This window comes from Sphingomonas sp. Leaf343, assembly GCF_001423765.1.
In the GTDB taxonomy this organism is placed as follows: Bacteria; Pseudomonadota; Alphaproteobacteria; order Sphingomonadales; family Sphingomonadaceae; genus Sphingomonas.
Genome location: NZ_LMPG01000011.1, coordinates 219,974 through 273,605 on the forward strand (window position 1 = coordinate 219,974; position 53,632 = coordinate 273,605).

Sequence of the window (53,632 nt, forward strand, 5' to 3'; positions counted from 1 at the left end):
AGGATCAGGGTTTCGATACGGTCGATGCGAATACGCGGCTGGGCTTCGCGGTCGATGCGCGCGATTTCGGCGTGGCGGCGCGGATGCTGGACCTGATCGGCCAGCGCGCGGTGCGTCTGTTGACCAACAACCCCGCCAAGGTCGCGGGGCTGGAGGCGGCGGGCACGCGCGTGGTGGAGCGGGTGCCGCATCATCTGCCGCCGAACCCGCACAACGAGCGGTATCTGGCGACCAAGCGCGACCGGACGGGTCACGAATTCTAGGCGCTATTCCAGCATCCGCGCCACCGCATCGAAATCCGCCGCAACGACATCGGCGCCCAGCGCCAGCACGCGTTCGGCGTGGTCGGCGGGACAGTGCAGCCCCGCGCACAGGCCGATCACGAACGCCCCGGTCTTCGCCGCGCCCGTCACGCCGACCGGGGAATCCTCGATGATCGCGCATCGCCCGATCGGCACGCTCAGCCGATCCGCGCCGTAGAGATACAGGTCCGGCTCCGGCTTGCCACGCGCGACATGTTCGCGACCCGAATAGATGTGATCCCCGAACGCGTCGCGCAGGCCGAGATGACGCAGATGCGTGTCGATCCAGCGCGTCGAACTGGACGACACCACCGCGCGCGGCAAGTCCTTCGGGAGCGACCGCACGAACGCCACGGCACCCGCGACCGCATCGATCCCCTCCGCCAGCACGCGGGCATTCTCCACCTCGCGATCGGCGTGGAACGCGTCCGGCAGCGGCTTGCCGATCCACTTCTCCACCGCCGCGATGAAGTCGGTCCCCGACAGGCCCATGAAATGCGTCATCGAATGCTCGGGCGTCGTCGGATAGCCCGCCGCCGTCAGCCACTCCGCAAGCTGCCGGTTGCCCGACGCTTCGCTTTCCAGCAGCACGCCGTCGAAGTCGAACAACAGGGCGTCGTACCTCATGCGCGCGCTCCGAACAGCGCAGTACCGACACGGACATGCGTCGCGCCGAGCATGACCGCCGTTTCCAGATCGTTGGACATCCCCATGCTCAATCCCCCGAGGCCGTGATCGCGCGCCAGTTTGGCGAGCAGCGCGAAATAGGGCGCAGGTTCGAGGTCGGCGGGCGGCACCGCCATCAACCCGGCGATCGTCAGTTCGGCAGCCCGCGCACGCTCCAGCAACGCCGGCAGATCGGCCACCCCGCAGCCACCCTTTTGCGGCTCATCACCGATATTGACCTGCACGAAGCAGGCGGGATGCTTGCCGGCGTTCGCGCACGCTGCCCCCAGCGCATCGACCAGCGACGGACGATCGACGGAATGGATCGCGTCGAACAGCGCCACCGCGTCCGCCGCCTTGTTCGACTGAAGCTGTCCGACGAGGTGCAGTTCGACACCGGAATACCGCTCTCGCAGCGCCGGCCATTTACCCTGCGCCTCCTGCACGCGGTTCTCGCCGAAGACGCGCTGGCCGGCGGCGAGCAGCGGTTCGATCTCCTCCGCCGTCCGCGTCTTGGACACGGCGATCAGCGTCGCGGCGTCCTGACGATGTGCAAGGCGCGCGGCCGCGTCGATCCGGGCGCGTACCGCCGCGAGGGGGTCCTGTTCGGTCATGCGGGGCGCTATAGGGGCGGCGATGCGCAGCCGATACCCCGCCATTCCGCCGATCCGCTGGCTGATGACCGACGAGCGGCTGGGCGACGGCCTGTGGCGGGCGTTGCGACGCTTGCCGCCGGGGAGTGGAGTGGTGTTCCGGCACCATGGCATGCCGGTGGCGGCGCGGCGGGCGTTGTTCGCGCAGGTGCGGCGCGTCACACGGGCGCGGCGGCTGATGCTGATCGTGGCGGGGTCAAAGATGGCGGGGGCGCTGCGACACGGGCGAGCCGCCGGAGCCTATAGCTGGCCGGTCCATGATCGGACGGAGGCGCTGGCGGCGCGGCGGGCGGGAGCGAAGATGGTCATGGTGTCGCCGGTGTTTCCGACGCGCTCGCATCCGGGGGCCGGGGCACTCGGACCGGCGGGTGCGGCGCGGATCGGCCGGCTGGCGGATGCTCCCGTCATCGCACTGGGCGGCATGACGGAACGGCGGTGGCGACGAATTGCACGATTGGGTTTCGCGGGCTGGGCGGCCATCGATGCCTGGGCAGGCTGATTACGAGCCGCCCGTTAGCAAAACCCGCAGCAGCCGACGTCAGAACCGGAACGCGGTACCCAGATAGACGGCCTGACTGTCGCGCCGATCGTCCAGTCGCGCCAGCCGCTCGCGATCCGAACGATAACGGACGCCCGCCGTCACATCCAGATTGTGCGTCAGCGAATAGGACCCGCCCAGATCCACAGAATAGCTCTGCGGATCCGCGATCGCTTTCGGCGTGCCGGCGATGGGGCGATCGGCCGCCGCACGGACCTGCGTGCTCCAGCGATTGGCCGTGTAGCTGAGCGCCACGTCCGCACCCTCGCGCCCGCCAGGCTGGGTCGCGAGGTCGACGCGGGTCACGTCGCCGGCGATCGCGAACCGCTTCCACCCGACCGCGGCGCCCAGATTATAGGCGATCGGCGCGATCCCGGTGCGCGGCTCGGCGGCAACGCGCGTGGCGGCGTTCGTGTCGACGTTGCTGCGGGCGCGGACCGCGACCGTCACGGCGCGGCTGTCGCGACGCGTTTCGGCCGGCGTGAAAGGCAGGCCGTTACCGGTACCAAGACCACTTCGCGCAAACAGCGCGGCGAGCCGCGGATCGCCCGCCGCGGGCGTGAAACCACCCAGCGTCCGAGCAGGAGCGCGCTTGAGCGTGCGGGCGCTATGCTGATCGGCGGTCCGGAGGGCACCGACCGCAGGCGCGACGAGGGCGGCGGTGGCGACAAGCGCCCCGGCCACAACCCCTATCATTGCGCGATGCGCAGCCACCCCGAATCCTCCGACTAATCCCCTCGAAACTTCGCCTAGCATGATTCGATCCGGGCCAGCCATCGCCTGACGGCTGACGGTACGGAAATTGCGCGTGTGTTGCACCAAACGCACACTTCTGCCTCGGCACGAGCGTAACTTGCGGGCGCGCACGCGGCTCTATAGAGGCGGAGACGCCCTTTTCCGTCTTAGGACACCCATCCGCATGATCCGCCGCACCGCCCGTCTGGGCATCATCGCCGTCCTGTCGCTCGCGACCCTGTCCGCCTGCGCCAGCAACGATCGGCCCAAGGGCGATCTGGCCGCATCGAAGATCACGACGATCGGCGTGAACAGCTATCTGTGGCGCGCAAGCCTCGACACGCTGTCGTTCATGCCACTGCTCCAGACCGACTCCAACGGCGGCGTCATCGTCACCGACTGGTACGTCAATCCGCAAATCCCGACGGAGCGGATGAAGGTGACGGTGTCGATCCTCGATCAGGACCTGCGCGCCGATGCGGTGCGCGTCGCGGCGCTGCGCGAGATCAACCGTCAGGGTCAGTGGGTGTCCGCACCCGTTCAGGCCGCGACCACGCAGAAGCTGGAGGATCTGATCCTCACCCGCGCCCGCGATCTGCGCCGCGCCTCCATCGCCGGCTGAGGCAGCATCCATGACGTCGCGGTTCAACGCGCTGAAGGCCGACGCCCACTGGCAGGCCGTGTGGGACGAGCGTCGTACCTTCGCCGCCGATGCCGCGTCCGACAAGCCGCGCGCCTATGTCCTTGAGATGTTCCCCTATCCATCGGGGAAAATCCATATGGGCCACGTCCGCAACTATACGATGGGCGACGTGCTGGCGCGTTATCGGCGGATGACGGGGCACGAGGTCCTGCACCCGATGGGGTGGGACGCGTTCGGGATGCCGGCGGAGAACGCTGCGATGGAAAAGGGCGTGCATCCGGGCCACTGGACGCGCCAGAATATCGCGACGATGAAGGCGCAGTTGAAGCGGCTGGGCTTCGCGCTCGACTGGACGCGCGAACTGGCGACGTGCGAGCCCGATTATTACGGCCACGAACAGGCGCTGTTCCTCGATCTGTTCGCGGGCGGGCTGGTGTACCGCAAGGAATCGTCGGTCAACTGGGACCCGGTCGACATGACCGTGCTCGCCAACGAACAGGTGATCGACGGCCGTGGCTGGCGATCGGGCGCGGTCGTGGAGAAGCGCAAGCTGAACCAGTGGTTCCTGAAGATCACCGACTTTGCCGACGAACTGCTCGACGGCCTCGCCGACCTGAAGGACTGGCCCGACAAGGTCCGGCTGATGCAGGAGAACTGGATCGGCCGCAGCAAGGGGCTGACGTTCCGGTTCGATCCCTTGGTGCCCCTGAAGCAGCCGATCGAGGTCTACTCGACGCGTCCTGATACGATCTTCGGCGCCAGCTTCGTCGCCATCGCCGCCGATCACCCGATCGCGCGCGAGGTCGCCGCGCGCGATCCGGAGGCGGCCGCCTTCATCGAGCGCTGCAAGGCGGGCGGCACCACCGCCGCCGAACTGGACACGCAGGAGAAGCTGGGCTTCGATACCGGCTACGAAGTGTTGCATCCGTTCGATGCGGCGTGGACGCTGCCCGTCTACATCGCGAACTTCGTGCTGATGGAATATGGCACGGGCGCGGTGATGGGTGTGCCCGCGCACGACCAGCGCGACCTCGATTTCGCGCGCAAATACGGGCTGGACGTCACGCGCGTCGTCGCCGAGGGCGACATGGTCGCGGCGACGTTCGCGGGCGACACCGCCTATACCGGCCCCGGCGCGATCGTGAATTCCCGCTTCCTCGACGGCATGGACGTGGAGCAGGCCAAGGCCGCCGTGATCGCCCGCGCCGAGGGTGAAGGCTGGGGCAAGGGCTCCACCGTGTTCCGCCTGCGCGACTGGGGCGTGTCGCGCCAGCGTTACTGGGGCACGCCGATTCCGATCATCCACTGCGATGCCTGTGGTGCGGTGCCGGTGCCCCAGGACCAGCTACCGGTCGTGCTGCCGGACGACGTGTCGTTCGCCATCCCCGGCAACCCGCTCGATCGTCATCCGACGTGGAAATACGTCCCCTGCCCGTCCTGTGGCGGCGAAGCGTTGCGCGAAACGGACACGCTCGACACCTTCGTAGACTCCTCGTGGTATTTCATCCGCTTCGCCAGCCAGCCCAGCGACCGGCCCTTCGATCGCGCCGAGGCGGAAAAATGGCTGCCCGTCGCCCAGTATATCGGCGGCGTCGAGCATGCGATCCTGCATCTGCTCTACGCACGCTTCTGGACGCGCGCGCTGAAGCATATCGGCCAGCTCGACATCGCCGAACCGTTCGCCGGGCTGTTCACGCAGGGGATGGTCACGCACGAGACGTACAAGTCCGCGGAGGGCCTGTGGCTCGGCCCCGACGATGTCGAGGGCGGCATCGAGGTCGCGACGGGTCAGCCGGTAACGGTCGGACGCGTCGAGAAGATGTCCAAATCCAAGAAGAATACGATCGATCCCGAGCCGATCGTCGATCAATATGGTGCGGATGCCGTGCGCTGGTTCATGCTGTCCGATTCCCCCCCGGAGCGCGACCTGCCCTGGTCGGAAGCCGGTATCGACGGCGCTTGGCGCTTCGTGCAGCGGCTGTGGCGGCTGGTCGGTAGCGAGGACGACGCTGGTCACAGCGAGGACATCGCCCTGCGCAAGCTGTCGCATCGCACGACCGCCGGCGTTGCCGACGCGATCGAGGGGTTGCAGTTCAACAAAGCGGTCGCGCTGCTCTACACGCTCGCCAATGCCGTCGAGAAAGCAGCCCCCTCCCCCGACCGGCGGGATGCCGTGGCGACATTGCTGCGCCTTGCCTCTCCGATGGTCCCGCATCTGGCGGAGGAAGCCTGGGCCGCAGGTGGACAGGCCGGACTGATCGCGGATGCGCCATGGCCCATGGTCGATCCGGCAATGCTGGTCGATGACGAGGTGACGATCGCGATCCAGGTCAACGGCAAGCTGCGCGACACGCTGGTGTTCGCCAAGGGTGCCCCGCGCGAAGACGTCGAGGCGGCCGCACTCGCCAGCGACAAGATCGCGCGGACGCTCGACGGCAAGCCGCCCCGCAAGGTCATCGTCGTGCCCGATCGTCTCGTGAACATCGTCGCATGAGAGCCGTTGCGCTCCTGTTGCTCGGAACCGTGGCGCTGTCGGGCTGCGGCTTGCGACCGCTCTATGCCGGTGGCGGCGGCGGCGCGGTGGCCAACACGCTGGCCCATGTCGAGGTCGCGGCGATCGAGGGCAAGGCCGGCTGGCTGATGGCGAACGCGCTGCGGGACCGGCTGGGCAATCGTGGCGGCGCGGCGACCTACCGGCTAGACATCCGGCTGGACGACCGAATCAGCGGGCTTGGCTTGCGCAGCGACGACAGCGTCACGCGCGAACGCCGGGCTTTGCGCGCGCGATACCAGCTCGTGAACGTGGCGGATGGATCGGTGCTGCTGGATGCTACCGCCGGATCGGATGCCGGTATCGATGTCGTCCAGTCCGAATATGCGACGATTGCAGCGGAGAACACGGCGCTCGAACGTCTGTCCGGCATCGTTGCGGATCAGATCGTGTCTCGGCTGGCGCTGTACGCGCAGCGGCGTCCCGCGACGCCGTGAAGGCGAACGCCAGCCAGATCCGTCAGGCGCTGGCCGCGCCCCGCCCCGCCGTCCGTTTCCATCTGCTCCACGGCCCCGACGAGGCGGGGGCCGACGCACTGGCCCGGGTGCTGGGCGAAGCAATGGGCAAGGGTGCGGAGCGGGTCGATCTCGATGGTGCGACATTGAAGGCCGACCCTGCCCGCCTCGCCGACGAAGCCGCGTCGATGTCGCTGTTTGGGGACAGGCGGTGGATCAGGATCACTGGTCTGGGTGAGGAAAGCCTCGCCGCGGTGACAGCCCTGCTGGAGGCGGAGAACGCAGGCAATCCCGTCGTTGCGATCGCCCCTTCCGTGAAGGCGACTGGCAAGGTCGTGAAGCTGGCGCAAGACTCCCCTGCCGCCCTCGCCTTCGCCTGCTATCCGCCAAACGCGCAGGATGCGGAGCGGCTGGCGGTGTCGCTCGCGACCGAGCAGGGGATGCGGGCAGCGCCCGGCGTCGCGGCGCGAATGGTGGCGGCGAGCGGCGGCGACCGGGCGGTGCTGGCACGCGAGATCGATAAGCTGGCGCTGTTTCTCGACGCGGCGCCCGATCGGCCCCGCGATCTCGATCACGAGGCGCTCGATGCCGTTGGTGCGGCGCTTGATGAAGCGGAGACGAGCCTCGCCGTCGAAGCCGTGGTCGAGGGGCGCGCCGATCTGCTGGCGGTCGAGCTGGCACGGATGTCCGATAGCGGAACGTCGCCGATCATGTGGCTCCGTCAGCTCGTTCGTCGGCTGGGGTCGCTCGCGGACATGCGCGCGGACGTCGCACGCGGCGAGCCAGCGGACAGCGTCGTCAAGCGCCACCGCGTGTTCTGGAAAGAGGAACAGGCGACGATGCGCGCGCTGCGTCGCTGGTCGCCGGTCATGCTCGCCGACGCGCTTGGCCGCGCGCGCGCCGCCGAACGGGCGGTCATGGCATCGGGCAATGCCGGCCCCGTCCTTGCCGACCATGCTATCCTGACGCTGACGCGTGCAGTGACGAAGCGCGGCTAGATCGTCTCGCCGGTAAGCCGCTGACAGAGCATGTCGAGCTGGTCGAGGGTCGAATAGGCCAGCGTCAGGCTGCCGCCCTTCTCTCCGCCATGCGCGATCGTCACGGTCACGCCCAGCAGATCGGCAAGCTGTCGTTGCAAGGCCGCAATATCGGCATCGGGCGGCACGGGCGCGGTACGTTCACCACGTGACTCCGTGCGACGCGGCTTGGTGTCGCGCGCGAGCTTCTCTGTCTCGCGCACCGATAGCCCGCGGCGGACGACCTGTTCGGCCAGCCCCTCGACATCGGGTGCCCCCAGCAGCGCACGCGCGTGACCCATCGACAGCGACCCGTCGACCACCCGCGCCTGAACCGGATCGGGCAGCTCCAGCAGCCTTAACAGATTGGCGACATGACTGCGCGATTTATGAACGATCCGCGCCAGCGCCTCCTGAGTGTGGCCGTAATCGCCGGCCAACCGCTGATACGCCTGCGCCTCTTCGATCGCGTTGAGATCCTGACGCTGGATATTCTCGACCAGCGCGATTTCAAGCGTTTCGGCGTCGTTGAAGTCGCGAACGACCACGGGAACTTCGTGCAGACGCGCCCGCTGCGCCGCCCGCCAGCGGCGTTCGCCAGCGACGATCTGGTACTGGTGACCGTGCGGCCGTACCACGATCGGCTGGATGACGCCGCGCGACGCGATCGACGCGGCGAGTTCGTCCAGCATCGCCTCGTCAAAATGTCGGCGCGGCTGCTCGGGGTGCGGCGCGAGAGCGCTTACGGGCAGCATCCGCACGCCGGGCCCCGGTTCGGAACCCGGCGTGACCGGCGTCTCGCGCGCCATTTCCCCCAGCAGGGCATTGAGCCCACGGCCAAGGCCACCGCGCGGCCGTCGTCCGGCATCGCTCATGCGGCGGCGTCCACCGGCGTCTTGGGCAGCCGCTGGATCATCTCCCGCGCGAGCGCCATATAGGCCTCCGATCCGGAACAACGATGATCGTAGATCAGCGCGGGCAAGCCGTGACTGGGCGCTTCGGACAGGCGGACGTTGCGCGGGATCACAGTGTCGAACACGACCTTACCCAGCACGGCGCGGACATCCGTCGATACCTGTTCGGTCAGCCGGTTACGGCGATCGTACATCGTCAGGGCCACGCCCAAAATCGCCAGACCGGGATTGAAGCGTTCCCGAATGCGTTCGACCGTACTCAGGAGTTGTGACAGGCCCTCCAGCGCGAAGAACTCGCACTGTAACGGCACGAGCAATCGATCCGCGGCAACCATGGCGTTGATCGTCAACAGTCCGAGCGACGGCGGACAATCGATCAGCACGATGTCCCATCGCGATGCACTCGCGCGGATAGCGGCATCCAGCCGGTGGGTGCGATCGTCATACTCCACAAGCTCGATCTCCGCACCCGAAAGGTCGACGGTGGCGGGTAGAACATCCAGTCGCGGAACCTTGCTCGGCACAACCGCCGCATCGACCGGGCAGTCGCCGAGCAACACGTCATAGCTCGACCGTTCCCGCTGCGACTGGCCTATACCGAGTCCCGTGGAGGCATTGCCCTGCGGATCGAGATCGACCAGCAGCACACGCTGCCCGGTGGCGGCAAGTGCGGTTCCAAGATTGATCGCGCTCGTGGTTTTGCCCACGCCACCCTTCTGATTGGCGATCGCGACGCAGATCATCGTGGACACCCGTCAAGAATGACGATCGACGACGTTGACTCCGTGACGCTTTGTTCCACGTGAAACATCATGCCCCTCGCCTCGACCTGTGATGGAAGATCGCCCAACGCCGTTGCCCCTCTCGGCAACAGCCAGCGCGTCGTTGGTGTGCAGCAATGCCCGGCGGCAAGCAAAAGCTTTTCGACAGATGCGACCGCTCGCGCAGTAATAACGTCAGCTCTGACCGTCACTGCCTCAACCTTGGCCTCCATCACCTCCGCCGATGGGATCGCCAAGCTTGCGATGCAGTCATTCAGAAACATCACGCGCCGCTTGCGAGGCTCGACCATGGTCATGATCCCCACGCCCGCCAAAGCCAGGACGATACCGGGAAAACCACCGCCAGATCCGATATCCATCCAGCGCCCTTGCCCGCCTCCCGCCAGTTCAAGCAGCTGAAGCGAGTCGGCGACGTGCCGTTGCCAGATGACCGGGATCGTACCCGGCGAGATCAGGTTTTGCCGCCCGTTCTCGTCGATCACCATAGCAACGAACCGCTCGATCTTCGCCATCGCGTCGGCGTCGACGCGTGCCGCGACCCAGGCCATTGCCTCGTCTTCGGTCATGCCGCTTTCCTGCTATGCAACAGAACCGCACTTAGCGCAGCCGGCGTGATCCCACGGATCCTTGCCGCCGCTGCCAGTGATCGTGGCTTGCTGGCCGTTAACCGCGCCACCATTTCGTTGGAGAGTCCCGGTATGCCTGCATAATGCAGATCAGGTGCCAGACCGATATCCTCCTCGCGGCGCATCCTCTCGACCTCTACGGCCTGGCGTTCGAGGTAAGGCGCGTAGCGCGCATCCTGTACGGTTTCCGACACGACATCTGCATCCGCCGCCAGATCCGGGGCGACGTGATCCAGTGTCACACCGTCGAAGCGCAGCCACTCCCAAGCATTTCGCCGCGCGCCGTCTTGCGCCACTCTACCTCCCGCCGTCGCAATCGCCGACGACGTGACTTCCCGCTGCAGTAGCTGCCGCACCCGTGACCGCTCCTCGGACCGGGAATGCTGGTGCTCCATCCGCTCTTTCGTCAGCGCACCGGCCTCTTCGGCGATCGGCCCCAGACGCGTTTCAGCATTATCGGCTCGCAAGGCCAGCCGATATTCCGCTCGCGCGGTTAGCATTCGATATGGCTCGGTCACCCCTTGCAACACCAGATCGTCGATCATCACCCCGATATAGCTGGAGGCGCGATCGAGGACGACAGGTGCCAGTTCCCTCGCATAGGCTGCTGCATTCAATCCCGCGATCAGCCCCTGCCCCGCAGCCTCTTCGTACCCCGTCGTGCCATTGATCTGCCCCGCGAAGTACAGACCGCGCACGTCCCGCAATGCCAGGGTCGGCGCGAGGGCACGCGCGTCGAGATGGTCATACTCGACGGCATAGCCGGGCATCGTGATCCGGGCATGCTCCAAACCCGGGATCGTCGCCATCATCGCTTGCTGGGTCGCGGTCGACAGGCTGGTCGACAGACCGTTGGGATAGACGGTGGTATCGTCCAGACCCTCGGGTTCAAGGAACACCTGATGCCCGTCACGGTCCCCGAACCGGTCCACCTTGTCTTCGATCGAGGGGCAGTACCGTGGCCCTTGCCCTTCGATTGCGCCCGAGAACAGCGGCGACTCCGGCATCGCATTACGAATGAGGGCGTGAGTCGCGGCGTTGGTTCGTGTGATGGCGCATGCGACTTGAGGCAGGCGGCGGCGGCGAGTCAGCGCCGACATGGACCAGGGTTCGACGTCCGACCCCTGCTCCTCAAGCGACGCCCAATCGATGGTCCGCCCGTCCAGCCGCGGCGGCGTTCCGGTCTTCAGCCGAGCCATCGGCAAACCCAGCGCCCGGAGCGACACCGCCAAAGGACCGGCAGCGCGTTCGGCTATCCGTCCGCCATGATGACGTTCGGTGCCTCGAAAGATCGTTGCCCCGAGAAATGTGCCGGTCGCGATGACGACGGATCGCCCGAGGATCGTGCTGCCATCGTTCAACTTCACTCCCGTGACGTTGGCACCTTTTAACATCAGTTCCGTCGCTTCCGCGGTGACGATCGTGACGTTCGTCCGATCAAGCGCGTGCCTTACGGCCGCTGCGTAATTGCGGCGATCGGCCTGGATACGGGGCCCTTGAACCGCCGCCCCCTTGCTGCGGTTGAGCATCCGGTGGTGGATCGCCGCAGCATCAGCGGCAACTGCCATGATGCCGTCGAAGGCATCGACTTCCCGGACGATATGTCCTTTGCCCAGCCCGCCGATCGACGGATTGCACGACATCTGACCGATGTTCGCCGTAGAGAATGTCAGAAGCGCAACCGATGCGCCACGCCGATGTGCGGCTGCGGCTGCTTCGACGCCGGCATGGCCGGCACCAATTACCAGAACGTCATACATTCCTCCGCAATGCCGCGAGGCATGGCAAAGGTCAAAATTGTTCCACGTGGAACATGGCTATTTGCCAAGACAGAAGCGTGAGAAAAGCGCATCCAGCATCAGGTCCGTCGCATTGGCACCCGTAATCTCCGCCAGTAATAGGCGCGCAAGCCGCAAATTTTCCGCGAGCAGCAGCGGATCCGCCGATCTATCCGACAGCGCAGCCGATGCTGCAACGCACAAATCCTGCTGATGCCGTTTCAATGGCAACAAGTCGTCCGTAGGAACAAGTGCTTCGGCACGTACCTGAATAATCGACCACAAAGCCTCGATCGACGACGGATCGTCGCGCGCGGTAGCCACCGTCGCATCAGCAGGCACGTCGTTTCGTCCCGTAACATCCCTCCGACTATGAACACGTACGGCGTCGGCCCGCGGAGCCTCGACGTCCCCCAGCCAGAGAAGAATATCCGCTTGCTCGACCGCCTGCCTGGCACGGTCCACCCCGATGGCCTCGACCAGATCGTCCGTCGCGGTCAACCCCGCGGTATCGGTCAACCGATACGCCATCCCCTGTCTCGCGACCTGTACCTCGATCCGGTCGCGCGTCGTCCCTACCACCGGCGACACGATCGCGGCATCCTGCTGCACGAGCAGATTAAACAAGGTCGACTTTCCCGCATTCGGTGGTCCGGCCAGGACGACCGTCACGCCGCGGTGCAGCGCGTCGACGGATGGAGCCGCCGCAACCTGCCTGATCGTGTCCGACAGCTCCTGCATGTCCGACTGTATCGATCCGACATCCTCGTGGACATCGTCCTCGTCGCCATAATCCAGCAAAGCCTCGATCCGCGCCGACAGGATCGCAACCTCGGTCATCCATCGCTCGACCGACCGGCTGACACTCCCCTCCGCCGCGGCCAAAGCCATCCGCCGCTGCGTCTCCGTCTCGGCCGCGAGAAGATCGGCCAGACCCTCCGCCTCGGTCACGTCGAGCCGGCCGTTTATCACCGCGCGCCGTGTGAACTCACCGGGTTGCGCCAACCGGACGCCCGGCTGTTCGATGAGAGCTGCCATGATCGCCGCGACGACGGCACGCCCACCGTGACAGTGAATCTCGACGAGATCCTCGCCCGTCGCCGTCGCCGGTCCGGGAAAAATCAGCATCAGCACGCGGTCGAGCAACATGCCTCCCGGATGGCGCAATGTCCGTACGCGCGCGGTTCGGGGCGGCGGCAGCGTCCCCGCCATCGTTGCGGCCACTGCAAGCGCGACCGGCCCGCTGACCCGGATCACGGCGATCGCCGCCGGCGGCTGTCCGCTGGACAATGCCGCGATCGTATCGGTCATCCCTTGGATGCAGCGCCGATCGTGCCGGCGCTATCGAGCATCTGCCGCCAGAATCGCATGCCGGCATCGCCCATCGGTGCCCAGCTCTTCAACATGCCCTCCAGCAACTCGGGCTGGACTTTCCCCTGCATCGCTTCCTGCATCATCGCGACATATTGGTCGTGCAGCGGCGTCAGATCCGGCAGGCCCATCGCCCGACGTGCCTCATCGGGCGTGCAGTCGATCTCGATCGTCACCTTCATGTCGCATATCCCCGGCCGCCGTGGCACCGCATAGCGCCACGGCAGCGTGCTCCCGTCAACCGGACGGGCATCTCAACCGAACAGGCTGGCGACGCCGAGCGTAGTCTCGCTACCGATCCAGCCCTCGTAGATCATCTTGAACGCCACGAAGACGATGACCGCGAGACCGACATAGGCGATCCAGCGATACTTGTTGATGATCTGCGCGATAAAGTTCGCCGCCAGCCCCATCAGTGCCACCGACAGCAGCAATCCGACGACGAGGATGCCCGGATGCTCGCGCGCCGCCCCGGCGACCGCAAGGACGTTGTCGAGGCTCATCGACACGTCCGCCACCGCCACCGCCCAGGCCGCGCCGGCGAAGCTCTTGGCAGAGCGGATGCCTGACGCCTCGTCTCCGGCGATCTCCTCGGAACCGGGATTGTGGCCACCCTCACGGATCTCGCGCCAGAATTTCCAGCTCACCCACAGCAGCAACAGTCCGCCGGCGAAGATCAGGCCGACGATGCCCATCAGCCACGTGACGATCAGCGCAAACAGGATACGCAGCACCAACGCCGCGCCGATACCGATCAGGATCACCTTCTTGCGCTGATCCGCGGGCAGGCCCGCCGCCAGCGCCCCGACCACGATCGCATTGTCGCCCGCGAGCACGAGGTCGATCATCAGCACCGATCCGAAAGCGGCCAGCGCGGCGGGTTCGGTGATGTTGGAAAAGTCGGCGACGATGTGCTGCCAGATGTCGGCGGGCGAACCCGGTCCGCTCGCGACGGCCGCGGCCAGAAGGGTGATGATGGACATGTCGGCTCCCGATGACGCTTCGGTCACCTCATAGCGCAACATGCCGGTGTTACGAGCGAAAGTCGCTTAATGCCGTCGTTCTCGACGCTTGCTGTGACCACGACGCGGGCAAAGCCACCGTCGTCGGTCCGGCCGCGCTCGGCCAACCCCTGCCGCAAGGTGCGGCAGGGGTTGGCCGCCACGTTACTGATTCATGCTGTCGAAGAAGTCGTGGTTGGTCTTCGAGTTCTTCATCTTGTCGAGCAGGAATTCCATCGAGTCGATCGTACCCATCTGCATCAGGATGCGGCGCAGGACCCACATCTTGGACAGCTTGTCCTTCTCGACCAGCAGCTCTTCCTTGCGCGTGCCGCTCTTGCCGACGTCCAACGCCGGGAAGATGCGCTTGTCCGCGACCTTGCGGTCGAGCACGATTTCGGAGTTGCCGGTGCCCTTGAACTCCTCGAAGATCACCTCGTCCATGCGGCTGCCGGTGTCGATCAGCGCGGTGGCGATGATCGAGAGCGAGCCGCCCTCCTCGATGTTGCGCGCCGCACCGAAGAACCGCTTCGGGCGCTGCAACGCGTTGGCGTCGACACCACCGGTCAGGACCTTGCCCGACGACGGCACGACCGTGTTGTAGGCACGGCCCAGACGCGTGATCGAATCGAGCAGGATCACCACATCGCGCTTGTGCTCGACCAGCCGCTTCGCCTTCTCGATCACCATCTCGGCGACCTGCACGTGGCGCTGCGCCGGTTCGTCGAAGGTCGACGACACCACTTCACCCTTCACGGAGCGCTGCATGTCGGTGACTTCCTCGGGCCGCTCGTCGATCAGCAGCACGATCAGGAACACTTCGGGATGATTGTCGGTGATCGCCTTGGCGATGTTCTGCAACATCACCGTCTTGCCGACGCGGGGCGGCGCGACGATCAGCGTACGCTGGCCCTTGCCCTGCGGCGAGACGATGTCGATGACGCGCGCCGACTTGTCCTTCTGCGTCGGGTCCTCCGGGTCGAGCGTCAGCTTCGATTCCGGGTAGAGCGGCGTCAGGTTGTCGAAATTGACGCGGTGACGAACCATGTCGGGATCGTCGAAATTGACCGCGGTCAGCCGCACCAGCGCGAAATAGCGCTCGCCGTCCTTCGGCCCCCGAATCTCGCCCTCGACCGTATCGCCGGTGCGCAGCCCGTGCTTGCGGACCTGATTGGGCGAGACATAGATGTCGTCCGGGCCGGCAAGGTAATTCGCTTCCGGACTACGCAGGAAGCCGAAACCGTCCTGCAACACCTCGATCGTGCCCAGCCCCATGATCTGGTCGCCGCGTTCCGCCTGTTCCTTGAGGATGGCGAACAGCAGGTCCTGCTTGCGCAGCGTCGACGCGCTTTCGACGCCCAGTTCCTCGGCGAGCTGCACCAGCTCGGCGGGCGTCTTCTTCTTCAGGTCTTTGAGATGCATGGAAAAGTCCGGATGCGAGCGTCGGGCGGCGAAGGATCGCAAACGAACCGAAGCTGGAAAGGCGCGTGGATACGCGGCAGGACGCCGCTACGCGAGACAGGGAGGTAAGCGGCTCGCTACCTCCCGTCAAGCCGGGTTCAGGGTTTTACGATCACCAGCACCACGATCAGCGTCACCGCCAGCGCGGGCACCTCGTTCAGCATCCTGAGCTTGCGCCCGTCGAGCGTCGGCTTCCCCCGCGCCAGCGTCTTCGCATAGCCGACCGCCCAGCCGTGATAGCCCGACAGCAGGACCACCAGCAGCAGCTTGGCGTGGAGCCAGCCCAGCCCGGACACGCCGTCGAACAGCCCCAGATTGGCCGCCAGCATCAGCCCCAGCACCCAGACGACGATCATCGCCGGCGTCAGGATGATGTGGCGGATCTTGCCCTCGCGCGACACCCACTCGGCGGCCTCGTCCGTCCGTCCGGCGGCCAGCGCCTCCTGATGATAGACCAGATAGCGCGGCAGCATGAACAGCCCCGCCATCCAGAAGATGACGAAGATCAGATGCGCCGCCTTCACCCAGTCATAGGTCGCGCCCAGCCAGCCGATCATCGCGTTCTCCGTACATGCGCCAGCAACCGCTCGACATGCGCGATCGGCGTGTCGGGCAGGATGCCGTGCCCCAGATTGAAGACATGCGGCCGCCCCGCCAGCGCGCCGGTGATACGGTCCACCGCCCGGTCGAGTTCCGCTCCACCGGCGATCAGCGCGAGCGGATCGAGATTGCCCTGCACCGGCATCGCCTCCGGCAACACGCTGTTCGCCCAGGAGGGATCGACCGTCTCGTCCAGCCCCAGCGCATCGACCCCGGTCTCCCGCGCATAGGCGGGCAGTTTGCCCCCCGCCCCCTTGGGGAAGCCGATCACCAGCAGGTCCGGCCGTTTCGCCTTCAGCGCCGCGACGATCGCCGCATTGGGCGCGATCACCCAGCGTTCGAACTGCGCAGGGCTCAGCGATCCGGCCCAGCTGTCGAACAGCTGCACCGCCTCCACGCCCGCATCCGCCTGCGCGATCAGATACTCGACCGTCATCGCCGCGATCGCATCGACCAGCGCCTGGAACGCGCCCGGATCGTTATAGGCGAAGCGCCGCGTCTCGCCCTGATCCTTCGAACCCCTGCCCGCGACCATATAGGTCGCGACCGTCCACGGTGAGCCCGCAAAACCCAGGAACGTCGTCGCTCCGGCGTTCAGGGCGGGCAGTTCCGCCGCGACCCGGCGCACGGTGCCATAGACCGGCTCCAGCCGCTCCGGCACCCGCTCCAGCGCGTTCAGCGCGTGATCCATGCCCTTGTGGTTCATCAGGGCCGGCTCCAGCCGCGGCCCCTCGCCCGCCCCGAAACTCAGATCCTGACCCAGCGCCCATGGCACCATCAGGATGTCGCTGAACAGGATCGCGCCGTCGAACCCGAAGCGCCGGATCGGCTGAAGCGTCACCTCCGCCGCCGCGACCGGATCGGTAGCGAGCGCGAGGAACCCCCCCTTCTCCGCCCGGAGCGCGCGATATTCCGGCAGGTACCGCCCGGCCTGACGCATCAGCCAGATCGGCGGCACCGACGGCATCGCACCCTTCAGCACCGCGAGCAGCGGCTTGTGAGTCGGATCGGTCAGCGTCCTTCTTCCTTAAAGAAGAGTTAAAAATAGGATGAGGTAGTGGTTGGCGCGTTGGCAGCGGGGATTAGGCATCCATCCCGGAAATGCCAACAGCTTGACCGCGCGGGAGTCGCGGAATCGCATGCGATTCTGTTCCTTCATCCCCGTTATCCACAGGCTGTGGAGGAAAACCGGGGCTGTGGATGCGGCTGTGGATGGAATGCGAATTGTCCACCGCCCGCACCTCGCTTGGCCGGTCGACCGGGTTACGCTACCTCTTGCCCGCATGTTATCCACAGATCGGCCAACAGCGTCGTCCGCCGGCTCGTCAAGCCCACGATGACGACCCGCCTCCACCTCCACCTCCTGTCGGATTCGACCGGCGAGACGCTGGAGAACATCGCCAAGGCCGCGCTCGCGCAGTTCGACGATGTCGAGACGGTGCGCCATTTCTGGCCGATGGTCCGGACGGAGATGCACCTCGACCGGATTCTGGCGGAGATCGCGCAGAATCCCGGCCTCGTCGTCTACACGCTCGTCAATCCGGCGATGCGGCGCACGCTGGAGACGCGCTGCGCCGGCCTTGGTCTTCCTGCGGTCGCGCCGTTGGATCCCGTCAACGACGCACTGTCGGCGATGCTCGGTCAGCAGGCCAAGGCACGGCCGGGGCGGCAGCACGTCCTTGACGCCGCCTATTTCGCCCGCGTCGATGCGATTCAGTGGACGATCGCGCACGACGACGGCATCGCACACGAGGAATGGGAGGAGGCGGACATCGTGCTGGCGGGCGTCAGCCGCTCGTCCAAGACCCCGACCTCGATCTATCTCGCCAATCGCGGCTTCAAGACCGCCAATATCCCGATCGTCGTCGAGAGCCCGCCGCCGGCATCGCTCTATCGCCTGCGCAATCCGCTCGTCGTCGGACTGACGACCAGCGCCGATCGCCTGATCCAGGTCCGCCGCAACCGCCTGCTCTCGCTCAACCAGCAACCCGACACCGCCTATGTCGAGGAGGAAGCCGTCGTCCGCGAACTCGCCTTCGCGCGCCGCATGTTCGCCGACAATGGCTGGCCGGTGATTGACGTCACCCGCCGCTCGATCGAGGAAACCGCCGCCGCGATCGTCTCGCTGGCCAACCAGCGTGAGGTGTGAGGGTGAACGTGTCACCGGGTGAGTCCCACCGCCATCCCGCGAAGGCGGGAGCCTGGTGCCTTCGCATCTGCGCAACGTCGCCGACCCCGGATCAGCCGACCCCCCGATCACTGGGTCCCCGCCTTCGCGGGGATACATCGCACCAGAACCACCGCGCAGGAACGCTCCACCGATGACCATCATCCTCGCCTCGCAAAGCGCGTCCCGCCGCGCGATGCTCGACGCCGCCGGTGTGCCGTTCGAGGCGGTCGCTGCGAACGTCGATGAGGAATCGGCCAAGGCCGCCCTCACCCACCTCTCGTCCCGCGATCTCGCCGATGCGCTGGCCGAACTGAAGGCGGTCAAGGTCGCCACCCGCCTCCCCGGCCTCGTTCTGGGTTCGGACTCGCTAGTCGCGCTCGCCGACGGCACCCGTCTCGACAAGCCGGAGAGCCGCGAACAGGCGGCCGAACACCTGACCCGGATGAGCGGCGGCACCCACGACATCTGGAGCGCGGTGGTGATCGCCGAACAGGGTCGCCCCGTCTGGCGCCACGTCGAACGCGCGCGGTTGCACGTGCGGCCGCTGTCCTACACCTTCATCGAGGCGTATCTGGATCGGGAGTGGCCGGTCATCGCAGGATGCGTCGGCTGTTTCAGGATCGAGGGACCGGGCGTGCAGCTGTTTTCGAAGATCGAGGGAAGCCATTTCACCGTTCTCGGCATGCCGTTGCTGCCGGTGCTCGCCTATCTGCGCGAGCGCGGCGTCCTGCCGAAGTAGAGGCATCCGCCGGATCGCCTCCACTTCCTCCACTTCGGGCCTCCACTTCGAAGGATATCAATGCCCTACGCAGACGTGATCGGGGACCCGATCAGCCACTCCAAATCGCCGCTCATCCACCGTTTCTGGCTGGAGGCGCTGGGCATCGACGCCGATTACCGCGCGACGCACGTCACGCCGGACGACCTCGCTGCCTTTCTCGACGGTCGCGCCGCCGACCCCGACTGGCGCGGCTGCAACGTCACCGTCCCGCACAAGATCGCCGCACTCGATCACGTCGCCGACCCCGGTGGCGTGCGTCAGTCGATCGGCGCGGTGAACACGATCTTCCGCCAGTCGGACGGCAGCCTGGCCGGCACCAACACCGATGCCGCCGGCTTCTGGGCTCCGATCGCCGACCTCGATCTGACGGGTCAGCCGGTAACGGTGATCGGCGCTGGCGGCGCGGCGCGCGCGATCCTGTGGGCGCTGGCGCAGGTCGGCGTCGGCCCGGTGACCGTGATGAACCGCAACCCGCTCAAGGCCGCGGCGCTGCTGTCGCACTTCAAGCTCAAGGGTCAGGCGCTGCCGCTCGGTCCCGCCGCGCCGCCCTGCGCCCTGCTGGTCAACGCGTCGAGCCTCGGCATGACCGGACAGCCGCCGCTGTCGCTCGACCTGTCCGCCCTGCCCGACCACGCCGTCGTCTACGATATCGTCTATGCGCCGCTGGAGACGGAACTGCTGGCCGCCGCCCGCAAGCGCGATCTCGATACCGTCGACGGGCTCGACATGCTGGTCGCGCAGGCCGCTGCCGCCTTCGCGATCTTCTTCGGCAAGGACCCGCCCCGCGACCGCGACGACGATCTGCGAGAGCTGTTGACGGCCTGATGCTGACCGTCGGTCTCACCGGCTCGATCGGCATGGGCAAATCCACCGTCGCGGCCATGTTCGCGGCGGAGGGCGTGCCGGTGTTCGACGCCGACGCGGCCGTCCACCGCCTGCAAGGTCCAGCCGGTGCCGTCGTCGCCGCGATCGAGGCGGCGTTCCCCGGCACCACCGGTTCGGCCGGCGTGAACCGCACCGCCCTTTCCGAAGCGGTACTGGGCGACGATGCGGCGATGAACCGGCTGGAGGCGATCGTCCATCCCGCGGTCGCCGCGGAACGTGCCGCTTTCGTTACCGCCCATGCCGATTCGCCGCTGGTCGTCTTCGATATCCCGCTGCTGTTCGAAACCGGCGGCGATGCGCGCGTCGACCGGGTCGTCGTCGTCTCCGCCGATGCGGCGGTCCAGCGCGCCCGCGTCCTCGCCCGCCCCGGCATGACGGAAGCGAAGTTCTCCACGATTCTCGCGCGTCAGCTTTCCGATGCGGACAAGCGCGCGCGCGCCGACATCGTCATTCCGACCGACGTGGCGATGGACGACACCCGCGCGGCGGTCCGCCGGGCCATCTCTTGCCTCCGCGCGCCGACGGGCGGATAAGGTCCCCATGCGTGAGATCGTGTTCGACACCGAAACCACCGGGTTCAAGTTCGCCGAGGGCGACCGGATGGTGGAGATCGGCTGCGTGGAGCTGTTCAACCGGGTCGAAACCGGGCGCACCTTCCACGCCTATTATTGTCCGCAGCGCGATATGCCGGTGGAGGCGTTCAACGTCCACGGCCTGTCGACGCAATTCCTCTCCGACAAGCCGGTGTTCGCCGCGGGCGTTGCCGATCTGCTCGACTTTATCGGCGATGCGCCGCTGATCGCACACAATGCGGGGTTCGACTTCGCCTTTCTCAACGGCGAACTCGGTGCGTGCGGCTTCCCGCCGATCTGCACGAAGACGCGGATGGTCGATACGCTGCAGATCGCCCGGTCGAAGCATCCGGGGGCGAAGCATACGCTTGACGCGCTGTGTTCGCGGTTCGGGATCGATCGTTCGCATCGGGTGCTGCACGGGGCGCTGCTCGACGCGCAGTTGCTGGCGCAGGTCTATGTCGAATTGATGGGCGGGCGGCAGATCGGGCTCGGCCTTCTCAGCGACATCGTCGTTGCCGATACGGGGCCGGTCGTCGCATCCACCCCCCGCATCGTCCGTCCACCGCGCGTTTTCGCGGTGCCGGAGGGAGAACTTCGCGCGCATGCCGCGTTCATGAAGGGCATTACAGATCCGCTCTGGGGGGCCGTGGCGTCCGGTTGACGCTGTTTCGAACGAAGCCAACAGGACCGTTCGAGAGACATGGAGAAGACGATGGATATCCGGATTTCAGGTCATCAGGTCGAAACGGGCGAAGCGCTCAAGACCCATGTCCAGGACCGACTCCAGGGTATCGCCGACAAATATTTCAGCCGCGCCATTTCCGCCGAAGTCACCTTCGGGAAGGGGCCGCATGATGTCGGGTTCAAGTGCGATATCGTCGCCCACGTGATGAAGGGCCTGGTGCTGAAGGGTCGGCACGAAGCGCAGGACGCGCATCCCGCGTTCGATGGTGCCGCGGAAAAGATCGAGAAGCAGTTGCGCCGCTATATGCGCCGCCTGAAGGATCGCCATGCCGCGGAGACGATCGAGATCGCGGAAGCCGGTGCCTATGACAATGCCGGCTACACGCTGTTCGCCGAATCGACCGCCGAAGAGGAAGAGGCGGACGCCCCCCTGATCGTCGCGGAGACGCGCGTCGACATCCCCGATGCGTCGGTCGGTGATGCGGTGATGATGCTCGACCTGCGCAACACGTCGGCGCTGCTGTTCAGGAATTCCGGCACCGGCACGTACAACATGGTCTATCGCCGCGGCGACGGGACGATCGGCTGGGTGGAGCCGCAGCGCGCCGCCTGAGTCCCTCCCTTGCTCCCCCCGCGCCAGCCGCTATGGCCCGCGCGGGGGAATACATGTCCGGGACAGCTTCGTGATTACCGATTTCAGCGACCTGTTGCGTCCCGACGCCGTCGCCACCGGCTGGAACGCGGCCACGAAGAAGGCACTGTTCCAACAGGTCGCCAACAGCTTCGAAAGCCTCCGCGTCGGCGATGCGCGGACGATTGCGGATCGGCTGACGGAGCGGGAGAAGCTGGGTTCGACCGGTTTCGGGGGCGGCGTCGCGATCCCGCACGCCAAGCTGCCCGATCTGGCCGCCCCTACCGGGCTGTTCGTGCGCCTGTCGCAGGCGATCGACTTCCAGGCGGTCGACAATTTGCCCGTCGATCTGGTGTTCGTGCTGCTGTCGCCGGTCGACGCCGGATCGGACCATCTGAAGGCGCTGGCCCGTGTGTCGCGACGGCTGCGCGACCGGTCGTTCCTCGGCAAGCTGCGCGGGGCCGGTTCGCGCGATGCACTCTACGCGCTGTTCACCGCCGACGAGAGCCGCCATGCCGCCTGAAAGCGGCGAGTCGGCGCATTTTCGCGCGCTGGAACAACTCTACGCCGAAGCCCCGATCAACCGCTTCTTCGAATCGTCGCTGGAAATCCCGGAAAGCGGCGTCGCCCGCATCCACTTCACGATCGACCAGCGTTATTACCACGCAGGCGGCGCGGCGCACGGCACGAGCTATTTCAAGATGCTCGACGATGCCGCCTTCTATGCGGCGAACAGTCTGGTCAGCGATCGCTTCCTGCTGACGACGGCATTCAACCTGCTCCTGACCAAGCCGCTGACCAGCGGTCCGGTCGTCGCGGAGGGCCGCTGGATCAGCGGCAAGCGCCGCGTCTTCGTCGCGGAGGCGCGACTGATAGATGCGGACGGCGAGGAGGCGGCACGCGGGACCGGCACCTTCATGCGATCCCGCATTCCGCTCGCCACGCTGCCCGGATACCGCACATGAGCGACCGGCTGCCCAGCCACCTGCTTGTATCCGCCATGTTGCGGCGGGCCAACGACAGCGGCGGCATGGGGATGGTGCTCGCCAAGGGGGATGCTCAGGCCGGCGCGATCCTCGCGGTGACGGTGGAACCCGGTGGGCCGGAGCGGCTGTTCGAGCGCGGCTTCGATCCGCTCGGCCGTGTCGGAATCGTCGAGTCGACGCCGGACGACGACATTGCCGGCTACTGGCGGCGCAGACGCTCGCGCGACCCCGACCTGTGGGTAATCGAACTGAACGTCCCGGGTGCGCAACGACTCGTCGCTGAAACACTGGGGGCGAATTGACTCGTTAACTCGCTTCGGCGAGCGCGGTTCCACTGAAAACACGCGTTGTGCCGTGTCCGGGTGCGATCCGGGTCGGTGACGCAGTCGGGGGGCAGCCCGGACGATCGCTTCCCGCGATCGGGCCCGTGATCCCACCGCATGTCGTATAGAGTGAATGACCGTTTTTGCCCGGTTCGCGACTGCCGCGACCATGTCCCTTGCGCTGGCCGGCCTTCTCGGCACCAGCACGCCGACCCTGGCGCAGGTGGTTCAGACCCCCGCCATCGTTTCGGCCACCGCCACGGAGTCCACCGTCGAGCCAGTCGCTCCGGTCGACACCGCCGCTACTGACTCCTTCGATACCCTGGCCGACGCGGTCGACGCGCATGACGACGACGCGACCGCGTCGACCTCCGCGATGCGTTGCCTGGCCGGCGCGATCTATTTCGAATCCAAGGGCGAGCCGCTGTCCGGTCAGCTCGCCGTCGCGCAGGTCATCCTGAACCGCGTGAAATCGGGTCGCTTCCCCACCGACGTCTGTGGCGTCGTGAAGCAGCGCGGCCAGTTCGGCTTCGTCCGCGGCGGCGAGATTCCCGCCGTCAACGAGGGCGCACGGTCGTGGCGCACCGCCATCGCCGTCGCCCGGGTCGCGATGGCCGATATGTGGAAGGCCGCCGCTCCTAAGGCGCTGTACTTCAATACGCCCGGTCGCCTGCCGGGTTCGGGGCTGACCAAAATCGCCGCGATCGGCAATCACATCTTCTATCGCTGAACGCACACCGGCGGGGCTTGCCCGCCGTTCGTGTTTCGTTCTATGAACGGGGGCGATGCTGGACGTTGCCCCTTCTTCGTGTCTGGATGATGGCAATCCGCTGCTCTGTGCCGCCGACGTGGCGCGCGGGGTCACGCGGATGCTGTTGCGTCACGACCTCATCACCCTGACCGAAGTCCCGCTGGAGGGTGGCCGCCGTGCCGATCTGATGGCGATCGATGCGCGTGGCGGTCTCGTCGTGGTCGAGATCAAGGTGTCGCGTGCCGACCTGCTCGGCGATGGCAAGTGGCCGGACTATCTGGCGCATTGCGACCGGTATTTCTGGGCGGTGCCAGCGGGGTTCGACCTGTCGCCGCTGGACGGACCCGCCTTCCTGCCCGAACGGACCGGCGTGATCGTCGCCGACCGCTACGACGCGGAGATCGTGCGTCAGGCACATACCGTGCCCCTGCCCGCCCATGTGCGGAAGCGGTGCACGCTGGCCTTCGCGCGCCGGGCGGCGCGGCGGCTGACTTCGCTGGCCGATCCCGAGGCAGCGGCGCTGCCGTTCGAGTGAGGGACCTAGGAGGCGATCATCCAAGCCGCTGTGATCGCTCGATGCTGCGTTTGAAGGTTGGGCCAGGATTGGTCCAATGACGCGGTTTGGCGGCGCTCGCCTCCGACAGGCTGGCCGATCCGAAGAGCGGTCGGAGGCCGACGCGGCATGACATCGTCAGTCCCGCGAACACGGCGAACCCCTGACCCATTGCGCAGTGAATGCCGGAACAGGCCCGGCATGCCGAAGCGGCAGACTCCTAGAACTTCGGGCCGGCGACCTGTGCCTGCGATTTCTTCGGCGTCTCCGCATAGAGCTTGGCGATGGCCGAGTTACGGGGGTCGTTCGTCGCATATTCGCGTGCGGACTGGCCGGTCTGGCGATCCTGCTGGTCGGGATCGGCCTTGGCCGTCAGAAGCAGGCGGACCATGTCGATGCTGCGGTTCTGGGTTGCGAGGATCAGGGGGGTGATGCCGGCCTGATTGCCGAGGTTCGGATTGGCCTTGGCCGCAGCGAGGATCGGAATCATCTCCGACTGGCCACCCTGTACGGCGAGCAGCATCGGCGTATTGCCCTTGCCGTCGCGCAGGTTTGGATCGGCACCCTTTTGCAGCAGGAAGCGGAGGTAGGTCGTATCGCCGCGCTTCACGACGATGTGCATCGCCCCGTCGCCCGAGGTCACGTCGCGGGTGTTGATGATGTTGCTGCCCGGCTTGTCGAGCATCGCGATCACGTCGTTGCCCTTGGCATCGCGAACGGCGCTGAGGAATTTATAGCTTTCGGATTGCTGCTGCGCCGCGACCGGTACAGCAACCAACATGAAAGCTGCGGAAATCAGTGCCTTGCGCATCATGCGAACGGGGTCCTTGGAACGATGCCGGAATGCTTGCGCGACACCGGCTAACAGATCAAGGCTGGCACCGCCATGAACAAGCTTTCCACTGTCGGCGACGCCATGAAGACGCTCCTTCTGGCCGGTCTTGTGTCTTTATCCGCCTGCCAGCCGGCACCGACCGGAAAGCCGCCGCTGGAGGGCGCGCGGATCGGTGGACCCTTCACCCTGATCGATCAGAACGGGCGTACCGTTACCGACCGCAGTTTCGCCGGCAAGTACCGGATCATGTATTTCGGCTACACGTTCTGCCCCGATGTCTGCCCAACCGACGTGCAGTCGATTTCCGCAGGGCTGAAGCTGGCGGAACGCAGCGCTCCCGACAAGGCGGCGCAGGTCGTGCCCGTGTTCGTCACGGTGGACCCGGCACGCGATACGGTGCCGGTGCTGAAGCAGTTCGTCTCCGCCTTCCACCCGCGGCTTGTCGGCCTGACCGGGGACGAGTCGGCGATCGCGGGGATCAAGAAGGCGTACGCAGTCTATGCCGCAAAGGGCGAGGCGACGCCCGGCGGCGGCTATCTGGTGGATCACAGTCGCACCGCCTATCTGATGGACCCTGACGGCAAGCCGCTAGTGCTGGTGCCGCAGGACGAGGGGCCGCAAGCGGTGGCCGACACGATCGAGAAGTGGGTACGGTGATCGACAAGTTCTGGGAACGACCGATCGAGACGCTCGACCGTGGCCAGTGGGAAGCACTGTGTGACGGGTGCGGAAAATGCTGCCTTCACAAGCTGGAGGACGAGGATACCGGCGAACTGCACAGCACCAACGTGGCGTGCAAGCTGCTCGATCGACGATCCGGGCAGTGTTCGGATTACCGCCACCGCCGCGCCTATGTGCCGGAATGCGTGCGACTGACGACGCGCAACGTGCGCGACATCGACTGGTTGCCGTCGACCTGCGCCTACCGGCTGCGTGCGAACGGCGAGCCGCTGCCGGACTGGCACTACCTCGTCAGCGGCGATCGTGACGCGGTGCATGCCGCCAAGCAGTCGGTGCGCGGCTGGACGGTCAGCGAAACGGATGTCGGCGATCTGGAGGATCACGTCGTCGATCGCATCCTGTGACGGGATCGGCGTTGCCGGCCGATCTGGACGTCGTTCGAAATCCGCGGGCGCGCCGTTGCACCCTGTCGCTGGACAGCGCGACCGGACGCGCGCGGCTGGTGCTGCCGCCGCGCGCTGCGCTGAAGCCGGCACTGGTCTGGGCGGCGGGCAAGGCGGCGTGGCTGGCGGAGCAGCGTGCACGCCTGCCCGTTGCGCGACCATTCGGGGCGGGGACCGTGGTCACGGTGGCGGACGAGGTGCTGACGATCGTTCGTGACGAAGGAACGCGCCGCGCGCTGATCCACGACGGCGACCGGCTGCTGGTGGCGGGGCCGGAGGACACGATCGGTCGTCGCGTCGAAGCGTGGATCAAGCGTAGGGCGCTCGATCTTCTGACGATCGAGACCGCGGAGTATGCGACGCTGGCCGGGGTGACGGTGGCGTCGGTGGCGATCGGCGATGCGAGAAGGCGCTGGGGAAGTTGCGCGTCGACGGGGGTGATCCGCTATAGCTGGCGGCTGATACTCGCGCCCGGCTGGGTGCGGCGGGCAACTGTGGCGCATGAGGTCGCGCACCGGGTGCATATGAATCACGGACCGCAATTCCACGCGCTGGTCGCGGACCTGTACGGCCGCGACCCGACGCCGGCGCGGGCATGGCTGCGCGAACACGGCGCGGCGCTTCACTGGGTCGGGCGGTCGTCCTGAACGGGCACCGGCTGGCGAACCGTCGGTAGCGGCTGGCGTGCGGGGGCGGGCAGGGACTGCCGCCCCGGCGGCACCGCCTCGCTGGCGGCCGGATCGCGGGGGCCATCGCGGGGAACGTCGCGGGGAACGTCGCGCCCGGTGACGCGGTCGATCAGGTCGTCGAGCTGTTGCCGCGAAGCATCGTCGTCGGGGCGCTCGTCAGATACGCCGGGATCGACCGGCTGTCCGGTTGGTGCACCGGCGATGGGGTTGCCGTCCTCGTCGACCTGTTGGCCGCTATTGTCTGGCTGGCCGAAATAGCTCTCTTCATCGGGCTCCAGCTGCCATTCGGGCAGCGTGACTTCGGTGTCGAACTGCTCGATCGGGCGCTTGGCGGTGGCCGGGCGCATGAAGGCGGCGAAGGCGCGCGCGGGGGCGGTGCCGCCATGCAGGCCGCGGATCGGACGCGCGTCGTCGCGGCCCATCCACACGCCCGTCGTCAGGCCACTGGAGAAGCCCAGGAACCAGCCATCCTTCAGGGAGGTGGTGGTACCGGTCTTGCCCGCGACCGGGCGGCCGATCTGCGCCTCGCGACCGGTGCCGGTGTTGACCGCGGTCTGGAGCAGGTCGGTCATCTCCGCCGCCACATAGGGCGCGACGAGAACGCGGCTGGTATCGGCCTGATGCTGGTAGATCACCTCTCCGTTCGCCGTCACGCGGGTGATACCGTAGGGGACGATCGCGACGCCCTTCGATGCGACGCTGGCGAAGGCGCGCGTCATGTCGATCAGGCGGACGTCGGACGTACCCAGCACCATCGCCGGATGCGTGTTGATCGGGGTGGTGATGCCGAAGCGGCGGGCCATATCGGCGATCGTCGGGAAGCCGACCTCCTGCCCCAGCTTCGCCGCGACGGTGTTGAGCGAATAGGCGAAGGCGGTGCGCAGCGACACGTTGCCGCTGTTGCGCCGCGAATCGTTGCGCGGGCTCCAGCCATCGATCGTGACTGGCTCGTCGACGATCATGTCCTCCGGCTTGTGCCCCGCCTCCAGCGCCGCGAGGTAGACGAACAGCTTGAACGCCGATCCGGGCTGGCGGACGGCCTGCGTCGCGCGGTTGTAGATCGACGACACGTAATCGGTACCGCCGACCATCGCGCGGACGGCCCCGTCACGGTCGAGACTGACGAGCGCTCCCTGCGCGCCGCCCGGCACGTTGGCGCGGATCGCGGTATCGGCCTGACGCTGCATCGCCGGATCGATCGTCGTCCACACCTCCAGCGGGGCCTGCGTCTCGTCGATCAATGTGTCGAGCTGCGGCAGCGCCCAGTCGGTGAAATAGCGCGCGCTGTTCTGCTGCGCGCCCTGCACCAGCTTCAGCGCCTCCGGATTCGCCTCCTCCGCCTGCAACTGCGTGACATAGCCGTTGCGGACCATCTGCTGGATGACGACCCCCGCACGGCCCTTGGCGGCGTCGGCATCGGCGGTGGGGGAATAATTGGACGGTGCCTTGACCAGCCCCGCGATGACGGCGGCCTCGGCGAGATTCAGCTCGTCCGCGCCGTGACCGAAGAATTTGCGGGACGCCGCGTCGATTCCGTACGCGCCGCCGCCATAATAGACCTTGTTCAGATAGAGTTCGAGGATCTGGTCCTTCGAGAACTTGCGTTCCAAGGCGAGTGCGAGAATCCATTCGCGGAACTTCCGGCCGAACTTCTTCTGGCTCGACAGGAAGACGTTGCGGGCGAGCTGTTGGGTGATCGTCGATCCGCCCTGAACCCAGCGGCCACGCTCGTACCGGACCTGGACCGAGCGGGCGATGCCGATCGGATCGACGCCGAGATGGCTGCGGAACCGCCGATCCTCGACCGCGACGGTGGCGTCGCGCATGACGCCGGGAATGCGGCTGTAGGTCAGCCATTCGCCATAGCTGGGCCCAAGCGAGGCGATGATCGACCCGTCGCTGGCGTGGACGCGGATCATCTGACCGTTGGGCGAGGATTTCAGTTCCTCGAAGCTAGGCAATTGCGACCGCGCGACATAGACGGCGATCACCAGCGCACCGAGCGCGAGGACGCCGAGGCCGATCATGATCTTGACGAAGAAACCGAGGCGGCGACGCCAGGGCGAGCGGGGAGCTTTACGCGTGCGGGCCATGTAGGGTCGGCGAAATACGCGTTAACCGCGTCCGCCACAAGCGGTGGCGGACGCGGTACGAGTCAGCCCTTGCGCGGGCGAAACTCCAGCGCGACCGAGTTCATGCAGTAGCGCAGGCCAGTCGGCGGCGGACCGTCCGGGAAGACATGGCCGAGATGGCTATCGCAGCGGGCGCATCGTGTTTCGGTGCGGACCATGCCGTGGCTGCGATCGGAGTGATCGGTGACGCTGCCCTCCGCCAGCGGCTGCGTGAAGCTGGGCCAGCCGGAGCCGCTGTCGTATTTGTCGGCGCTGTCGAACAGTTCGTTGGCGCAGGCGGCGCAGCGATAGAGCCCGTCCGCCTTGTTGTCGGTCAGTGCGCCGGCGAAGGCGCGTTCCGTCCCCGCCTCGCGAAGGACATGATATTGTTCGGGCGTCAGTTTGCGACGCCATTCGGACTCGGACAGATTCAGATGTTCCATGTCGCTAATCTCGGATCGAGGGGAGGGGGCGTCAATGGCCACGGTGGCCGATCCGCGTCAGCCGCGCGACGATCTGGATCAATGCGGGACGTGCGGCGGCGACGAGCAGCGGCGCGAGGGGGCCTTCGCCGATGGCGCGGACGATGCCGGCGACGCCGATCGGGCGGTGGACGGCGCGGGCGAAGGCCGGTTGCCATGTCCGCGCGGCATCGGGGCCGCCGTTGGACAGGGCTCGGGCGGCGGCGATACCACTGGCGATGGCGATGCCCATCCCCTCGCCGGCGAGCGACGGGATGACGCCGGCCTGATCGCCCAGCCGGAACAGGCCGGCGGTGCCGCTGCGCTGACGCCAGCCATAGGGAACGTTGGCGACCGCATCGATCGCCGCGCCCGAAGCCATATAGGCCAGCCGTTCGCCGAGGCGGGGATGCTCGTTGCCCAATATCGCGAGCAGGGCGGCGGGGGAGCCGGCCTCCGACAGGCGGGACCGGTGGACGGCCATGCACAGGTTGACGCTGCCGTCCTCCTGCCGGGCGATCCCGACATAGCCGCGATCGAACAGGTGCAGTTCGATCGTGTCGGCGACCAGTGCATCGAGGCCGGGCGCGGGGGCGAGGCGGACCCGCAGTCCGAGCGTCGGATCGCTGCCGCGCGCCGACTCGGGCCGGGCGAGGCCGCGGAGGTCGTGCTTGCCGGTCGCGAGGAACAACGCATCGGCGGCGACCGTCGTGCCGTCGTTCAGCCGGATGCCGTCCACCTCCACGGCCCGGGCGCCGACGCCGCGTTCGACCGCGTCAACCCGATCGAGGAGCAGGGTGTCGAGGCGGCGGCGCGATACGCAGACGGCGGGGCGGGGAAGGGGTGCCTCCGCCGTACGGCCCCCGGCGAACAGGCGGACGCGGGTGACGCGGTCGCGGTTCAGCGCGCCCGCCTCGACCCCCAGCGAGCCGAGCGTCTCCAGCGTCCGCCAGCTCAGGAATCCGCCGCACAGGGCATCGCCCGTTTCGCGGGTGCGCTCCAGCATCAGCGCGCGCGTCCCGGTGTGGGCCAGCGCGATGGCGGCGGCGGTGCCGGCCGGCCCGCCACCGACGATCAGCGCAGCGTTTCGACGCATAACCGGAACGGAAAGGCGCGGTAGATACGGGCATGCCCGACACCCGCTTCCCGCAGGATCGCGTGCCATTCTGCCGGGCGATAGCTGCGCGCGATCGACAGCGTACCGTCGTGCCGCACGATCGGGTGCCAGCGGGCCAGCGTCGCCAGCAACGGAAAGCCGACATGCGCGAAGCGGTGGCGGTGAAGGTCGTTGACCAGCCAGCAGCGGGCATTCGCGTCCATGAAGCGCAGGAAGGCGACAAGCTGATCGTGGCTCATGTGATGGGCGACGAGGCTGGAAATGATCGCATCCCAGCCGCCGCCCTGTCCGGCATAGTCGCCGGTGATCCAGCGGATGCGCGAATTGACGGGGCTATGCGCACGTGCCGCCTGTTCGGACCGGGGGTTGAGGTCGATGCCGGTCAGTTCGGCGTCGATGCCGCGCCGCGCCGCCCAGCGCTCGATCCGGCGCAGCATGTCGCCATCGCCGAAGCCGACATCGAGCAGGCGGAGGCGCTTGCCGCGAACCGCACGCTTCAGGAAGGCGAGGGTCGGTCGCGCCGCCATCGTGACGGTGTTGACCCGTGCCAGGTCGGCGACGACGGCGGCGTAGACATGGAGGTCCAGATCGTCCGCATCCATCAGCTCCTCGGCCTGGGCGCGGACCGCCAGCGTCATGACGCGCTCCGGAAGCCGAAGCCCTCGGCGGCGAGACCGGGACCGAACGCCAGCGCGACGCCGTTCGTGACGGGCGGCCCTGCCAGCAAGCGTTCCAGCACGAACATCAGCGTCGCCGACGACATATTGCCATGGTCGGCCAGCACGGCACGGGAGGCGGTCAGCGCATCTTCGGGTAAGGCCAGCGACTGCTCGACGGCATCGAGGATCGACCGGCCGCCGGCATGAACGGCCCAGCCGTCGATGGCATCCGCGCCGCATCCGCCGGTGACGGTCCGGCGAAAGGCCTCGTCATCCAGGGCATCCGCAATCCGGCGGGGCACTTCGCCCGACAGGTGCATGGCGAAGCCGGTGTCGGTGATCGTCCAGCGGATCAGTGCGTCGCTGTCGGGCAGGGTCGCGGCGAACGGAGCACCGAGCGCGAAGCCCGCGGGATCGGCGGTGACGAGCGCGGCGGCCGCACCGTCGCCGAACTGGAGCATCGCCAGCAACGGCTCCAGCGCTACCGTGTCCTGCAGGTGCAGCGTCGACAGTTCGCAACAGATCACCAGCACGCGTGCGGCCGGTTCCGATCGCACCAGATGGCGGGCCGTGCGCAATGCCGCGACGGCGGCGTAACAGCCCATGAACCCGACCAGCAACCGCTCGACCGAACCCGGCAGGCCCAGCCGCTGCGCGACGATCTGATCGAGGCCGGGGGCGACGAAGCCGGTGCAGCTTGCAACCACCAGATGCGAGATGCCGTTCAGGTCCGTGCGCTCGCCCAGTGCGGCGACGGCGGCGAGGCTGAGCGTGGGGGCGGCATCCGCATAGAGCCCCATGCGCGCGGCGGTGCCGGGCATCGCACCGGCATAGAAGCCGCCGGGCGATACGGGCGACAGACCTTCCCGGGTCGGGGGCAGCACCGACCAGCGATGGCCGATGCCCGATCGCCGCGCCATCCGGGCGAAGAGGCGCGCTTCGTCGCCCGCCACACGTGACTGCGCCCAGGCGATGAACGCGTCGTGGATATCGTGCGGCGGCGCCGCGGTGCCGATCGCGTTGACATGGGCGGTGACGGCTGCGGTCGCGGGCAATCGGGATGCTTTCGGTGACGTTCGGGTGAAGTGCCCCGGACGAACAAGGGTTTGCGTCCGTCGTCAACGCATCACTCGCTCGCTTGGCTGCAACCGTCAGGCTCGTCATCGGGATCATCGCCCGACATCTCATAGCGCTGCCCGAGCAACGCGATGGCATGACCGACATAGGCCGCGACCACATGCTCCTCGATTCGTTCGAGTTCGGCGCACGCCGCGCGAAGCTGGGCGTGGATGGTTTCGACATCCCGTCGACGATCGTTCGAGGCGGGCAGAACTATCCTCCATGATAATTTGTTATGTGGAGGATATCTCCACAGATCACGTGCGCGTTATCAACGATCAAATCAGCCTGCGGCCACACATATCGCTTGCCAACCCCGTTAATTTCCTAACATATGTTTGGATAAGAGATGTAAAGCCATTACAATATGATCGAGATTGGTCCATCGTCACATCCGGAACCAGTCAGAAGGGTAACTCGTCCCACGCGCGACAACGGCCATGTGGTCGCCAAGCAGACGAAGAACCGTTGGAGCAATATAGATTGTGAGTGACGCCTCGATCGTAGCCCTCATCAAGGACATGACGGCAAAGCTGTCCGCGGTGGCCGACGAGTTCAGCATGCGCGCCGATCAGGTTTATACCAACCATAGCGAAGATCACAGGAACGGCGACGCTCCGCCCCCCGTGCGCGAGCCGATCGCGGTCTGTCGACGATTGCTGGAGGAGCGGCGACTGCGCCGACGCCATTTGCCGGCCGACCTTTTTCACGAACCGGCCTGGGACATGTTGCTGGCGCTGTATGTCGCGGATCACGAACACCGGATCATGAACGTGAAGACGCTCGTCGGCAGTGCGGATGCGCCGGTCACCACGTCTCAGCGGTGGATCGACCATCTCGCCAAGCTGGGCCTGATCGACCGGGTGACCGATCCGATCGACCGGCGGCGGATCGAGGTGTCGCTGAGCGACAGCGGACGCAAGTCGATCGAGGGATATCTGGCCGCCATCGCCTGAAGACGGCTACTCGTGGGAACGGCCGAAATCGGGTGCCGGATCGTCCTGACCCTGTTCGATGATCGACCGGCGGATCGCGCGGGTGCGGGTGAACAGGTCGAACAGCGCATCGCCGTCTCCCCAGCGGATCGCGCGTTGCAGCATCGTCACGTCCTCCGTCAGGCGCTGCAAGATTTCCAGCACGGCTTCTCGGTTGTTGAGAAACACGTCGCGCCACATCGTCGGATCGGACGCGGCGATTCGCGTGAAGTCGCGGAACCCGCCGGCGGAGTATTTGATAACCTCCCCCTGCGTGACCTCTTCCAGATCGGACGCGGTGCCGACGATCGAATAGGCGATGAGGTGCGGTACGTGGCTGGTCACCGCGAGGACCAGATCGTGATGACGCGGCGTCATGATCTCCACATTCGCGCCGAGAGCCTTCCAGAAAGACCTGAGGCGGATGACGGCGGCGTCCGGCGTTGCCTCCTCCGGCGTCAGGATGCACCAGCGGCCGCGGAACAGAGTCGCGAACCCCGACTCTGGGCCGCTATGCTCGGTGCCGGCAACCGGATGACCCGGAACGATCGTCGCGTCGGGCAGCACAGCGCGGAGAGCGGCGATCACGCTCTCCTTGGAGCCGCCGACATCGCTGACGATCGCGTCGCTGGGCAGGTCGGCGGCGAACTCCGCCGCGACCGCGCCCATCGCACCGACCGGCACGCACAGCACCACCAGATCGGCGTCGATCACCGCTGCGCCGGCGCTATCCGCGACATCGTCGCACAGATCGATCCGTGTCGCCGTCGCGCGCACATCCGGGTCGGCGTCGTACCCGGTGACGCGCACCGTGGGCATCGCCGACCGCACGCCGCGTGCGATCGAGGAGCCGATCAGGCCCAGACCGATGACCGTGACGCGCGCGAACGGCAGCATCAGCCCGCCTTCGCGACCTCGGCGGCAAGCACATCGGCCACCGCGCGCAGCTCGCCTTCGGTCCCGATCGTGATGCGCAGGCCGTGCGGCAGGCCCTGTCCGGGCAACCAGCGCGTCGCGTAACCCGCCGCCATCAGCGCGTGATAGGCGACCTCCGCGGTCAACGTGCCTTCGAACAGCACCAGCACGAAGTTCGCCTTGCTGGGCACCACGCGCAGGCCGATCGCGGTCATGGCGTCGGTGAACCAGTCGCGCCATTCGCGATTATGCTCGCGGCTACGGGTGACGAAGGCATCGTCGCCGAGCGCCGCGATCGCCGCCCGCTGCGCGCCGATGCCGAACGCGAAGGGCGCGCGAATGCGGTGCATGGCGTCGATGATCTCCGTGGAGGCATAGCCCCAGCCGATCCGCTCCGACGCCAGCCCGAAGATCTTGGAGAAGGTGCGCGTGACCAGCACGTTGGGCTGGGTCCGCGCCAGTTCCAGGCCGCCGTCGTCGTCCTCCGGCTCCAGATATTCGGTGTATGCCTGATCGAGCACCAGCAGCACATCGCGCGGCAAGCCGGCGTGAAGGCGCGCGATCTCGCCTCCGTCGGTGTAGGTGCCGGTCGGATTGTTGGGGTTGGCGACGAATACGACGCGCGTGCGCTCCGTCACCGCCGCGAGGATCGCGTCGACATCTGTCGCATAGTCGCGATCGGGCGCGATCACCGGCGTGGCGCCGACGCGCCGCGTCGCGATCTCGTACACCGCGAAGCCGTAGCGGACGTGGATGATCTCGTCCCCCGCCCCGGCGAAGGTACCGGCGGCAAGGTGCAGGACCTCGTCCGAGCCGGTGCCGTAGATCAGCCGCTCCGCCTCTACCTCGTAATGAGCCGCCAATTTGGCGCGAAGTTCGACGGCGGCGGCATCGGGATAGCGTTCCAGCTCGGTCGCGGCACTGCGATAGGCGTCACGCGCGGCTTCGGGCGTGCCGAACGGATTCTCGTTCGACGACAGCTTCACGACCTTGCGCCCGTCCTCGCTGGTAGCGCGGCCGGGGACGTAGGGGGCAATGCCCATGATCCACGGCTTGGGGGCAGGGGCGGTGGTGCGGATGTCGGTCATCGCCTGCGCATAGCGAGCGCGGTCTTGCCCCGCCAGCCTGTGCGGACTAACCGCCGCAACGTGGACGACCGCTACGGCCTTGCGCGCCGCGTGACGCTGCCGGGGCCGCTGCGGCTGGACGGCGGCGCTACGTTGGGCGCGATCGACATCGCATACGAGACGTATGGCGAGATCGCAGCGGACGGTGGCAACGCGATCCTGATCTGCCACGCGCTGACCGGCGACCAGCACGTCGCTTCCGCCCACCCGCGCACCGGCAAGCCCGGCTGGTGGACGCGGCTGGTCGGGCCGGGCAAGCCGATCGATCCGGCGCGGCACTTCGTGATCTGCTCCAACGTGCTGGGCAGTTGCATGGGATCGACCGGGCCGGCGTCGGTCGATCCGTCGACGGGGCAACCCTGGGGCATGCGGTTTCCGGTCATCACGATCCGCGACATGGTGCGCGCGCAGGCGCTGCTGCTCGATCATCTCGGCGTCGCGCGATTGCTGGCGGTGGTCGGCGGATCGATGGGGGGGATGCAGGCGCTGTCATGGCCGGCGACGTTCCCCGACCGGGTCGGCGCGGCGGTGGTGATCGCCTCGACCGCACGCCATTCGGCGCAGAACATCGCGTTCCACGAAGTCGGACGACAGGCGATCATGGCCGATCCGAACTGGCAGGGCGGGGATTATCATCGGGGCGATCCGCCCTCCGCCGGGCTGGCCGTAGCGCGGATGGCGGCGCACATCACCTATCTGTCCGAAGCAGGGCTGACCGAGAAGTTCGGGCGCAAATTGCAGGCGCGCGATGCGAAAGGCTTCGGCTTCGACGCGGATTTTCAGGTCGAGAGCTATCTGCGGCATCAGGGATTGAGCTTCGTCGACCGGTTCGACGCCAACTCGTATCTGTATATCACCCGCGCGCTGGATTATTTCGATCTGGCGGAGGAGCATGGTGGCCTGTTGGCGAACGCGTTCCGGACGACGGCGGCGCGGTTCTGCCTCGTCAGCTTCGACACCGACTGGCTGTACCCGACCGCCGATTCGCGCACGATCGTCCACGCGCTGAACGCCGCCGGTCGTGCGGTCAGCTTCGTGGAGCTCTCGAGCCCGTACGGCCACGACGCGTTCCTGCTCGACAGCCCGGAATTGAACCGCGTCGTCGACGGCTTCCTGCGGGGTGGGCGATGACCCTGCGACCCGATCTGGCGATCATCGCACAGCATGTCGCGCGGGGTGCGCGCGTGCTGGACGTCGGTTGTGGCGACGGGGCGCTGATGGCGAGCCTGCGCGACGAGCGGGAGGCGGATGTGCGTGGGCTGGAGATCGACCCGACCAATGTCGCCGCTGCGGTGGGGAGGGGGTTGGCGGCGGTGCAGGGGGATGCGGATGTTGACCTGGAAGGTTATCCCGACGCCAGCTTCGATTATGCCATCCTGAGCCAGACGTTGCAGACGACGCGCAACCCGCATCTGGTGCTGGACGAGCTGTTGCGGATCGGCCGGCGCGCGATCGTCAGCTTCCCCAATTTCGCGCACTGGCGCGTGCGGCTGTCGTTGCTGTGGGGCGGGCGGATGCCGGTGACGTCGCTGCTGCCCGAAGAGTGGTACGACACGCCCAACATCCATCACGTCACGATTGACGATTTCCGCGCGTTCCTGGCGAAGCGCCGCGTCACGGTCGAGGACGCCTGGTTCCTGGCGAGAGGCGCGCGACGGGGGTCGGCGGGAGCCAACCTGCTGGCGGAGCACGCAGTATTCCTGTTGCACCGCGAGGAACTATGATCGAGATCAAGAGTTTGCACATTCCGAACCTGCTGGACATGGTATGAGCAAGACCGCGCTGATCGTCGAAGACGAGATTTTCGTCGCCCTGGATCTGGAGCGCATCCTGACGGATGCCGGCTACCGGGTCTGCGCGATCGCCGCGGATCGGCAGGAGGCCCTCGACGCCGCCCCTGAATGTGCCTTCGCCTTCGTCGACGTCAATCTTCGTGACGGCGCGACCGGACCCGATATCGCCCGCCGGATCGCGGCCGATTACGGCGTCAAGGTGGTGTTCGTGACCGCCAACCCAGCCCAGATCGGCGACAGCGATACGGCACTCGGTTTCGTCCGCAAGCCGTTCAGCGAAGCCGCGATCCTCGCCGCGGCGGCGATGGCAGCGGGCGAGACGATGGTCGCCAACGATCAGGTCCAGCCGCTCGCCAACGCGGGCTGACGGCCTCAGAAGCCGTTTAAAATGTCATGAGCCCGGCTTGTCGCGACTGAGCGCGGCGGTCGGAATCTCGATCACGACGACCAGCCCCTCGGCCCGCCAATCTTTCTTCACCGTGCCGCCGAGCTGGCGCACGGCGCTGAGTTCGATCAACTGGCTGCCGAACCCGTGATGGACGCCGGGGTCGATCACCGCCGGCCCGCCCTGTTCGCACCATGTCATCACGACATGCTCGTCCCGGGCGTCGACGGTCACCACGACATGGCCCCCCTCGATCGACAGCGCGCCGTACTTCGTCGCGTTGGTGGCGAGTTCGTGGAACAGCAGGGCGAGCGGCGTGGCGGAGCGATCGTCGATCGTCACCATCGCGCCGTCCACCACGATCCGCTCCTCGTCCGCTCCGCTATACGGGCTGAACAAATCCTGGAGCAGGCCGTGCAGGCTGTCCTGTCGCGAGGCCGGGCGCGACTGCGCGCTGTGCGGGCGGACGAAGTCGTGCGCGCGGCCGAGCGCCGTGATGCGCTGGCGCAGGTCCGTGGCGGCGGGGGCGAATTCCGGACGCGCGCGGGCGGCGAATCCGACCAGACCCGCGATCACCGCGAAGATGTTCTTGATCCGGTGCGACAGTTCCTGGCTGATGACCTCCCGCTCGTCGAGCGCCAGCTTCTGTTCGTGGATGTCGGTACAGGTGCCGAACCAGCGCGTGATCCCGCCCTCCGCATCGCGGATCGGCAGCGCGCGACCCAGCACCCAGCGATAGGTGCCGTCGAAATGCTTCAGCCGGTATTCGATGTCGTACGGATTCCCGGTATCGAGACTGTGCCGCCACACCGACCACGCCCGATCCTGATCGTCGGGGTGGAACATGTCGTTCCACGCCTCGCCATCCGTGGACCCCTGCGGCACGCCGGTGAATTCATACCAGCGGGCGTTGTAATAATCGTGAAAACCATCCGGCAGCGTCGACCAGACCATTTGCGGCATCGTGTCGGCCAGCGTGCGGAACCGCTGCTCGCTATCCTGTAGCGCCTGCCGCGACAGCGCCTCCGCCTCGCCCTGCTCGCGCGAGGTGCGGCGATCGTCGAGCCGGGCCATCGCCGCCTTCGCCAGCAGGATCAGGCCCTCGCGCTGGAGCGGCGTCAGGCCGAGCGGGCGGGGCACCGTGTCGATGACGCAGACCGTGCCCAGCACGATGCCGTCAGACGAAACCATCGGTACACCGGCATAGAAGCGGACGTTGAGATCGCCCGTCACCAGCGGATTGTCGGCGAAGCGCGCATCCTGCGTCGCGTCGGTCACCTCGAGCAGGTCCGGTCCGCCGAGCGCGTGCGCGCAGAACGAGATGTCGCTGGGCGTTCGATCCTGATCGATGCCGGTCCGGGCGAGGAATTGCTGATACTCCGCCTCGACCAGCGTCACCAAGGCTACCGGTGCATCGCACAGCCGCGCCGCGAAGGCGACGATATCGTCCAGCGCACCCGCCTCGCGCAGGCCACCGGTGTCGTAGGACGCGAGCACGCGCGTCCTGCGATCGTCACACAGGATGGATCGGTCGATGGTCATGCCGATCAGAACGGCACGTCGTCGTCGAGATCGTCCGCGAAGCCGCCGCCCTGTCCGAAGCCGCCACCGCGAGCGCCGCCGCCACCGGACCCGCCACCGGCGCCACCGCCACCCGCGCCGCCCGAACGTCCGCCGCCATAGCCGCCGCCCGAAGACGCGCCACCGCCGCCGCCGCCCCAATCGTCGTCGCCGCCGCTACGGCCGCCGCCCCCGGCACCGCCCGCGCCGCCACCGGCGCCGTCGAGCATCGTCAGCACACTGTTGAAACCCTGCAGCGTGATTTCAGTCGAATAGCGATCCTGACCCTGCTGATCCTGCCACTTCCGCGTGGTCAGCGCGCCCTCGATATAGACCTTCGATCCCTTGCGGAGATACTTCTCGGCTACATTGGCGAGGCCTTCGTTGAAGACCTTGACCGTGTGCCACTCGGTCTTCTCTTTGCGCTCGCCGGAATTGCGGTCCTTCCACGATTCCGATGTCGCGATACGCAGTTCGACGACCTTGCCGCCGTTCTGGAACGAGCGGCTTTCGGGGTCGCGCCCCAGATTGCCGACCAGAATGACCTTGTTGACGCTGCCCGCCATCTTCTTCCCTCGTCAGAGGCCGACGGCGACCGCCAGCCAGTATGTCGCGCCGGCCATGACATAGGCGGCGACGAAAAGGTAGCCGACCATGAAGGCCGGCCACTTCCATCCGTTGGTTTCCCGTCGCGTCACGGCGATCGTCGAGATGCACTGCGGCGCGAACACGAACCACATCAGGAACGCCAGCGCGGTCGGAAGGCTCCAGCGGCCTCGGAGCCGGTCGGAGATCGCACGCGTACCCGACTCGCCTTCCGCATCGTCGATCGCGTAGACGGTGCCGATCGCGGAGACCGCGACCTCGCGCGCGGCCATCGCGGGCAGCAGCGCCAAGGCGATGTCGCGGTTGAAGCCGATCGGGGCCACGACCGTCTCGATGCCGTTGCCGATGCGGCCGGCGATCGAATAATCGACCGGGCTGACGGTGCTGCCCTCCGGAGGCTTGGGAAAGCTGAGCAGCAGCCACAGCACGACGGTGGTCGCGGCGATGATCGTGCCGGCGCGCTTCAGGAAGATCATCGCGCGCGTCCACAGACCGATGCCGATATCCTGCCAGCGCGGCCACTGGTATTTCGGCATCTCCATCATGAAGCCCGACGACGCGCCCTTCGTCACCGTGCGACGCAGCAGCAGCGCGGCGAAATAGGCGCCGGCGACCCCCATCACGAGCAGGCCGAACATGACGAGCCCCTGAAGGCGCACGAACGGCAGCACCTGGATGTTGGGGATCATCGCACCGATGATGAGCGTATAGACCGGCCAGCGCGCGCTGCACGTCATCAGCGGCGCGATCAGGATCGTGGTCAGCCGGTCCTTCTCGTCCTCGATCGTCCGCGTCGCCATGATGCCGGGGACGGCGCAGGCGAAGCTCGACAGCAGCGGGATGAAGGCGCGGCCGGACAGGCCGACGGTCGCCATCAGCCGGTCCATCAGGAACGCGGCGCGGACCATGTAGCCCGATGCTTCGAGAACGAGGATGAAGAGGAACAGGATCAGGATTTGCGGCAGGAACACGATCACCGCGCCGACGCCCGCGATCAGGCCGTCGGTGACCAGCGACCGCCAGAAGCCGTCGGGCGCGGTGTCGCGGACCCAGCCCTCCAGCCCGCCGAACGCGACGTCGATCATGTCGGCCGGAGTCGCGGCCCAGGTGAACACCGCCTGGAACATCACGAACAGGATCGCCACCAGCAGCAGCGGCCCGACGACCGGATGCAGCGCCACCGCGTCCAGCCAGTGCGCCCAGCGGCGTGCGGGCGTCTCCGACACCGTCGCCGCGGTGGCGATCGCGCGGGCGCGGCGTTGCAGGACGACGATGCCTTCCTCGACGCGGTCGGCGACGGGCGCGGGCCGACCGTCCAGCATCGGCGACAGCTTCGCGCGCAGATCGTCCAGCCCGCGGCGGCGCACCGCCACGGTCGGCACCACGGGCACGCCCAGCTCGCGCTCCAGCACGGCAGGGTCGAGGACGAGTCCGTCACGCTCCGCCAGATCGATCATGTTGAGCGCGACGATCACCGGACGGCCGAGCGCGATCAGTTGCAACGTGAAGCGCAGATGATTGTCGAGGTTGGCGGCGTCGACCACCACGATCAGGGCGTCGGGCAGGCGTTCGAACCCGCCGCGCCCCGTCACGACGTCGCGCGTGACGCGTTCGTCGGGAGACGAGGGATCGAGGCTGTACGCGCCGGGCAGATCGACCAGCTCGATCGGCCGGCCATCGTCGAGCATCATGCGGCCCGAATGACGCTCCACCGTGACGCCGGGGTAATTGCCGACCTTTTGCCGCGCACCCGTCAGGGCGTTGAACAGCGCACTCTTGCCGGCATTGGGATTACCGACCAGCGCCACCAGCGGCGCGGCATTCACCGGGCGATGTTCGATGGCTGGTCAGCCGGCGAGCGGCGCGACGTGGATGCTGGCGGCGACCGCGCGGCGCAACGCCACCGTCATCCGGCCGATCCGGCACGCGATCGGACCGCCGCCGATCGACGCGCGGTGCAGCACCTCCACCCGCACGCCCTCATCAAAGCCCAGTTCGCGCAGCCGCCGCGCCTCGGGATCGGCGAGGCGCGGCCAGTCGATCGCGGCGATCAACGCCCGGCGATGACGGGGGAGGGTGTCGAGGCGGTCGGGAACCATGACTCGTCACATAGAAGGCCTGCGACTGATTATCAATAACCTGCACCGGCCGGCGGGCTCCGGATCGACAGATGCGAAGGCCAATGCAGGAACAATATTGCGGAGCGTCCCCAAGCATCTAGCGTCATGGCGCATCGATAAACCTAGGAATCGGTCGAATATAGTTTGAATCCGGTGAGTCGCAGGATAGCCTGATTACAGTATTGATGTCGTCGACGCGGCGGGGGACGGGTTTGTCATGGGCGGTTCTTTGGAAACTATGGCGCTAGAGGCGCTAACGGCTATTGTCGGTCACGGTGAAGTCAATGAATTGCTGATAAATCGTATCGTCAACAGCGGTCGATCACGGCCGCACCCGTGGAGTACCCGCTACCCGTATATCTGCTGGACGGGATTGACCGATCGCAGTTTCAACGCCCGCCTGCTACCGGCGAAACCCTATCCCCCGGTGGAGGCGCTGGGCACGCGTAATCCGCCGATCGCCGAGGTGACGAAGCTGTTCGAGGCGGCACCGGCGGGCCAGCGGCTTTGTCCGAAGTCGACGTGCTTGTTCCCGGCGTTCGCGCAATATCTGACCGACGGGTTCATCCGCACGCAGATGACCAACGGCGCCGCGCCGGAAGATCGCCGTCGCACCACGTCCAATCACGAGATCGATCTCAGCCCGCTCTATGGCCGGACCGAGGCGCAGACCGGGGTACTGCGCCTGAAAAGCGCGGCCGCGGGGCAGCGTGGCCGCCTGAGGAGCCAGACCTTGCCGACCGGCGTGTTCCCGCGGCTGTTGTTCGACGTGCACGGCAATGTCGATCCGCTGTTCTGCGACGACGCCGGGTTTCCGATCCTCGACATGCCGCTGGGCCTGGACCATGGCGGCAACCGGGCGACGATGTTCGCGGTCGGCGGCGACCGCGCCAACGCGACGCCGCAGGTGGCGATGATGAACACGCTGCTGCTGCGCGAACACAACCGGCTGGCGGGGAAGCTGGAGCAGGCGAACCCCGGCTGGGACGACGAGCGAGTCTTCCAGACCGCCCGCAACATCCTGATCGTGCTGTATATCAAGGTGGTGGTCGAGGATTACATCAACCACATCAACACGTCGGTCTTCAAATTCCGCAGCGATCCCTCCGTCGCGTGGCACGCCCGCTGGAACAAGCCGAACTGGATGACCGCCGAGTTCAGCCTGCTGTACCGCTGGCATTCGTTGATCCCGGAGACGTTCGTCTGGTCGGGCGCATCGGTTCCGGGCGGTACGATGCTGCTCGACAATACGCGGCTGCTCGCGTCGGGACTCGCGGACGCCTTCGTCGCCGCATCCGCCAATCCCGCGACCAGACTGGGACTGGGCAATACGGCGAGCTTCGTTCGCGGGTTCGAGGCGCGCGCACTGGCGCAGGCGCGGTCGAACGAGGTCGCTGGCTATAACGACTATCGCAAGGCGATGGGCCTCGAGGCGGCGAAGTCGTTCGCGGACATCACCGGGACGTCGAAGGACCCGGCGGAACAGGCGCGGCGCACGGCGCTGGCCGCCGAACTGAAGCGGCTGTACGGCACCGTCGACAACGTCGAATATTATGTCGGCCTGTTCGCGGAGCCGTGCGAGAAGAACGGGCCGCTGCCCGAACTCATCATGGCGATGGTCGCGATGGACGCCTTTTCGCAGGCGCTGACCAATCCGCTGCTCAGCGAGCATGTCTGGGGCAACGCCGCCAACCGCCGCCTCGCCTTCACCGACATGGGCATCGCCGAGATCGAGGCGACGACGAAGCTGCGCGACATCCTGGTCCGCAATTCGACCGGCGTCGCCGATCGCTTCGTGGGCATGACGCGGCCGGAATGGCGGCGCTCCTGACCGGGTTCAGGTCCCGGCCAAGATCAGACCGCCGGATAGCGCAGCCGGCCGATGAAGCGGGACAGGCTGGGGCGGTGTTCGGTGCGCTTGAGGAAGCCGGCCTTGGCCTTTTCGAAGCGCATGATGCCGTCGATGCGGCGATCGAGGAACGCACGAGTGTCGGCATGGCCCTCGCTGTCGTCGTCCAGGAACACGGTCACCGTCGCGCCGTAGACGCCGAGCAGGATCGCGCGTTTCGTGTAGTGATTGTAATCGGTCGCGGTATCGCCCGCGAGCCGCCACATCGCATCGACGCTGCGCCAGCCGAGCTTCGCCGCCTCCGCCAGGTTCTGCGGCATGGCGAGGATCGTCAGCGCGCGGCGCAGCGCCTCCCGATCCGCGGCCATGATCGTCAGTCGCGCCTCCACCAGAGCGGCGATGCGGGCGCGGATCTTCATCGCGGCGAGCGTCGGGGGGGGCAGCATCTCCGCCATGCGCGCGTCGACCGAGGCGAACCACGCATCGATCATCCGCACCGCGCTGATCCCGCGATCACCGGCGAAGGCGAGCGTGGCGATATCGGGATCGACGCCCTCTCCCTCCGCCGCCATCGCCAGCGCGGCCTCGCTCCAGCCGTCGAACGCGGCGTTGGCGGCGATGGCGGGGGCCAGCACCAGCCGGAGTTCGTCCAACGTCGGATCGGCGGGATCGGGCGTGGCGTCGGCCATATTATCGAGGGTGATCGGATCGGCGGTCATGGTCTGCTCCTCGGATGCTCCACATGATGGTTGCCGGGCTCCGGTGCAACCTCGGGGCGTGCAACCTCAGGGCGTACAACCTCGGGGCGCACAACCTCGGGGCGGCGGCGGACCAGGACGAGGGCGGCGGCGACCATGCCGATGCCGATCCAGTCGATCATGCCCAATCGCTCGCCATAGATCACCCAGCCGATCGTCGCGGCGACGACCGGCTGGATCAGCAGCGTCAGGCCGACCATCAGCGGCGACGCCTTGCCCAGTGCGTAGATCATGCAGCCCTGACCCAGCACCTGACTGACCAGCGCCAGCCCGAGCAGCGGTCCCCATGCGTGGGGCAGGATCGTCTCGCGCAGGATCATCGCGAACAGCAGCAGCGGCAGGATGCTGGCGACCGTCGACAGCGCCAGCGCGGGCATCGGCGGCATCCGTTCGCGCACGCCGGCCATGATGATGAAGTATACGGCATAGAGAATGCCCGCCGTCAGGCACAGCGCGTCGCCCATCAGATTGGCGGGATCAAGCTCGTAGGAGCGGCCGAGCAGCAGCAGCGCGCCGGCCCCCGCCAGCAGCAGCGCGAAACCCTGGATACGGGTGGGCCAGGCGCGCGCGACGATGAAGCCGTAGAGCGGGAAGATGAACGTCGCGCAATTGCCCAGCAGCGTCGCGTTGGCGAGTGTCGTTCCCATGATGCCGAGATGCCAGCTGCCGAGATCGCCCGCGAAGGCGATGCCGGCGAGGATCAGGATACCCCAGCGTTTCGGCCCCATCGATGGCGCGGCACGGGCATCCGCCGCGCCCCGGTCACGGCGGCCGGCGACCGCCAGCACGATCAGGACCGGCGCGGCGAGCGTGATGCGCCAAAAGCCGGCGGCGACGGGACCGGTATCCGCCATCCGCACGAACCACGGCCCGAACGCCAGCGCGACATTGCCGATGACGAGCGCCAGAAACGCGATCGCGCCGCTCGCGACGGCTTCGGATCGTACGGGGGAGTCCGCGGGCGCAGAGGCGGCCACCGCGCCGTCCAGCGTCGCGATCGCCGCCACGCCCAGATCATCGCTTTTCAGGGCACCAGTTTTTCTTGGGCGGCGTGGCGCGAGCATGATGCGGTGTAGCGCCCTATCTGCGATCCCGACACCCGCAGGGACAGGAGTTTTCATGCCCGCTTTATTCGATCCCGTCGTTCTTGGCGCGATCCACGCCCCCAATCGCATCCTGATGGCGCCGCTGACCCGCGGCCGGGCGGATCGCGATGCGGTGCCGACGCCGATCATGGCGGAATACTACACACAACGGGCGGGCGCCGGCCTCATCATCTCCGAAGCGACCGGGATCAGCCGCGAAGGTCTGGGCTGGCCCTATGCGCCGGGGTTGTGGAGCGACGAGCAGGCGGCGGCGTGGAAGCCGGTCACCGATGCCGTGCACGCCGCGGGCGGGCGGATCGTCGCGCAGCTGTGGCATATGGGGCGGCAGGTGCATTCGTCGGTAACGGGAAGCCAGCCGGTATCGTCGTCGGCGACGAGGTCCGACGGCACGGTCCACACCTATGACGGCAAGCAGGCGTTCGAGACGGCGCGGCCGCTGGACGTGGCGGAGTTCCCGCGGTTGCTGGACGATTACGAGCGGGCGACGCGCAACGCGATGGCGGCCGGGTTCGACGGCGTGCAGGTGCATGCCGCGAACGGTTATCTGATCGATGAATTCCTGCGCGACAACGCGAACTTCCGGGACGATCGATACGGCGGCAGCCCGGAGAACCGGGTGCGGCTGCTGCGTGAGGTGACCGAGCGCGTCGCATCGATCGCCGGCGCGGACCGGACGGCGGTGCGCCTGTCGCCGAACGGCAATTCGCAAGGGGTTGACGACAGCGATCCGGCATCGGTGTTCGGCCCGGCGGCGAAGGCGCTGTCGGAGATCGGCATCGCCTTCCTCGAACTGCGCGAACTCGGCCCCGACGGTACGTACGGGGCAACCGATGTCCCGAAGCAGTCGCCGCTGATCCGGCAGCTCTTCGATGGTCCGCTGGTCCTCAATTCCGACTTCACCAGCCGTGCGCAGGCGCAGGCGGTGCTGGATGCGGGCGCGGCGGATGCCATCGCGTTCGGGCGGACGTTCCTCGCCAATCCGGACCTGCCGGAGCGGTTGCGGATCGATGCGCCGCTCAACCCGATCGACCCGAAGACGCTGTATAGCCAGGGGCCGGAGGGGTATATCGACTATCCCGCGCTGGAAACCGAGGCGGCGTAACGGACATGGCTGCTCGACCCGGAGCTTTGGATGTTCCGGGTCGAATAGCCATCAAGGTTGCCGGTTTTCCCGTGCCACCCCGGCGAAGGCCGGGGTCCAGTTCCCGGGCGACCGGTGAGACGCACCAGCTTCGCCGGGGTAGATGGTTGTTGCTGTGCCGGTTTGGCGACCGCCCACCTCAACCCCCACGTGCGACTATCCCGTCGAGCCACCGGGTGATGCCGTCGCGCGCCGGGTTGCGGACGGCCTTGCTAAACAGCGCAAACGGGATGGCGAGCAGCCACGGCATCGCCACCGCCGCGACGACGAACGCGAACGCGGCGAACAGCGCCACGAACTTCACCCGGGCGATCACCCCAACGCTGACGCTGTCGAGGCGGATCGTGCGCGGACCCTTCGCGTCGTAGAAGGCGCGCGTGGTGATGTCGCCGCTGCCGTCGAAACGCGTCTGGCGCGGGAAGAGGCGTGGCGGCGGACCGGTCGGGTTCGCCCGCGTATCGATCACCTCCAGCCGCCGGCCGTGCTCCACGACGCGGTAGCGGGAGGGCGGCGGCTCGGTCACCGGCCGGGGCGACCCGTGCGCCAGTCGGCGGCCGACTGGCCCCACGCATCGACGCGGAAGGCGTCGAGCGGCGGCGGCAGGCTGCACGGCCCGCCATTGGTCGCGCCCAGTCGCTGCGCGAGCCGGATCGAGGCATGATTGTCGGGATCGATCGTGTGGATCACGTGCGTCCAGCCGAGCACGTCCACCGCATAGTCGATCGCGGCGATAGCGGCCTCATGGGCGTAACCCTTGCCCGCGAAGGCCGGCGCGACGCCCCAGCCGACCTCCGTCCCGGGCCAGCCATCGGGCTGGTGCGGGCCGATGCGCCCGACCCATGCGCCGGTCGCGCGTTCGATGACGGCGAACATCGAGAAGCCGCGGATCGTCCACGCCCCCGCCATGCCGCACAAGGACCGCCACGCGACGCTGCGCGCCTGCACGCCGCCCAGAAAGTGCATCGTCTCCGGATCGGCATGGAACGCGGCCCACGGCTCCCAATCCTCCGCCGCCAGTGGCCTGAGCATCAGGCGCGGGGTGAAGAGGATCGGGCCGCCGGTCATCAGCCGCCGAACCGCTCGCGCAGGTCGAGCAGCGCGAGCGCCGCCTTGGCCGCTTCACCGCCCTTGTCCTTTTCGTCGGGACGCGCGCGGGTCAGCGCCTGCGCCTCGTTCTCGACGGTCAGGATGCCGTTGCCGATGGCGAGGCCGTCCATCGTCAGCGCCATGATGCCGCGCGCGCTTTCGCCCGCGACGATCTCGAAATGATAGGTCTCGCCGCGGATCACGACGCCGATCGCGACGAAGCCGTCATAGCGGTCGGCCTCCGCCGCCAGCGCGATCGCGGCGGGAATCTCCAGCGCGCCCGGCACCGTCACCGTCTCGTGCGTGTGGCCTGCGGCCTCGATCGCGGCGCGCGCGCCGGCGACCAGCAGGTCGTTGAGATGGTCGTAGAAGCGCGCCTCGACGATCAGGATATGGGCCAAGTCTTCAGTCCTCGATGCGCCGCTCGCCGACGATCGACAGGCCGTAACCGTCGAGTCCGACCAGCGTGTGGTGGGTGTTTGTGAGCAGGATCATGTCGTGGACGCCGAGTTCGGCGAGAATCATCGCGCCGACACCATAGTCGCGCAGTTCCTCCATCGGCACCTCGACCTGCTCGCCCGCCTGTCGCCGGACGGCGGTGGTGAAGGCGTCGGCGCGCTGGCGATTGATGAGGACGATGACGCCCGATCCGGCTTCGGCGATCATCTCCATCGAGCGCTGGAGCAGGCCGCCGCGCGCCGAATCCTCGCCGAAGATGTCGCCGTAGGGGGACAAAGCGTGCATGCGGACCAGCACCGGCTGCGACGGATCGATCCGGCCCTTGACCAGCGCGACCTGTTCGGTGCCCGTCGCGGTGTTGCGATAGGCGCGGGTGGTCCATTCGCCGCCCCAGCGGCTGGTGAACTTCGCCTCCGCCTTCTTCTCGACGAGGTGGTCGTAGCGGCGGCGATAGGCGATCAGGTCGCGGATGGTGCCGATCTTCAGGCCGTGCAATTGCGCGAACGACACGAGGTCGTCCATCCGCGCCATCGTGCCGTCCTCGTTCATGATCTCGCAGATCACGCCCGAGGGGTTGAGGCCGGCGAGACGCGACACGTCGACCGCCGCTTCGGTATGGCCCGCGCGCACCAGCACGCCGCCGTCGCGCGCGACCAGCGGGAAGACATGGCCGGGCGTCACGATCTCCGCCCGCCCCTTGGTCCCGTCGATCGCCACGGCGATCGTGCGGGCGCGGTCGGCTGCGGAGATGCCCGTCGTCACGCCGTCGCGCGCCTCGATCGACACGGTGAAGGCGGTTTCGTGACGGGTGCCGTTGTTGCGGCTCATCAGGTCGAGGCCGAGTTCCTCGACGCGCCGCTTGGCCATCGCGAGGCAGATCAGGCCGCGCCCATGACGGGCCATGAAGTTGATCTTTTCCGGCGTCGCCATCTGCGCGGGGATGACGAGGTCCCCCTCGTTCTCGCGATCCTCGTCGTCGACGAGGATGAACATCCGGCCGTTGCGGGCTTCGTCGATGATCTCCTCGGGCGAGGACAGGAAGGCGTGGCGGATGCGCGCCAGTTCCGGATTAGCGGCCACGATAATGCTCCATCCGTTTCAGGTAGCGCGCCAGCACGTCGATCTCGATGTTGACGGTGCCCCCCGCCGTCAGGGTGCCGAGCGTCGTCGCGGCTTGCGTATGCGGGATGACGTTGACGCCGAACTCGGTCGCGTCCGCCGCGTCGGTGACGGCGTTGACGGTCAGCGAGACGCCGTCGACCGTGATCGAACCCTTGGTGGCGAGGAACGGCGCGAGGGCGGGCGGAACCGAGAACAGGATGCGCCTGGAGTCGCCGTCGGGTTCGACCGAGACGATATGCGCGACGCCGTCGACATGGCCGGTGACGATGTGGCCGCCGAGTTCGTCGCCCAGCTTCATCGCGCGTTCGAGGTTCAGGCGGCAGCCCGCGCGCCATTGATCGGCGGTGCGGGCGATCGTTTCCCCCGACACGTCGACGGCGAACCAGCCGGGGCCCTTGTCGACCACGGTCAGGCACACGCCCGAACAGGCGATCGACGCGCCCAGATCGACGGTGCCGGTATCATAGCCGGTCGCGATCCGCACGCGCGCGTCGCCGCGATGCTCCACGGCCTCGATCGTGCCGATGTCGGTGATGATGCCGGTGAACATGGACCCTCGTCTATCTAGCGCGCTCGTAGACTTCCAACCGGTCGCTGCCAAGCGCACGCGCATCGGTCAGCCGCCAGCGGCCGTGCGCATCGCCCAGGTAGGTCAGGCCGATATCGGTGACGGCCGGGCGACCGCCGCCGATCAGGATCTGCGCGCGGTAGAGAAGCAGCCGGTCGACGAGGTCGGCGCGCAGGAACGCGGCGGCGGTGGCGGCACCACCCTCGACGAACAGATGGTCGCCGGGGAGGTCGCGGATCGCATCGGGGGATGCGATGATGCCGTCGCCGATCGCCGTCGCCGAGAGGATGTACCGGCGCGGCGAACGCTCCTCCAGCCCCGGCAGCCGCACGTCCAGCTTCGGCGCATCCGCATCCCATGTGCCGCGCCCGACGAGGATCGCTTCGTGACGGCTGCGTTCGAGATGGACATGTGCGCGGGCTTCCGGCCCGGTGATCCAGCGGCTCTGCCCCGATGCGGTGGCGATCATACCGTCGAGCGAGGTCGCGAGCTTGAGCGTCACGAACGGGCGGCCGAGCGTGCGCCGGGTCAGGAAGCCGGCCATAGTCCGCCGGGCGTCCGTGCCACCGGGTCCGACATCGACGGCGATGCCCGCGCTGCGCAATCGGGCAAAGCCGGCACCGGCGGTGCGGGGGTCGGGGTCCTCGATCGCGCCGACGACACGCGCGACGCCGGCCGCGACGAGCAGGTCGCTGCACGCAGGGCCACGCGGCGACACATGGGCGCAGGGTTCCAGCGTGACGTAGCAAGTCGCGCCGCGCGACTCCTCGCCCGCCTGCGCGAGCGCCGTGGCTTCCGCATGGGGGCGGCCCCCCGCGGTGGTCCAGCCGCGGCCGATCACGCGACCCGCCTTGACGATGACGCAGCCGACATTGGGATTGGGGGCGGTGCGCCCCCGCGTCCGCTCCGCCAGCGTCAGCGCCGCCGCCATCCAGCGCGCGTCGTCGGGATGGGTCAGATGCCCCAGCCCTTCAGCTTGTCATCCAGTCGCTTGAACGAGGCACGCTTCTCCGCCTCCGCATCGGCCTGCGCCTTCAGGGCGGCGGCCTTGATCGGGGCGTCGATCTTCTGCTGCGCGATGATCTCCGCATCGGTGCGGGTCGCCGGCCATTGCTCCACATAGACGATGTCGCGTTTGTAGGTCGGGTCGACGCGGCTGTCGTGCGCGAAGGCGTAGATGAAGAAGCCGGTGATGAGCATCGACGCGACGAGGAACGCCAGATCGATCCGCGTCCGCGTGGCGAGGAAGGCGCGCAGATCGCGAATGGCCCGGACCGGCGACATGCGGGAGAAGAACTGCATGAGGGGAAAATAGGACGATCGGGGCGGACTTGCCAGAGGCGTCGTTGGAAGGGTCGGCTTAGCATGACGGACGTGAGGCACGTCTTCTTCTAAAACCGTGGGGGGCGTACCTGTTGCCCCCGGTCTGCGAAGCCCGGTTCAGTCCTGCATCCGGAACGTCACGGTCATCACCCGCCACGCGGCCTCCGCCACACCGTCGCGGGTGCCCGCCCTGAACCGCCAGTGCGACAGGGCGCGTTGTTCGGTGACGCGCCAGAAGGCGTCGCTGGTGGCGCTGACGCGTTCGACCTGCTTCACGCGGCCGTCCGCCCCGACCAGCACGCGCACCGTCACCTTGCCCTCGTTGCCCAGCCGTCGTTCAAAGACGGGGTAGTCGGGCTGGAAATCCGCGGCGTAGCGTGCGTCGACGGATGGGCCGACGATCAGCGGCGGGGGCACGGGCTTGGGTTGCGGCAAGACCTCCGTCGCGGTGCCCGTACCCGGCATGGCATCATAGGGCAGCGGTGGCAAAGGATCGACGGTGCCGGTCAGTGGCGAGTCGATCGGCGTTTCGACGACCGGTTTCGGCGCGTCGAGCGGCGGTGCGGGGCGAGGCTCCGCGCTGACCCGCGGATCGACCGGCTTCGGTTCGGGCGGTGGCGGCGGGTCGATCGGCCGGAATATGGTGACGAGCGGCGGATCGGCGGGCGGGGGGCCTGTCACGATCGGTGCGGCGACCATCAGCGCCGCGATGACCGCCGCGTTGATCCCGACCGCTGCCGCGAGGCCGCCGGGATTGAACCGGGCCCGCGCAGGCCCGCCATAACGATCCGCATACATCAGCAACGCTCCTCCATCAGAGTGAAACGGTGCGAGTCGGCCGACCGCAAGCAGGATGTTACATCATATCGTTTTGCTTGCAAGCGCGAGGCTCATGTCGCCGCTCTATGTCGCCGCTCACTGGTGCGAAAGACGTGCGATCGCCCGCTCGCGCCCGATCAGCGGCAGCAGCGCGGCCATGTCGGGACCGTGATCCAGACCGGTCAGCGACCGACGCAGCGGCAGGAACAGTGCCTTGCCCTTGCGGCCGGTCGACGCTTTCAACGCGCCGGTCAGCGCGTGCCAGACATCGCCCGCCCAGTCGATCGTCGCCGCGACCCGTGCAGCCTCCGCCAGATATTCACGATCGTCGTCGGCGGGTTCGGGAACGTCGACCGGTCCTTCCACGACCCGCCACCAGTCGGCCGCTTCCCCGACACGGGTCAGGTTCGGGCGCACCGCGTGCCACGCTGCGGCGTCCATTCCGACGGGCAGGCGATCCGTAACCTCTTCATAAGGCAGGCCGTGGATGACCTTCGCGTTCAGCTGCGCCAGCTCCGCCTCGTCGAAGCGCGCCGGTGCACGACCGAAGCGGGCGAAGTCGAACGTGTCGATCAGCGCCGCGTCGTCGATCGCCTCGACCGGATCGCTCGTGCCGAGCCGCGCAAGCAACGCGCGGATCGCCCGGGGTTCGATGCCCTCTTCGCGGAAATGATCGAGGCCGAGCGCGCCGAGCCGCTTCGACAATTTGCCCTCGCTGCCGGTCAGCAGCGCCTCGTGCGCGAAGGCGGGCGGGGGCGCGCCCATCGCGTCGAACATCTGCAATTGCAGCGCGGTATTGGATACGTGATCCTCGCCGCGGACGACGTGAGTCACGCCCATCTCGACATCGTCGATCGCGGAGGGGAGCATATACAGCCACGATCCGTCGGCACGGCGGATGACGGGGTCGCTCATCGTCGCAGGATCGAAACGCTGCGATCCGCGGATCAGGTCGTCCCACATGATCGGCGCATCGTGATCCAGCCGGAAGCGCCAGTGCGGCGCGACGCCGTCCGCCTCCAGCGCCGCCCGCCGTTCGTCGGTCAGCGTCAGGGCGGCGCGATCGTAGACCGGCGGCAGGCCGCGACCGAGCAGGATCTTGCGCTTCAGGTCCAGCTCCTGCGCCGTCTCGTACGCCGGATAGACGCGCCCCGCCGCGACCAGCGCGTCGAACCGCGCCTGATACAGTGCGAATCGTTCCGACTGGCGGACCTCCGCATCGGGCGTCAGGCCGAGCCAGCCGAGATCGGTGCGGATCGCCTCCACGAACCGCTCCTCGCTGCGTTCCGCATCGGTATCGTCGATGCGCAGCAGAAAACGGCCGCCGTTCGCGCGCGCCCACATCCAGTTATGCAGCGCGGTCCGGATGTTGCCG

63 protein-coding genes (2 of these 63 cut by a window edge) are annotated in these 53,632 nt (G+C 67.3%); 27 read left to right on the plus strand and 36 right to left on the minus strand.

Annotation, left to right across the window (positions count from 1 at the left end; all coding sequences use genetic code 11):
• Nucleotides 1-263 carry the 3' end of a GTP cyclohydrolase II gene (gene ribA / locus ASG07_RS08670; RefSeq protein ID WP_055845028.1) on the plus strand. 757 nt of this gene lie to the left of the window's left edge, so the window shows 263 of its 1,020 coding nt (coding positions 758-1,020); its start codon lies off the left edge, out of view; its stop codon occupies nucleotides 261-263.
• Between the two features lie 3 nt (nucleotides 264-266).
• Here ribA and ASG07_RS08675 read toward each other — a convergent pair whose 3' ends face one another.
• Nucleotides 267-929: an HAD family hydrolase gene (locus ASG07_RS08675; protein ID WP_055844525.1), complete on the minus strand. Its 663-nt coding sequence runs from the start codon at nucleotides 927-929 to the stop codon at nucleotides 267-269.
• Nucleotides 926-1,582 (minus strand): YggS family pyridoxal phosphate-dependent enzyme, encoded by a 657-nt coding sequence (locus ASG07_RS08680; RefSeq protein ID WP_055844527.1) that lies wholly within the window; start codon nucleotides 1,580-1,582, stop codon nucleotides 926-928. Before ASG07_RS08680 ends, ASG07_RS08675 begins: the two co-directional genes overlap by 4 nt.
• A 22-nt stretch (nucleotides 1,583-1,604) precedes the next feature.
• Here ASG07_RS08680 and ASG07_RS08685 point away from each other — a divergent pair, with 22 nt between their 5' ends.
• Nucleotides 1,605-2,120: a thiamine phosphate synthase gene (locus tag ASG07_RS08685; RefSeq protein WP_055844530.1), complete on the plus strand. Its 516-nt coding sequence runs from the start codon at nucleotides 1,605-1,607 to the stop codon at nucleotides 2,118-2,120.
• Nucleotides 2,121-2,159: 39 nt separating this feature from the next.
• Here ASG07_RS08685 and ASG07_RS08690 read toward each other — a convergent pair whose 3' ends face one another.
• Nucleotides 2,160-2,843 (minus strand): porin, encoded by a 684-nt coding sequence (locus tag ASG07_RS08690; protein ID WP_236694611.1) that lies wholly within the window; start codon nucleotides 2,841-2,843, stop codon nucleotides 2,160-2,162.
• A gap of 235 nt (nucleotides 2,844-3,078) precedes the next feature.
• Here ASG07_RS08690 and ASG07_RS08695 point away from each other — a divergent pair, with 235 nt between their 5' ends.
• From ASG07_RS08695 to holA, 4 genes are read left to right on the plus strand one after another with little or no spacing between them, the layout of a single operon-like run.
• A complete protein-coding gene (locus tag ASG07_RS08695) occupies nucleotides 3,079-3,516 on the plus strand; it encodes a DUF3576 domain-containing protein (RefSeq protein ID WP_055844535.1) in 438 nt (145 codons plus the stop codon).
• Between the two features lie 10 nt (nucleotides 3,517-3,526).
• Nucleotides 3,527-6,031, plus strand: a complete 2,505-nt coding sequence (gene leuS, locus ASG07_RS08700; protein ID WP_055844537.1) for a leucine--tRNA ligase — start codon at nucleotides 3,527-3,529, stop codon at nucleotides 6,029-6,031.
• Nucleotides 6,028-6,525 (plus strand): LPS assembly lipoprotein LptE, encoded by a 498-nt coding sequence (lptE, locus tag ASG07_RS08705; protein WP_055844540.1) that lies wholly within the window; start codon nucleotides 6,028-6,030, stop codon nucleotides 6,523-6,525. The genes leuS and lptE overlap by 4 nt, the downstream gene beginning before the upstream one ends.
• Entirely contained in the window at nucleotides 6,522-7,541 is a 1,020-nt protein-coding gene (gene holA / locus ASG07_RS08710; RefSeq protein WP_055844543.1) for a DNA polymerase III subunit delta, read from the plus strand. Before lptE ends, holA begins: the two co-directional genes overlap by 4 nt.
• On the opposite strand, the gene ASG07_RS08715 is transcribed toward holA, so the two are convergent.
• The 10 genes from ASG07_RS08715 to hemE all read right to left on the minus strand — a co-directional run bounded on the left by ASG07_RS08715 (nucleotide 7,538) and on the right by hemE (nucleotide 17,107).
• Entirely contained in the window at nucleotides 7,538-8,434 is an 897-nt protein-coding gene (locus ASG07_RS08715) for a ParB/RepB/Spo0J family partition protein (RefSeq protein ID WP_055844546.1), read from the minus strand. The genes holA and ASG07_RS08715 overlap by 4 nt on opposite strands.
• Nucleotides 8,431-9,216: a ParA family protein gene (locus ASG07_RS08720; protein ID WP_055844548.1), complete on the minus strand. Its 786-nt coding sequence runs from the start codon at nucleotides 9,214-9,216 to the stop codon at nucleotides 8,431-8,433. Before ASG07_RS08720 ends, ASG07_RS08715 begins: the two co-directional genes overlap by 4 nt.
• Nucleotides 9,213-9,821, minus strand: coding sequence for a 16S rRNA (guanine(527)-N(7))-methyltransferase RsmG (rsmG, locus tag ASG07_RS08725; protein WP_055844551.1), 609 nt, complete (start codon nucleotides 9,819-9,821; stop codon nucleotides 9,213-9,215). Before rsmG ends, ASG07_RS08720 begins: the two co-directional genes overlap by 4 nt.
• Nucleotides 9,818-11,641: a tRNA uridine-5-carboxymethylaminomethyl(34) synthesis enzyme MnmG gene (gene mnmG, locus ASG07_RS08730; RefSeq protein ID WP_055844554.1), complete on the minus strand. Its 1,824-nt coding sequence runs from the start codon at nucleotides 11,639-11,641 to the stop codon at nucleotides 9,818-9,820. Before mnmG ends, rsmG begins: the two co-directional genes overlap by 4 nt.
• Nucleotides 11,642-11,698: 57 nt before the next feature.
• Nucleotides 11,699-12,970: a tRNA uridine-5-carboxymethylaminomethyl(34) synthesis GTPase MnmE gene (gene mnmE, locus ASG07_RS08735; protein ID WP_055844556.1), complete on the minus strand. Its 1,272-nt coding sequence runs from the start codon at nucleotides 12,968-12,970 to the stop codon at nucleotides 11,699-11,701.
• Nucleotides 12,967-13,212, minus strand: a complete 246-nt coding sequence (locus tag ASG07_RS08740) for a DUF6489 family protein (protein WP_055844559.1) — start codon at nucleotides 13,210-13,212, stop codon at nucleotides 12,967-12,969. The genes mnmE and ASG07_RS08740 overlap by 4 nt, the downstream gene beginning before the upstream one ends.
• A 72-nt stretch (nucleotides 13,213-13,284) precedes the next feature.
• Entirely contained in the window at nucleotides 13,285-14,013 is a 729-nt protein-coding gene (locus tag ASG07_RS08745) for a TerC family protein (RefSeq protein WP_201780984.1), read from the minus strand.
• 183 nt (nucleotides 14,014-14,196) lie between these two features.
• Nucleotides 14,197-15,453, minus strand: a complete 1,257-nt coding sequence (rho, locus tag ASG07_RS08750; RefSeq protein ID WP_055844563.1) for a transcription termination factor Rho — start codon at nucleotides 15,451-15,453, stop codon at nucleotides 14,197-14,199.
• A gap of 137 nt (nucleotides 15,454-15,590) precedes the next feature.
• Entirely contained in the window at nucleotides 15,591-16,049 is a 459-nt protein-coding gene (locus ASG07_RS08755; RefSeq protein WP_055844565.1) for a CopD family protein, read from the minus strand.
• Complete coding sequence (gene hemE, locus ASG07_RS08760; protein ID WP_269082633.1) at nucleotides 16,046-17,107, minus strand: uroporphyrinogen decarboxylase; 1,062 nt, start codon at nucleotides 17,105-17,107, stop codon at nucleotides 16,046-16,048. The genes ASG07_RS08755 and hemE overlap by 4 nt, the downstream gene beginning before the upstream one ends.
• 321 nt (nucleotides 17,108-17,428) lie before the next feature.
• On the opposite strand from hemE, the gene ASG07_RS08765 reads away from it, so the two are divergent.
• From ASG07_RS08765 to ASG07_RS08815, 11 genes are all read left to right on the plus strand, one after another.
• The gene (locus ASG07_RS08765; RefSeq protein ID WP_055844568.1) at nucleotides 17,429-18,241 is read left to right on the plus strand and encodes a pyruvate, water dikinase regulatory protein; all 813 of its coding nucleotides are present in this window, start codon (nucleotides 17,429-17,431) and stop codon (nucleotides 18,239-18,241) included.
• A gap of 172 nt (nucleotides 18,242-18,413) precedes the next feature.
• A complete protein-coding gene (locus tag ASG07_RS08770) occupies nucleotides 18,414-19,001 on the plus strand; it encodes a Maf family protein (protein ID WP_082474680.1) in 588 nt (195 codons plus the stop codon).
• A gap of 60 nt (nucleotides 19,002-19,061) precedes the next feature.
• The gene (locus ASG07_RS08775) at nucleotides 19,062-19,868 is read left to right on the plus strand and encodes a shikimate dehydrogenase family protein (RefSeq protein ID WP_055844570.1); all 807 of its coding nucleotides are present in this window, start codon (nucleotides 19,062-19,064) and stop codon (nucleotides 19,866-19,868) included.
• Complete coding sequence (coaE, locus tag ASG07_RS08780) at nucleotides 19,868-20,461, plus strand: dephospho-CoA kinase (protein ID WP_055844573.1); 594 nt, start codon at nucleotides 19,868-19,870, stop codon at nucleotides 20,459-20,461. The genes ASG07_RS08775 and coaE overlap by 1 nt, the downstream gene beginning before the upstream one ends.
• A gap of 7 nt (nucleotides 20,462-20,468) precedes the next feature.
• Nucleotides 20,469-21,164: a DNA polymerase III subunit epsilon gene (gene dnaQ / locus ASG07_RS08785; protein ID WP_055844577.1), complete on the plus strand. Its 696-nt coding sequence runs from the start codon at nucleotides 20,469-20,471 to the stop codon at nucleotides 21,162-21,164.
• 51 nt (nucleotides 21,165-21,215) lie between these two features.
• Complete coding sequence (hpf, locus tag ASG07_RS08790) at nucleotides 21,216-21,800, plus strand: ribosome hibernation-promoting factor, HPF/YfiA family (RefSeq protein WP_055845041.1); 585 nt, start codon at nucleotides 21,216-21,218, stop codon at nucleotides 21,798-21,800.
• Nucleotides 21,801-21,873: 73 nt separating this feature from the next.
• Nucleotides 21,874-22,341 (plus strand): PTS sugar transporter subunit IIA, encoded by a 468-nt coding sequence (locus ASG07_RS08795; protein ID WP_055845044.1) that lies wholly within the window; start codon nucleotides 21,874-21,876, stop codon nucleotides 22,339-22,341.
• The gene (locus tag ASG07_RS08800) at nucleotides 22,331-22,783 is read left to right on the plus strand and encodes a PaaI family thioesterase (protein ID WP_055844580.1); all 453 of its coding nucleotides are present in this window, start codon (nucleotides 22,331-22,333) and stop codon (nucleotides 22,781-22,783) included. The genes ASG07_RS08795 and ASG07_RS08800 overlap by 11 nt, the downstream gene beginning before the upstream one ends.
• The gene (locus tag ASG07_RS08805; RefSeq protein ID WP_055844584.1) at nucleotides 22,780-23,106 is read left to right on the plus strand and encodes a DUF1491 family protein; all 327 of its coding nucleotides are present in this window, start codon (nucleotides 22,780-22,782) and stop codon (nucleotides 23,104-23,106) included. The genes ASG07_RS08800 and ASG07_RS08805 overlap by 4 nt, the downstream gene beginning before the upstream one ends.
• Nucleotides 23,107-23,260: 154 nt before the next feature.
• Nucleotides 23,261-23,857 (plus strand): cell wall hydrolase, encoded by a 597-nt coding sequence (locus ASG07_RS08810; protein ID WP_055844586.1) that lies wholly within the window; start codon nucleotides 23,261-23,263, stop codon nucleotides 23,855-23,857.
• Between the two features lie 55 nt (nucleotides 23,858-23,912).
• On the plus strand, nucleotides 23,913-24,413 hold the full coding sequence (locus ASG07_RS08815; protein ID WP_055844590.1) for an MmcB family DNA repair protein: 501 nt from the start codon (nucleotides 23,913-23,915) through the stop codon (nucleotides 24,411-24,413).
• Between the two features lie 238 nt (nucleotides 24,414-24,651).
• Here the strand turns inward: ASG07_RS08815 and ASG07_RS08820 are convergent, their stop codons facing one another.
• The gene (locus ASG07_RS08820; RefSeq protein WP_055844593.1) at nucleotides 24,652-25,245 is read right to left on the minus strand and encodes an ankyrin repeat domain-containing protein; all 594 of its coding nucleotides are present in this window, start codon (nucleotides 25,243-25,245) and stop codon (nucleotides 24,652-24,654) included.
• A 72-nt stretch (nucleotides 25,246-25,317) separates the two neighbouring features.
• Between ASG07_RS08820 and ASG07_RS08825 the strand changes: the two genes are divergently transcribed.
• Genes ASG07_RS08825 through ASG07_RS08835 form a run of 3 tightly spaced genes read left to right on the plus strand, consistent with a single transcriptional unit; the run spans nucleotide 25,318 to nucleotide 27,037 of the window.
• Nucleotides 25,318-25,923 carry an SCO family protein gene (locus tag ASG07_RS08825; protein WP_055844596.1) on the plus strand — a complete coding sequence of 202 codons (606 nt, stop codon included), beginning with the start codon at nucleotides 25,318-25,320 and terminating at the stop codon, nucleotides 25,921-25,923.
• A complete protein-coding gene (locus ASG07_RS08830; RefSeq protein ID WP_201780990.1) occupies nucleotides 25,923-26,351 on the plus strand; it encodes a YcgN family cysteine cluster protein in 429 nt (142 codons plus the stop codon). The genes ASG07_RS08825 and ASG07_RS08830 overlap by 1 nt, the downstream gene beginning before the upstream one ends.
• Nucleotides 26,348-27,037 (plus strand): M48 family metallopeptidase, encoded by a 690-nt coding sequence (locus ASG07_RS08835; RefSeq protein ID WP_236694612.1) that lies wholly within the window; start codon nucleotides 26,348-26,350, stop codon nucleotides 27,035-27,037. The genes ASG07_RS08830 and ASG07_RS08835 overlap by 4 nt, the downstream gene beginning before the upstream one ends.
• On the opposite strand, the gene ASG07_RS08840 is transcribed toward ASG07_RS08835, so the two are convergent.
• From ASG07_RS08840 to ASG07_RS08860, 5 genes are all read right to left on the minus strand, one after another.
• Nucleotides 27,013-29,172 (minus strand): transglycosylase domain-containing protein, encoded by a 2,160-nt coding sequence (locus ASG07_RS08840; RefSeq protein WP_082474681.1) that lies wholly within the window; start codon nucleotides 29,170-29,172, stop codon nucleotides 27,013-27,015. The genes ASG07_RS08835 and ASG07_RS08840 overlap by 25 nt on opposite strands.
• A gap of 62 nt (nucleotides 29,173-29,234) precedes the next feature.
• Nucleotides 29,235-29,633 (minus strand): peptide-methionine (R)-S-oxide reductase MsrB, encoded by a 399-nt coding sequence (gene msrB, locus ASG07_RS08845; protein WP_055844603.1) that lies wholly within the window; start codon nucleotides 29,631-29,633, stop codon nucleotides 29,235-29,237.
• A 31-nt stretch (nucleotides 29,634-29,664) separates the two neighbouring features.
• Nucleotides 29,665-30,747 carry an NAD(P)/FAD-dependent oxidoreductase gene (locus ASG07_RS08850; protein WP_055844606.1) on the minus strand — a complete coding sequence of 361 codons (1,083 nt, stop codon included), beginning with the start codon at nucleotides 30,745-30,747 and terminating at the stop codon, nucleotides 29,665-29,667.
• The gene (locus ASG07_RS08855; RefSeq protein WP_055844609.1) at nucleotides 30,726-31,406 is read right to left on the minus strand and encodes a methyltransferase domain-containing protein; all 681 of its coding nucleotides are present in this window, start codon (nucleotides 31,404-31,406) and stop codon (nucleotides 30,726-30,728) included. Before ASG07_RS08855 ends, ASG07_RS08850 begins: the two co-directional genes overlap by 22 nt.
• Nucleotides 31,403-32,482, minus strand: coding sequence for a type III polyketide synthase (locus tag ASG07_RS08860; protein ID WP_055844613.1), 1,080 nt, complete (start codon nucleotides 32,480-32,482; stop codon nucleotides 31,403-31,405). Before ASG07_RS08860 ends, ASG07_RS08855 begins: the two co-directional genes overlap by 4 nt.
• 83 nt (nucleotides 32,483-32,565) lie before the next feature.
• Here ASG07_RS08860 and ASG07_RS08865 point away from each other — a divergent pair, with 83 nt between their 5' ends.
• The gene (locus tag ASG07_RS08865; protein ID WP_055844615.1) at nucleotides 32,566-32,772 is read left to right on the plus strand and encodes a hypothetical protein; all 207 of its coding nucleotides are present in this window, start codon (nucleotides 32,566-32,568) and stop codon (nucleotides 32,770-32,772) included.
• A 295-nt stretch (nucleotides 32,773-33,067) separates the two neighbouring features.
• Nucleotides 33,068-33,502 carry a hypothetical protein gene (locus ASG07_RS08870; protein WP_236694613.1) on the plus strand — a complete coding sequence of 145 codons (435 nt, stop codon included), beginning with the start codon at nucleotides 33,068-33,070 and terminating at the stop codon, nucleotides 33,500-33,502.
• A 6-nt stretch (nucleotides 33,503-33,508) separates the two neighbouring features.
• On the opposite strand, the gene ASG07_RS08875 is transcribed toward ASG07_RS08870, so the two are convergent.
• Complete coding sequence (locus ASG07_RS08875; RefSeq protein ID WP_055844621.1) at nucleotides 33,509-34,417, minus strand: prephenate/arogenate dehydrogenase family protein; 909 nt, start codon at nucleotides 34,415-34,417, stop codon at nucleotides 33,509-33,511.
• Entirely contained in the window at nucleotides 34,417-35,523 is a 1,107-nt protein-coding gene (hisC, locus tag ASG07_RS08880; RefSeq protein ID WP_055844624.1) for a histidinol-phosphate transaminase, read from the minus strand. The genes ASG07_RS08875 and hisC overlap by 1 nt, the downstream gene beginning before the upstream one ends.
• Before the next feature lie 60 nt (nucleotides 35,524-35,583).
• Between hisC and metX the strand changes: the two genes are divergently transcribed.
• From metX to ASG07_RS08895, 3 genes are read left to right on the plus strand one after another with little or no spacing between them, the layout of a single operon-like run.
• Nucleotides 35,584-36,693, plus strand: a complete 1,110-nt coding sequence (gene metX / locus ASG07_RS08885) for a homoserine O-acetyltransferase MetX (RefSeq protein ID WP_055844627.1) — start codon at nucleotides 35,584-35,586, stop codon at nucleotides 36,691-36,693.
• On the plus strand, nucleotides 36,690-37,286 hold the full coding sequence (gene metW / locus ASG07_RS08890) for a methionine biosynthesis protein MetW (RefSeq protein ID WP_055844629.1): 597 nt from the start codon (nucleotides 36,690-36,692) through the stop codon (nucleotides 37,284-37,286). Before metX ends, metW begins: the two co-directional genes overlap by 4 nt.
• 43 nt (nucleotides 37,287-37,329) lie before the next feature.
• Nucleotides 37,330-37,722 carry a response regulator gene (locus ASG07_RS08895; protein WP_055844632.1) on the plus strand — a complete coding sequence of 131 codons (393 nt, stop codon included), beginning with the start codon at nucleotides 37,330-37,332 and terminating at the stop codon, nucleotides 37,720-37,722.
• Between the two features lie 24 nt (nucleotides 37,723-37,746).
• Here the strand turns inward: ASG07_RS08895 and ASG07_RS08900 are convergent, their stop codons facing one another.
• Genes ASG07_RS08900 through ASG07_RS08915 form a run of 4 tightly spaced genes read right to left on the minus strand, consistent with a single transcriptional unit; the run spans nucleotide 37,747 to nucleotide 42,005 of the window.
• Nucleotides 37,747-39,282 carry a sensor histidine kinase gene (locus ASG07_RS08900; RefSeq protein WP_055844634.1) on the minus strand — a complete coding sequence of 512 codons (1,536 nt, stop codon included), beginning with the start codon at nucleotides 39,280-39,282 and terminating at the stop codon, nucleotides 37,747-37,749.
• A 5-nt stretch (nucleotides 39,283-39,287) separates the two neighbouring features.
• Entirely contained in the window at nucleotides 39,288-39,866 is a 579-nt protein-coding gene (gene ssb, locus ASG07_RS08905) for a single-stranded DNA-binding protein (protein ID WP_055844637.1), read from the minus strand.
• 12 nt (nucleotides 39,867-39,878) lie between these two features.
• Entirely contained in the window at nucleotides 39,879-41,732 is a 1,854-nt protein-coding gene (feoB, locus tag ASG07_RS08910) for a ferrous iron transporter B (RefSeq protein ID WP_055844640.1), read from the minus strand.
• A gap of 21 nt (nucleotides 41,733-41,753) precedes the next feature.
• A complete protein-coding gene (locus tag ASG07_RS08915) occupies nucleotides 41,754-42,005 on the minus strand; it encodes a FeoA family protein (protein ID WP_055844643.1) in 252 nt (83 codons plus the stop codon).
• Between the two features lie 394 nt (nucleotides 42,006-42,399).
• On the opposite strand from ASG07_RS08915, the gene ASG07_RS08920 reads away from it, so the two are divergent.
• Nucleotides 42,400-43,857 (plus strand): peroxidase family protein, encoded by a 1,458-nt coding sequence (locus tag ASG07_RS08920; protein ID WP_236694614.1) that lies wholly within the window; start codon nucleotides 42,400-42,402, stop codon nucleotides 43,855-43,857.
• Nucleotides 43,858-43,880: 23 nt separating this feature from the next.
• Here ASG07_RS08920 and ASG07_RS08925 read toward each other — a convergent pair whose 3' ends face one another.
• Both ASG07_RS08925 and ASG07_RS08930 read right to left on the minus strand, forming a co-directional pair.
• Nucleotides 43,881-44,564 (minus strand): COQ9 family protein, encoded by a 684-nt coding sequence (locus ASG07_RS08925; RefSeq protein ID WP_055845054.1) that lies wholly within the window; start codon nucleotides 44,562-44,564, stop codon nucleotides 43,881-43,883.
• A gap of 26 nt (nucleotides 44,565-44,590) precedes the next feature.
• Nucleotides 44,591-45,640 (minus strand): DMT family transporter, encoded by a 1,050-nt coding sequence (locus ASG07_RS08930; protein ID WP_236694615.1) that lies wholly within the window; start codon nucleotides 45,638-45,640, stop codon nucleotides 44,591-44,593.
• A gap of 112 nt (nucleotides 45,641-45,752) precedes the next feature.
• On the opposite strand from ASG07_RS08930, the gene ASG07_RS08935 reads away from it, so the two are divergent.
• Nucleotides 45,753-46,841 (plus strand): alkene reductase, encoded by a 1,089-nt coding sequence (locus tag ASG07_RS08935; RefSeq protein WP_055844649.1) that lies wholly within the window; start codon nucleotides 45,753-45,755, stop codon nucleotides 46,839-46,841.
• Between the two features lie 178 nt (nucleotides 46,842-47,019).
• Here ASG07_RS08935 and ASG07_RS08940 read toward each other — a convergent pair whose 3' ends face one another.
• The 9 genes from ASG07_RS08940 to gltX all read right to left on the minus strand — a co-directional run.
• Nucleotides 47,020-47,403 carry a hypothetical protein gene (locus ASG07_RS08940; RefSeq protein WP_156361799.1) on the minus strand — a complete coding sequence of 128 codons (384 nt, stop codon included), beginning with the start codon at nucleotides 47,401-47,403 and terminating at the stop codon, nucleotides 47,020-47,022.
• The gene (locus ASG07_RS08945) at nucleotides 47,400-47,945 is read right to left on the minus strand and encodes a GNAT family N-acetyltransferase (protein WP_055844656.1); all 546 of its coding nucleotides are present in this window, start codon (nucleotides 47,943-47,945) and stop codon (nucleotides 47,400-47,402) included. Before ASG07_RS08945 ends, ASG07_RS08940 begins: the two co-directional genes overlap by 4 nt.
• Nucleotides 47,945-48,367, minus strand: coding sequence for a 6,7-dimethyl-8-ribityllumazine synthase (gene ribH / locus ASG07_RS08950; RefSeq protein ID WP_055844659.1), 423 nt, complete (start codon nucleotides 48,365-48,367; stop codon nucleotides 47,945-47,947). The genes ASG07_RS08945 and ribH overlap by 1 nt, the downstream gene beginning before the upstream one ends.
• A 4-nt stretch (nucleotides 48,368-48,371) precedes the next feature.
• A complete protein-coding gene (gene ribB, locus ASG07_RS08955) occupies nucleotides 48,372-49,505 on the minus strand; it encodes a 3,4-dihydroxy-2-butanone-4-phosphate synthase (RefSeq protein ID WP_055844664.1) in 1,134 nt (377 codons plus the stop codon).
• On the minus strand, nucleotides 49,495-50,097 hold the full coding sequence (locus ASG07_RS08960; protein WP_055844667.1) for a riboflavin synthase: 603 nt from the start codon (nucleotides 50,095-50,097) through the stop codon (nucleotides 49,495-49,497). The genes ribB and ASG07_RS08960 overlap by 11 nt, the downstream gene beginning before the upstream one ends.
• Before the next feature lie 10 nt (nucleotides 50,098-50,107).
• A complete protein-coding gene (ribD, locus tag ASG07_RS08965; RefSeq protein ID WP_055844671.1) occupies nucleotides 50,108-51,046 on the minus strand; it encodes a bifunctional diaminohydroxyphosphoribosylaminopyrimidine deaminase/5-amino-6-(5-phosphoribosylamino)uracil reductase RibD in 939 nt (312 codons plus the stop codon).
• 23 nt (nucleotides 51,047-51,069) lie between these two features.
• The gene (locus tag ASG07_RS08970; RefSeq protein ID WP_055844673.1) at nucleotides 51,070-51,417 is read right to left on the minus strand and encodes a hypothetical protein; all 348 of its coding nucleotides are present in this window, start codon (nucleotides 51,415-51,417) and stop codon (nucleotides 51,070-51,072) included.
• Between the two features lie 138 nt (nucleotides 51,418-51,555).
• The gene (locus tag ASG07_RS08975; RefSeq protein WP_055844676.1) at nucleotides 51,556-52,236 is read right to left on the minus strand and encodes an energy transducer TonB; all 681 of its coding nucleotides are present in this window, start codon (nucleotides 52,234-52,236) and stop codon (nucleotides 51,556-51,558) included.
• Between the two features lie 117 nt (nucleotides 52,237-52,353).
• On the minus strand, nucleotides 52,354-53,632 hold the 3' portion of the coding sequence (gene gltX / locus ASG07_RS08980; RefSeq protein WP_055845057.1) for a glutamate--tRNA ligase. The gene runs 50 nt beyond the window's last position; 1,279 of the gene's 1,329 nt are visible here — the last part of the coding sequence; the start codon falls outside the window, past its right edge; its stop codon occupies nucleotides 52,354-52,356.

Bases quoted from the DNA above. Each gene is read 5' to 3' on its own strand.
- ASG07_RS08815 (WP_055844590.1), top strand. From the start codon at position 23,913: ATGCTGGACGTTGCCCCTTCTTCGTGTCTGGATGATGGCAATCCGCTG.
- ASG07_RS08825 (WP_055844596.1), top strand. From the start codon at position 25,318: ATGAACAAGCTTTCCACTGTCGGCGACGCCATGAAGACGCTCCTTCTG.
- ASG07_RS08975 (WP_055844676.1), bottom strand. From the start codon at position 52,236: ATGTATGCGGATCGTTATGGCGGGCCTGCGCGGGCCCGGTTCAATCCC.
- ASG07_RS08925 (WP_055845054.1), bottom strand. From the start codon at position 44,564: ATGGCCGACGCCACGCCCGATCCCGCCGATCCGACGTTGGACGAACTC.
- ASG07_RS08745 (WP_201780984.1), bottom strand. From the start codon at position 14,013: ATGTCCATCATCACCCTTCTGGCCGCGGCCGTCGCGAGCGGACCGGGT.
- metW (WP_055844629.1), top strand. From the start codon at position 36,690: ATGACCCTGCGACCCGATCTGGCGATCATCGCACAGCATGTCGCGCGG.
- ASG07_RS08685 (WP_055844530.1), top strand. From the start codon at position 1,605: ATGCGCAGCCGATACCCCGCCATTCCGCCGATCCGCTGGCTGATGACC.
- ASG07_RS08680 (WP_055844527.1), bottom strand. From the start codon at position 1,582: ATGACCGAACAGGACCCCCTCGCGGCGGTACGCGCCCGGATCGACGCG.
- ASG07_RS08810 (WP_055844586.1), top strand. From the start codon at position 23,261: ATGACCGTTTTTGCCCGGTTCGCGACTGCCGCGACCATGTCCCTTGCG.
- hisC (WP_055844624.1), bottom strand. From the start codon at position 35,523: ATGACCGACATCCGCACCACCGCCCCTGCCCCCAAGCCGTGGATCATG.
- ASG07_RS08755 (WP_055844565.1), bottom strand. From the start codon at position 16,049: ATGATCGGCTGGCTGGGCGCGACCTATGACTGGGTGAAGGCGGCGCAT.
- ASG07_RS08715 (WP_055844546.1), bottom strand. From the start codon at position 8,434: ATGAGCGATGCCGGACGACGGCCGCGCGGTGGCCTTGGCCGTGGGCTC.
- ASG07_RS08770 (WP_082474680.1), top strand. From the start codon at position 18,414: ATGACCATCATCCTCGCCTCGCAAAGCGCGTCCCGCCGCGCGATGCTC.
- ASG07_RS08875 (WP_055844621.1), bottom strand. From the start codon at position 34,417: ATGCTGCCGTTCGCGCGCGTCACGGTCATCGGTCTGGGCCTGATCGGC.
- ASG07_RS08775 (WP_055844570.1), top strand. From the start codon at position 19,062: ATGCCCTACGCAGACGTGATCGGGGACCCGATCAGCCACTCCAAATCG.
- ASG07_RS08935 (WP_055844649.1), top strand. From the start codon at position 45,753: ATGCCCGCTTTATTCGATCCCGTCGTTCTTGGCGCGATCCACGCCCCC.
- ASG07_RS08915 (WP_055844643.1), bottom strand. From the start codon at position 42,005: ATGGTTCCCGACCGCCTCGACACCCTCCCCCGTCATCGCCGGGCGTTG.
- ASG07_RS08900 (WP_055844634.1), bottom strand. From the start codon at position 39,282: ATGACCATCGACCGATCCATCCTGTGTGACGATCGCAGGACGCGCGTG.
- ssb (WP_055844637.1), bottom strand. From the start codon at position 39,866: ATGGCGGGCAGCGTCAACAAGGTCATTCTGGTCGGCAATCTGGGGCGC.
- ASG07_RS08895 (WP_055844632.1), top strand. From the start codon at position 37,330: ATGAGCAAGACCGCGCTGATCGTCGAAGACGAGATTTTCGTCGCCCTG.
- ASG07_RS08855 (WP_055844609.1), bottom strand. From the start codon at position 31,406: ATGACGCTGGCGGTCCGCGCCCAGGCCGAGGAGCTGATGGATGCGGAC.
- mnmE (WP_055844556.1), bottom strand. From the start codon at position 12,970: ATGACCGATACGATCGCGGCATTGTCCAGCGGACAGCCGCCGGCGGCG.
- ASG07_RS08870 (WP_236694613.1), top strand. From the start codon at position 33,068: ATGACGGCAAAGCTGTCCGCGGTGGCCGACGAGTTCAGCATGCGCGCC.
- msrB (WP_055844603.1), bottom strand. From the start codon at position 29,633: ATGGAACATCTGAATCTGTCCGAGTCCGAATGGCGTCGCAAACTGACG.
- ASG07_RS08840 (WP_082474681.1), bottom strand. From the start codon at position 29,172: ATGGCCCGCACGCGTAAAGCTCCCCGCTCGCCCTGGCGTCGCCGCCTC.
- dnaQ (WP_055844577.1), top strand. From the start codon at position 20,469: ATGCGTGAGATCGTGTTCGACACCGAAACCACCGGGTTCAAGTTCGCC.
- coaE (WP_055844573.1), top strand. From the start codon at position 19,868: ATGCTGACCGTCGGTCTCACCGGCTCGATCGGCATGGGCAAATCCACC.
- rsmG (WP_055844551.1), bottom strand. From the start codon at position 9,821: ATGACCGAAGACGAGGCAATGGCCTGGGTCGCGGCACGCGTCGACGCC.
- ASG07_RS08675 (WP_055844525.1), bottom strand. From the start codon at position 929: ATGAGGTACGACGCCCTGTTGTTCGACTTCGACGGCGTGCTGCTGGAA.
- ASG07_RS08945 (WP_055844656.1), bottom strand. From the start codon at position 47,945: ATGACCGGCGGCCCGATCCTCTTCACCCCGCGCCTGATGCTCAGGCCA.
- ASG07_RS08820 (WP_055844593.1), bottom strand. From the start codon at position 25,245: ATGATGCGCAAGGCACTGATTTCCGCAGCTTTCATGTTGGTTGCTGTA.
- ASG07_RS08800 (WP_055844580.1), top strand. From the start codon at position 22,331: ATGCCGCCTGAAAGCGGCGAGTCGGCGCATTTTCGCGCGCTGGAACAA.
- ASG07_RS08805 (WP_055844584.1), top strand. From the start codon at position 22,780: ATGAGCGACCGGCTGCCCAGCCACCTGCTTGTATCCGCCATGTTGCGG.
- hpf (WP_055845041.1), top strand. From the start codon at position 21,216: ATGGATATCCGGATTTCAGGTCATCAGGTCGAAACGGGCGAAGCGCTC.
- lptE (WP_055844540.1), top strand. From the start codon at position 6,028: ATGAGAGCCGTTGCGCTCCTGTTGCTCGGAACCGTGGCGCTGTCGGGC.
- ASG07_RS08765 (WP_055844568.1), top strand. From the start codon at position 17,429: ATGACGACCCGCCTCCACCTCCACCTCCTGTCGGATTCGACCGGCGAG.
- mnmG (WP_055844554.1), bottom strand. From the start codon at position 11,641: ATGTATGACGTTCTGGTAATTGGTGCCGGCCATGCCGGCGTCGAAGCA.
- ASG07_RS08960 (WP_055844667.1), bottom strand. From the start codon at position 50,097: ATGTTCACCGGCATCATCACCGACATCGGCACGATCGAGGCCGTGGAG.
- ASG07_RS08850 (WP_055844606.1), bottom strand. From the start codon at position 30,747: ATGCGTCGAAACGCTGCGCTGATCGTCGGTGGCGGGCCGGCCGGCACC.
- rho (WP_055844563.1), bottom strand. From the start codon at position 15,453: ATGCATCTCAAAGACCTGAAGAAGAAGACGCCCGCCGAGCTGGTGCAG.
- ASG07_RS08740 (WP_055844559.1), bottom strand. From the start codon at position 13,212: ATGAAGGTGACGATCGAGATCGACTGCACGCCCGATGAGGCACGTCGG.
- ASG07_RS08720 (WP_055844548.1), bottom strand. From the start codon at position 9,216: ATGATCTGCGTCGCGATCGCCAATCAGAAGGGTGGCGTGGGCAAAACC.
- ribD (WP_055844671.1), bottom strand. From the start codon at position 51,046: ATGGCGGCGGCGCTGACGCTGGCGGAGCGGACGCGGGGGCGCACCGCC.
- ASG07_RS08970 (WP_055844673.1), bottom strand. From the start codon at position 51,417: ATGCAGTTCTTCTCCCGCATGTCGCCGGTCCGGGCCATTCGCGATCTG.
- leuS (WP_055844537.1), top strand. From the start codon at position 3,527: ATGACGTCGCGGTTCAACGCGCTGAAGGCCGACGCCCACTGGCAGGCC.
- ASG07_RS08695 (WP_055844535.1), top strand. From the start codon at position 3,079: ATGATCCGCCGCACCGCCCGTCTGGGCATCATCGCCGTCCTGTCGCTC.